This is a genomic window from Streptomyces sp. B6B3 (assembly GCF_039871525.1).
Taxonomy (GTDB): domain Bacteria; phylum Actinomycetota; class Actinomycetes; order Streptomycetales; family Streptomycetaceae; genus Streptomyces.
The window spans coordinates 575503-633173 of sequence record NZ_JBDPLU010000002.1 but is presented as its reverse complement, the minus strand read 5'-3'; the positions used below and the strand labels follow the sequence as shown (position 1 = coordinate 633173).

Here is a 57671-nt window from a genome sequence, read left to right as displayed (position 1 = left end):
GTCCACGACGTTCCGGCCGACGTTGCGGACGGCGGTGAGGCCGAAGCGCACCTCGTCGTCGCCGCGCGGCGTGAACTCCGCGTCGGACTCGTTGACGTCCGGGGGCAGCACCCGGATGCCCATCCGGCGGCACTCGCCCAGGTAGAGCGCCATCTTGTCCTTGTCGTCCTTGACGGAGGTGAGCACGCCCGCCATGTACTCGGCGGGATGGTTGGCCTTCAGGTAGGCGGTCCAGTACGAGATCAGGGCGTAGGCCGCCGCGTGCGCCTTGTTGTAGGCGTAGCCGGCGAACGGGACCAGCACGTCCCACACCGCCCGGACCGCCTCGTCCGAGTACCCGCGCTCGCGGGCGCCGCGTTGGAAGGTGACGAACTCCTTCTCCAGCACCTCGGGCTTCTTCTTCCCCATGGCGCGACGCAGCAGGTCGGCCTGGCCCAACGAGTAGCCGGCGAGCACCTGGGCGGCCTTCTGCACCTGCTCCTGGTACACCACCAGGCCGTAGGTGACGCCGAGGACGTCCGCCAGCGGCTCCGCGAGCTCCGGGTGGATCGGCGTGACCTCCTGCTGGCCGTTCTTCCGCAGGGCGTAGTTGACGTGGGAGTTCATGCCCATCGGGCCTGGCCGGTAGAGCGCGGTGACGGCCGTGATGTGCTCGAACTCGTCGGGGCGCATGAGGCGGAGCAGCGAGCGCATCCCGCCGCCGTCGAACTGGAAGACGCCGAGCGTGTCGCCGCGGGCGAACAGCTCGAACGTCCTGCGGTCGTCCAGCGGGAGGGACAGCAGGTCCAGGGTGACGCCGGTGTTCCGGGCGATGAGCCGGACCGCGTCGTCCATGATCGTCAGGTTGCGCAGGCCGAGGAAGTCCATCTTCAGCAGGCCGAGCGACTCGCAGGTGGGGTAGTCCCACTGCGTGATCGTCACGCCGTCGCTGTGCCGGACCCAGACCGGGAGGTGGTCGGTGACCGGCTCGCTGGACATGATCACGCCGGCCGCGTGCACGCCCATCTGCCGGACCAGGCCCTCGACCCCGCGGGCGGTGTCGATGACCTTCCGGACGTCAGGGTCGTTCTCGTACATGGCCCTGACCTCGCCGGCCTCGGCGTGCCGGGGGTGCGCGGGGTCGGTGATGCCGGACAGCTCGATGCCCTTGCCGCCGACGTCGGCGGGCATGGCCTTGGTGATCCGGTCGCCCGTGGCGTACGGGTAGCCCAGCACCCGGGCCGCGTCCTTGATGGCGTTCTTGGCCTTGATGGTGCCGTAGGTGCCGATCATGCAGACCTTGTCGGCGCCGTACTTCTCGGTGACGTACCTGATCACCTCGCCGCGCCGGCGCTCGTCGAAGTCGATGTCGACGTCCGGCATGGAGACCCGCTCGGGGTTCAGGAACCGCTCGAAGATCAGGCCGTGTTCCAGCGGGTCGAGGTCGGTGATGCCGAGCGCGTACGACACCAGGGAGCCGGCGGCCGACCCGCGGCCCGGGCCGACGGCGATGCCGTTGTCCTTGGCCCACATGATGAAGTCGGCGACCACCAGGAAGTAGCCGGGGAAGCCCATCTGCGCGATGACGTCCATCTCGTACGCGGCCTGGCGCAGGTAGCGCTCGGCCACGCCGCCGGGGAAACGGCGGCGCAGGCCTCGGTCGACCTCGGCGCGGAACCACGACTCCTCGGTGTAGCCCGCCGGCACCTCGAAGCGCGCCATCAGGTCCCGCTTCTCGAACCATCCCGTGGTGTCCACGCGTTCGGCCACGGCGCGGGTGTTGCGGCAGCCCTGCTGCCAGACGTCGGAGGAGTCCACCGCGTACATCTCGGCCGCCGACTTCAGGTAGTAGCCGGTGCCGTCGAAGGAGAAGCGGTCGGGGTCGGTGAGCGTCTTCCCGGTCTGGATGCAGAGCAACGCGTCGTGCGCGGCCGCCTCCTCGGCGCGGGTGTAGTGCGAGTCGTTGGTGACCAGCGGCGGGATGCCGAGCCGCCGGCCGATCTCGACGAGCCCGTCGCGCACCCGGGTCTCGATGTCGAGTCCGTGGTCCATCAGCTCCAGGAAGTAGTTCTCCCGGCCGAAGACGTCCCGGTAGGCGGCGGCCGCGGCGAGCGCCTCGTCGAACTGGCCGAGGCGCAGCCGGGTCTGCACCTCGCCCGACGGGCAGCCGGTGGAGGCGATCAGGCCCGCGGCGTGTTCGGCGATGGACTCCCGGTCCATGCGCGGCCACTTGCCGAGCCAGCCCTCCTGGTAGGCGTCGGAGGAGAGCCGGAAGAGGTTGTGCAGCCCGGTCAGGTCGCGCGCCCAGATCGTCTTGTGCGTGTAGCCGCCGGATCCGGAGACGTCGTCGCGCCGCTGGTGCGGCTGGCCCCACAGCACGCGCTTCCGGTGCCGGCGGGACTCCGGGGCGACGTACGCCTCGATGCCGATGATCGGCGTCACGCCCGCGGCGGTGGCCTGCCGGTAGAAGTCGTACGCGCCGTGCAGGTTGCCGTGGTCGGTCATGGCGAGGTGTGTCATGCCGTGCTCCCGGCAGGCGGCGAACAGGTCGCCGAGCCGGGCCGCGCCGTCCAGCAACGAGTACTGGGTGTGGACGTGCAGATGGGTGAATGCCTGGGACACCCGGGCACCCTACCCCAGTTTTGAACGAGCGTTCTGGACGATCGTTCAAACGGCGGGTGGCGGATGCCGGGTCGCGCGGCGCGCGGTGCGCGTCGGTCAGATCGTCGTCGGGGCCTCCGCGCGGAAGGTGCGCCGGTAGGTCGAGGGCGAGACGCCGAGCGCCGCGCTGAGGTGCTGGCGCATCGAGGCGGCGGTGCCGAACCCGGCCGCCTCGGCGACCCGGTCGACGGGCAGATCGCTGTCCTCCAGCAGCTGGCGGGCCCGGTCGACGCGCTGCTGGGTGAGCCAGCGCTGCGGCGAGAGCCCGGTCTCCTCGCGGAACCTGCGGGTGAAGGTGCGCACACTCATGGACTCCCTGGCCGCGAGCTGCCGCAGGGTCAGCGGCTGGTCGAGCCGCTGCAGGGCCCAGGCCCTGGCGTTGCCCGTGGTGTGCATCCGGGGCCCGGGCACCAGGCGCTCGACGAACTGCGCCTGCCCGCCCTCCCGGTGCGGCGGCACCACCGTCCGGCGGGCCACCGTGTTGGCCACCGCCGAGCCGAAGTCGCCGCGCACCATGTGCAGGCACAGGTCGATGCCGGAGGCGACGCCGGCCGAGGTCAGCACCGCGGCGCCGTCCGGCAGTCGCTCCTCGGTGTACAGCACGTCGGGGTCGAGCAGCACCCGCGGGAAGAGCCGGCGGAAACGCTCGCTCTCGGCCCAGTGCGTGGTGGCGCGCAGGCCGTCCAGCAGTCCCGCGGCGGCGAGCACGAACGCGCCCGTGCAGATCGAGGCCAGCCGGGTGCCGGGGCGCACCAGGGTCAGCGCGTCCGCCAGCTCGGCCGGCAGGGTGCCCCGGGTGCCGGTCTCGTCCGGCTCGTGCGAGGCCGGCACGATCACCGTGTCCGCCTCGGCCAGCGCCTCGGGGCCGTGCGGGACGTGGACCGTGAAGTCGGCGTTGGTGCGCACCTCTCCGGCCGCCGCGGAACAGGTCACCACCTCGTAGAGCCGCTCGCCGGCGGCCGTGCGGGCCTCGCCGAGTATCCGGTGCGGGATGCCCAACTCGATGGGCAGCAGGCCGTGCCGGACGAACACGGCGACCCGGTGCCGGCCCGGCTTCGTGAACACGTCAGGGGCAACGTCAGGGGCAACGGCAGGAGCAGCGGGGGGAGAAGCGCCGGGCGAGGCGGCGGCAGAGGCGGCGGGGGAGCGGGCGTGGGATCCGGCCATGGCCCGATCCTTACACATCGTGGCCATCGGGCCGCTCGTGGGGCGCCCGCTGTTCGCCGAGGATCGACGAGTGACGCACCCATCGGCCCAGCCCGAGGCCCCGCCGCCGTCCGCCGCCAGCCCGACGCCGGGTTCCGTTCCCACGGCGCCCGTTGCCGTCGGGACGCTCCAGGACCGGCCGGCCGGCCGGCGACCGCCGCGCGTGCACCCGGCCTGGTGGGTGGCGGCCGTGTCGTTCCTCGTGCTGATCGGCGCCGCCGGCTTCCGGGCCGCGCCCGGCGTGCTGATCGACCCGCTGCACGACCATTTCGGCTGGTCGCGCGGCAGCATCTCGTTCGCCGTCTCCGTCAACCTGGTGCTCTACGGCCTGACCGCGCCGTTCGCCGCCGCCCTGATGGACCGGTACGGCGTGCGCCGGGTGGTCACCGGCGCGCTGCTGCTGATATCGGCGGGCGGCGGCCTGACCGTCTTCATGAACAGCCAGTGGCAGCTGGTGCTCTGCTGGGGCGTGCTCGTCGGCCTCGGCTCCGGCTCCATGGCGCTGGCGTTCGGCGCCTCCATCGCGGGACGCTGGTTCGTCGCCCGGCGCGGCCTGGTCACCGGCGTGCTCACGGCCGGCGGCGCGGCCGGCAACCTCGTCTTCCTGCCGCTGGTCGCGCTGCTGGCCGAGGGGCCCGGATGGCGCGCCGCGTCCCTGACCGTGTCGTTCGCCGCGCTGGCGGTGATCCCGCTGGTGCTGTGGGTGCTCCGCGACCGTCCCGAGGACCTGGGCCTGGTCCCGTACGGCGCGGGTCCCGACTACCGACCGCCGCCCCCGCCGCCGCCCGGCGCGGCCCGCCGGGCGCTGGCGATCCTCCGCACCGCCGCCAGGACGCCGGTGTTCTGGCTGCTCGCCGGCACCTTCGCGATCTGCGGGGCGTCCACCAACGGGCTGATCGGCACGCATTTCGTGTCGGGCGCGCACGACCACGGCATGGCCGTGCCGGTGGCCGCGTCCCTGCTGGCCGTCATCGGGGTGTTCGACCTGATCGGCACGATCTTCTCCGGCTGGCTGACCGACCGGTACGATCCGCGCCGGCTGCTGGCCGTCTACTACGCGCTGCGCGGCGTCTCGCTGCTGTTCCTGCCCGCGCTGTTCGCGGAGGCCGTGCACCCGCCGATGCTCTTCTTCATCGTCTTCTACGGCCTGGACTGGGTGGCCACCGTGCCGCCCACGATCGCGCTGTGCCGCGAGCACTTCGGCGACGACGCGGCCGTGGTCTTCGGCTGGGTGCTGGCCTCGCACCAGCTCGGCGCCGCCGCGGTCAGCCTGGCCGCCGGGATGATCCGCGACGCCACCGGCTCCTACGACCTGGCCTGGACCTCGGCCGGCGTGCTCTGCGCGCTCGCCGCGCTGATGGTGATGGTGATCCGGGCGGCGCCGGAGCGCCCGCCGGTCGCCTCCGCGACGCCCGCGGCGCCGCCGGCCGGCGGCTGAGGGCGGGCTACCAGAGGACGAACGTCGTGGTCAGCAGGGTGAGGGCCAGGCCGGCGGTGGCCCACGCCGTGCGGTACAGCCGCAGGCCGCCGGCCAGCACCAGGGAGGCCAGCAGCAGCCCGCCGGTCAGCGGCAGCCAGGCGTACAGCACGCCGGCCGCCCCGGTGCGCACCGCCTCCCGCGCGCTTGCCGCCGCCGGATCCGCCGGTTCCGCCGGTGCGGGGACCAGCGCCACCGGCAGCTCCTGGCCGGGCTCCAGGCCGATGGTCTCGCGCAGCACCGCGTCCTCGGGCGCGGTGCCCGCCTCGCCGTCCCGCCCGGCCGGTTCGAAGGAGCCGACGCACACCTCACGGTCGCAGGCCCGCAGGGTCAGCGTGCCGCGCTGCTGGCCGTCCGCGACCATCGCGTGCCGCGCGGTGTCCCAGGAGGCCCAGGCCCCCGCCCCCACCACCAGCAGGGCGAGCAGCCCCAGGAACGTGAGCCGGACCAGCAGCAGCGCCCCGAAGGCGCTGTCCCCCGCCCGGCGGGCCCTGCTGCTTCTGACGGGCTCCGCGGGAGCGACAGACGTGGCGGGCATGGCGCAGATCCTTGGCCATGGCGGCACGCGCGGTCAAGGCTGAGGGCGACCGGCCGCGTGGCCAACGCCGGTCAGACGCGCGCCAGGAGCTCCTCCGCGGCGGCGCCGGACAGCCGCTCCCGCAGCGGGTCGAAGAAGCCGGGCGGCGGCGGCGCGACCAGCCGCATCCGGGCGTCGCCCGCCCAGGCCGCGTCGAACGCCAGCCGCCAGGAGTGCAGCCGGGTGCTGACGCCGCGGTCGGCGCTGGCCCGGTCGAACAGCGGGTCGCCCTCGATGGGATGGCCGATCCACGCCAGGTGCACCCGGATCTGGTGCCGCCGGCCGGTGACCGGCCGCACCGCGAGCAGCGCGTTCCGCTCGTCGGCCCACAGCCGGACGAAGGTGGTGGTCGACGGGTAGCTGCGCTTGTCGGCGAACTCGCCGCCCGGCGGCAGCGACCAGCGGACGCCCGCCGGCGAGCGGTCCGCGCCGCGGGTGATGTCCTCGCGCCGGCCGGCCACCCTGACGCGGTTCTTGCGCCCGACGCTGAGCGGCAGCTCGATCGTGCCGCGCTCCGGCAGTCCGTCCTGGCCCGAGCCGTCGGGCGGTCCCGAGGCCCGGGTGACGACGAGGTAGCCCTTCTCCACCGTCTGCTTGTTGAACTGCCGGGTCAGCCCCGAGTGGAAGCGGACCTCCTTGGCCAGCAGCACCAGGCCCGAGGTCACCTTGTCGATGCGGTGCACGGGATACAGCCGTTCGCCGGCCTCGCCGGCCATCCGCACCAGGTCCGTCTCGTGCCGCTCGCCCATCACCGAGATGCCCGGCGGCTTGTTGAGCGCCAGGATCGCCTCGTCCTCGAAGAGCAGCGAGGCGGCGCGCACCTCGTCCCAGCCGTGTGATCCGTCCACCGCGGGCTCAGGAGTTGTACGCGTTCTGGGCCGGCTCCAGGCCCCGTGTGACGAGCGTCTCCACCGCGTCGGCGGTGCGGTCCACGAAGTAGTCGAGCTCCTTGCGCTCGGCCGCGGAGAAGTCCCGCAGCACGTGGTCCGCGGTGTCCATCCGGCCGGGCGGGCGGCCCACGCCGAAGCGGACCCGGTAGTAGTCCTTGCCGAGCGCGGCGGTCAGCGACTTCAGCCCGTTGTGGCCGTTGTCCCCGCCGCCGCGCTTGAGCCGCAGCACGCCGTACTCGAGGTCGAGCTCGTCGTGGACCACGACCAGCCGGGAGACGGGGATCTTGTAGAACGCGGCGAGCGCGCCGACCGGTCCGCCGGAGAGGTTCATGAACGACAGCGGCTTCGCCAGCACGACGCGCGGCCCCGGGCTGCCGGGCACGCCGCCGAGGCGGCCGGCCAGCACCGCCGCCCTGGCCTTGTGCGTGCGGAAGGTGCCTCCCGCCCGCTCGGCGAGCAGGTCGACCACCATGAACCCCACGTTGTGCCGGTTGCCGGCGTACCGCGGGCCTGGATTGCCCAGGCCGGCGACGAGCCAGGGCTCGTCGCCGGTGCCGCTGGAATCGTTCATGGTCAGATTCTCCCACTCGCCGAACGGTCGGCGGATCAGACGGATCAGGCTGATCAGACGGCGGGAGCCTCGGCCTCCTCGCCGTTCTCCTCGGCGCCCGACGGCTCCTCGGCCTGCGGCTGGAGCACCTGGAGCACCACGTCCTCGCCGTCGATGGCCAGCGAGGTGCCGGCCGGCAGCGGGATGTCCCGGGCGAGCACCGAGTCGCCGATGGTCAGGCCCTCGACGGTCGCGGTGACCGACTCGGGGATGTGCGTGGCCTCGGCCTCGACCGGCAGCGCGTTCAGCACGTGCTCCAGCAGGCCGCCGCCCGGGGCCAGCTCGCCCTCGACGTGGACCGGCACCTCGACGTTGACCTTCTCGCCGCGCTTGACCACCAGCAGGTCGATGTGGACCAGGAAGCCGCGGATCGCCTCGCGCTGCACGGACTTCGGGATGACCAGCTCCTCCCGGCCGTCCACGTCCAGGCTGATCAGCACGTTGCGCGCCTTCAGCGCGAGCATCGTCTCGTGGCCCGGCAGCGTCACGTGCACCGGGTCGATGCCGTGCCCGTAGATGACCGCGGGCACCTTGCCCTCGCGGCGGATGCGGCGCGAGGCGCCCTTGCCGAACTCGCTCCGCGGCTCGGCGGTGATGTTCACGTCTGCCATGGCTACTCCCTCATGATCGGTCAATGGTGAGGGAGGAGCTGCCGCGCGGATGGCGGAGCGCGTCGATAACGGATGACCCCCAACGGGCCTCCCTCGCCGTGCGCCCCCGATCCTACCCCGGCCCTCCCCGGGCCCCGCACCCGCGAACGGCCCTGCCGGCGGGCCCGCGGCCCGTGCCTGGCCACGCCACCCCGGGCCGGCGGCCCGGACCCGCTGGCACCCCCGTGCTGGGACTCGGGCCCGTCCGGGCCCGACCCGGAAGAGGGTGGGGCGGGTGGCGCCTGGGAAGGTCCGAACGCGAGGCCCCGGGGTTGGGGGTTCGGGGGCGGAGCCCCCGGGGATGGTGCCGGGCCGCGGGGGCGCGGGTCACGCGTGGGTGCGGGCCCGGCAAGGGCTATGCGTCGCCCTCGAAGAGGCTGGTGACGGAGCCGTCCTCGAAGACCTCGCGGACCGCGCGGGCGATGGTGGGGGCCATGGAGAGCACCGTGATCTTGTCCAGCGCCACCTCCCGCGGGGTGGGCAGCGAGTTGGTGAAGATGAACTCGCTGACCCGGGAGTTCTTCAGCCGGTCCGCCGCCGGACCCGACAGCACGCCGTGGGTGGCCGCCGCGATGACGTCCTCGGCGCCGTTGGCGAACAGCGCGTCCGCCGCCGCGCAGATCGTGCCCGCCGTGTCGATCATGTCGTCCACCAGCACGCACACCCGCCCGCGCACGTCGCCGACCACCTCGTGCACCGTCACCTGGTTCGCCACGTTCGGATCGCGCCGCTTGTGCACGATGGCCAGCGGCGCCGCGAGCCGGTCGGCCCAGCGGTCCGCGACCCGCACCCGACCGGCGTCCGGCGAGACCACGGTCAGCTTCTGGCGGTCCACCCGGCTGCCGATGTAGTCGGTGAGCAGCGGCAGCGCGAAGAGATGGTCGACCGGGCCGTCGAAGTACCCCTGCACCTGGTCCGCGTGCAGGTCCATCGTGATGATCCGGTCCGCGCCCGCCGTCTTCAGCAGGTCGGCCATGAGCCGCGCCGAGATCGGCTCCCGGCCCCGGTGCTTCTTGTCCTGCCGGGCGTAGCCGTAGAACGGGATGATCACCGAGATGCTCCGCGCCGACGCCCGCTTCAACGCGTCGATCATGATGAGCTGTTCCATGATCCACTTGTTGATCGGCGCGGTGTGACTTTGCATCAGAAAACAGTCAGCTCCGCGCACCGACTCCTCGAAACGCACGTAGATCTCGCCGTTGGCGAAGTCGCGGGCGGTCATCGGGACCAGCCCCACGCCCAACTCCCCGGCGACCTCCTCGGCCAGGGCGCGGTGCGCGCGGCCGGAGAAAAGCATCAGTTTCTTCTCGCCGGTCGTCTTGAACCCGGTCACAGTACGTCTCCTTGCAGTCCGCGGCGGCGTCGTCCCAGGCCGTTTCGGGGCCGTTTCGAGGTCATCTGTCCGTGAGAGGCAGCCTAGACGGTACGGCAGGAGGTCGCGCTCAGTGGTCCGCTGGCCTGGGCTCCGGCCGCGGTTCCGGCTCGGCCGCCGGCCGCACCGCCGGGCCGGATTCCGGGGCCGCCGGGCCCTGATGGGCGGCCTCCGCGGCCCGTGCCGCGGGGGAGTCGGGCCGGCGCCTGGCCACCCAGCCGTCGATGTTGCGCTGCTGGCCGCGGGCCACGGCGAGCGATCCCGGCGGGACGTCCTTGGTGATCACCGAACCGGCCGCCGTGTAGGCGCCGTCCCCGACCGTCACCGGTGCGACGAACATGTTGTCCGAACCGGTCTTGCAGTGCGAACCGATCGTCGTGTGGTGCTTCTCCGCCCCGTCGTAGTTCACGAACACCGTGGCGGCGCCGATGTTGGTGTGGTGCCCGATCGTCGCGTCGCCCACGTACGACAGGTGCGGCACCTTGGTGCCCTCGCCGATGTCCGCGTTCTTCATCTCCACGAACGTGCCGGCCTTCGCCGACGCCCGCAGCACCGTGCCGGGGCGCAGGTACGCGTACGGGCCGACCCGGGCGCCCTCGCCGATCCGCGCGCCGTCCGCCACCGTGTTGTTCACCACAGCGCCCGCGCCGACCGCGGTGTCGGCGAGCGTGCAGCCCGGACCGACCTCCGCGCCCGCGCCGACGTGCGTGGCGCCCTTCAGCTGGGTGTTCGGGTGGATCACCGCGTCGGGCTCCAGGGTCACCGTGGCGTCCAGCCACGTGCTGGCCGGGTCCACGACGGTCACCCCGTCCCGCACCATGGCCCGTTCCAGCAGCCGGTCGTTGAGCATCCGGCGGGCGCGGGCCAGCTGCGCCCGGTCGTTGATCCCGGCCAGCTCGCGGTGGTCGGCCGCCAGCCGCGCCCCCACCCGGTGGCCGGCGGCGCGCAGGATGCCCAGCACGTCGGGCAGGTACTCCTCGCCCTGGCTGTTGTCCGCGCGCACCTGGCCGAGCGCCTCGGCCAGCAGCTTCCCGTCGAACGCGAAGACCCCGGAGCTGACCTCGCGGATCTCCCGCTGCTCCGGGCTGGCGTCCCGGTGCTCGACGATCGCCGTGACCGCGCCCGCGTCCGGCCCTTCGGCGGCGCCGCGGATCACCCGGCCGTAGCCGGTGGCGTCGGGCACCTCCATGGTCAGCACGGTCACCGCGTTGCCCTCGGACACGTGCGCCTCGGCCAGCGCGGCGAGCGTCCCGCCGGTCTGCATCGGGATGTCCCCGCAGGTCACCAACACCGTGCCGGTCGGCACCAGACCGGCCTCCGCCAGGCCGAGGAGCCCCGCGCGCACCGCGTCCGCGGTGCCCCGCCGCTCCCGCTGGACGGCGGTCCGCACGCCGGGCGCGGTCCGCGCCAGATGCGCGGTGACCTGCTCCCTGCCGTGCCCGACGACGACCACGACGTGTTCGGGGTGCTCGGGGTCCAGCTCCGCACAGGCGGCCACGACATGGCCGAGCAGCGACCGGCCGCAGATCTCGTGCAGCACCTTCGGCGTCGCCGACTTCATGCGGGTGCCCTCACCCGCTGCGAGAACGATCACGGCTTCGGGGCGGATGGAGCTCACGTCAGTGCCCTTCGATGGGTTCGTTAACGGGGGTGGGACGCTACAGCAGCCCGTCCCACATCTGCTCGAGAAGGACCGACCACCAGCTCTCCGGGTCGGCGACCGCCTGCGGGTCGAGCGCGGCGAGCTCCGCCTGGAAGTCGGTGGTCCAGCGGCCGGCCTGGTCGGGGCTCAGCCCGTACCGCAGTCGCCACATCCGACCCAGCAGCGCCATGCATCGGGCGAACTGGGGCAACGAGGCGTTGACGAACTGCGGCGGCTCGGCCTGGCCGCCCGGGCCGAGCTCCAGGGGCACCGCGACGATGCAGGCGGTGCCGTACTGCACGCAGAGCTGGCGCCCGAAGTCGCTGCCCATCACGAGATAGGAACCGGCGTCGGGCGCCGACGGTATGCCGCGCTCGGCCGCGACCTCGGCCAGCGTCGGCACCGGGCGCCCGGGCTGGGCGAAGGCCCAGAAGAAGGGGTTGATCTCCCGCGGCAGCCCGGCCCAGATCAGGGTCTGGGTGACGATCTCCGGCACGCCCTGTCGGGACGCGGCCTGCGGCTCGTAACGGAAGACGCCCTGCGGGCCGTACGCGTCGGCCAGCTCCTGCCCGATCACGTCCAGGCCGATGGCGGGCGCGGGCTGCTGCTGCGGCAGCGGCGCCCGCACGGGCGTGGCGCGCGGCGGACCGTCGGCGAACTGCTGCAGCTCGTCCTGGTGCTCCACCAGGTGGCGCACCCCGGCCTGCCGGGAGCCGAGGTCCCGGCCGTACGGGGCGGTGTGGGTGATCCGGACGGTGGGCCAGGTCTCCCTGACCATGCGGGCGCAGTAGCCGCCCGGCAGCTCGCAGGACTGCAGCTCGGTGTGGAGTTCGAGCACCGCCTGGGGCGGCACGTTCATGCCGCGCAGCTCGTACAGGATCTGCCATTCCGGATGCGGCATGCCGGGGGCGGAGCGGCGGATGAGCTGCTGCTCGGAGCCGTCGGGGGCGCGGTAGCGGAGCACCGCCATGTAGCCGGAGCCGACGGTGGGCTGGCCGGACTGCGGATAGCCGTATCCCGTCCCGGCGCCGGGGGCGGCGCTCGGCGGGCCGCCGGGAGCCGCGCCGGGCGGCGCACCTGGTGCCCCGGGCTGGGCGGGCGCGCCGGGCGAGGCCGGCGCCTGCGCCGCGAACACGGTCGCGGCGCCGTGCATCTCGCCACCGGCCGGCGCGCCCGGCGTTCCGGGAGCGGCCGGCGGCGTGCCGGCGCCACCGCCGGGTGCCCCTGGCGCGCTGGGAGGCGCGGGGATGCCCGCCTGCGCCCTGAAGTCGTCGATGTCGACCATCTGGGTCGGGATGTAGCCTCCGGCCGCTCCCGCGTCGCCTCCGCCGCCGGGTGCGCCCGGCGCGCCGGGCGGCGGCGGGACCGGCGCCCCGGCACCGCCGGCGGGCTTGATCGGTCCCTCGGCCCTGGCCGTGTCGGCGCTGGCCAGGTCGGAGGCGCCGCCCCCGGGGATCGGCGGCGGCAGCGGGGACGGTCCGCCCCCGGCACCCGGAGGTCCGGGCGGCGGCGCCCCCGCGCCGGGCGGCGGCGCCATGGGGGCACCTCCCAGGCCTTCGGGGCCCGGGGGAGGCTGCTGCCCCTGTGCGGAGGGGTGCACGGCGGTCTTCGGCAGGGAACTGCCCTGCGGCATCACGGTCGTCTTGGCCTCGGACCCGGCGGACGGCGCGGCGGGCGCGTCCTGGCCGGGGTTGACCGGCGCGGAGAACACGGTCATCGGCGGGGCGACGGACTCGGCGTCCGCGCCGCTGCCCGAGGTGTCGTTGGCGTCCCAGGGCGAGGACCCGCGGGACGCGGACCCCGGCGCCTCGGGCCACGCCGCGCCGCCGGCCGACGGCCCGGTGTCCCGCCCGGCCCACGGCGAATCACCCGCGCTGCCCGGCGTGGCCGGATCGGAGCCCGGGGGCGTCGGGCCCGTGCTCCCAGAACCGTCGCCGGCCGGTGCCGACCCCGGGGTTCCCGGACCGGCGCCCGGCGCTCCCCAGGGCGCGCCGCCGGGGGCGGCCGAATCCGAGCCCGGAGGTGTGGGACCCACACCGTCCGGGACCGGGGAATCGGCACCGGCCGCCGCGACGGCCGGTCCTGAGGCCGGGGCGTTCCACGGGGCGTCGGACCCCGCCGCGCTCGGCGCGGCCGGCGCGGCCGGGGCGCCCTCCGGCGAGGCCGAGGGCACCGGGCCCGCGGGCTCGTCCCCCCGCCCCGCGGGTCCGGGCGCCGCCCGGTCCGCGGCCTCCTGGAGCCATTCGGGCGGCGTCAGCAGGAACGACGTCGCGTTCAGGTCGATGCGCTGGGCGCTCTCCGCGGCGGCCGGGGCCGCGGGCGCCGTGCCGTAGACCTCCTCGTACCGCCGGATCACCTCGGCCACCGGCAGCGCCGGCCACAGCGTCGTGTCACCGCTGTCCCGGGCGATCACCAGCTTGCCGCCGCTGACCGGCGCGCCGCCCGCGTCCTCGGCCCAGGCGACGAAGCCCAGGTCGAACTCCCGCACCCGCACCTCGCGGCGCGGATCGATCGCGGCCGAGCCGTTCACCCAGCGGTCGGCCCGCTCCTGCGCCTGCGCGAACGTGACCATCGCGCCTCACTCCTCCACCGGGACGACGTGGGCGAACCCGCCGTCCACCATCAGGTTGGCCACGGTCTCCAGCTCGGGGGGATTGCCCACGAGGCGCAGCAGGAAGTCGTCGAAGTCGGAGCCGCAGGGCATCAGCAGCTCGGCCACCCGCTGGTCGATCGTGAGGCCCTCCCGGTCCCTGACGTCGTCGTACGGGCACCACCACACGCTGCCCGGGTCCTGACCCTTGACCTTCACCGCCACGATGCCGCCGTGCACGAAGGCCACGCCCAGGTAGTCCTTGGTGAGGTGGTCGCGCAGGCACTTGTTGACGTAGACCAGGTCGTTGACGGCCGCCTCCTCGCGGAGCGTGAAGAACGGCTGGTCGATCAGCAGCCCGAGCTCCGCGTCCAGCGCCACCCCGGAGGGCGCGCAGCCGCCGGCCGCCTTCAGGAACGACCGGTACGCGTCGGGCAGCCGGTACCCCAGCTTCTCCTCCGCGGCCCGCACCCGGTCCTCCTCGACCGCCACCGAGTGCGGCACCGAGAAGTGCACGGGACGGGTCTCGGTCAGCGGCCGGGTGCCCCGCTTGTTCTGGTCCACGTCGATGGTGGCCAGGCCGGCGTGGTGCCGCAGCAGCGCCTTCACCTCGGCCGGTACGAGTTCGAGGCGCCGGGAGCGCGCCACATGGTGCCAGGTCCAGCCGTGCGGGGTGGCCACGGCCGGCAGGTCGGCCCACAGCTCGTGCCCGGTGGCGTGCAGCGCCGCGTTGGCCGACACGTAGTCCGTGAGCCGCAGCTCGTCGATGCCGAAGCCCTCCGGCGGTTCGGCGATCTCGGCGGCCGCGCGGGCGTACGGGGAGAAGTCCGGATAGCCGTCCGCGTCGACCCGGACGCCGTGCGGGAAACGGGCGGCCCGCACCGGGTCCGGGAACTGCACGACCTGCCCGGCATAGGCCCGGTTCGGTGGCGCGGCCTGCTGCCCGAGCCGACCTGTCGTCATGGCGTTACGCCCCCTGCTACCCCTGCTCTGGATTCCGCTGTTCCGGCACAGCCTATGGGGTCGGCCGGTGTGTGGCACGGCCCCGGCCGCGCAACGCGGGCGGGGGCCCGACCCCCGGCCCGGCCTGGCATGACATGCGTCACAGGGGATTCACGAATTCGCCGCCGGTTCGTTCCGGCCTCCTTCCCGCCCCCGCTTCGTATCCGCGCCGGGATCGGGTGTGGGAGGCTGGCCGGCGCGGGAGACGGTTCTCGCTGGGAAGAAAGTGCGATGTGCGTGTGATATCGGACTTCCAAGGCCAAACACCGCCGGGTCCGACCCGGCCGCGTGTGGTTGATCCTCCCCCGGGCCCTGGGGGCCTGGGGGGCGCCCCCATGCCCGGGTCAGCCCCCGTGCTCCGGCACCGCCGGGACGGGATCCTGCCGACCACCGCCGCCGCCCTGTCGTTGCCCGACAGGGAGCAGCCGCTGACCGGCACCGCCAGCCGTGCGATCGGCGTGCCCGAACTCCATCCGGTGGTCAGGGACATCCTCGACGGTCTCGGCGCCGGACAGCGGGAGCGTCACATCGGCCGCTGTCCGGAGGCCGCGTTGCTGTCCCGGCGGCTGGCCGAGGCGGGCGCCGACACGCTGGACGACGCGCGCGCCGCGCTGCACGACTCCGGCATCACGACCCGCCACATCCGCGAGGACGGCGACCCGCAGCACGGCTCCTACGCCCCGCACTGCCGGCCCTGCACCGTGCTGCTCGCCCGGCTCGGGGTGCGGAGCATCAGCACCGACCAGACCGCGGGACCGGCGGCCTGGGGGATGCCGGGCACCGAGACCTGGGGCGGCGGCCCGGCCACCGGCGGGCCCTGGGCGGTGGGCAGCCTGGACCAGGCGCTGGCCAACGCGGGCTGGCAGCCGGGACGGCGGCACGCCGCGCGGGCCGAGCAGTGGGCCGACGCGCTCAGCGGCCACCAGTCCCCGCACGGCCACACGCACACGCTCTTCCCCGCAGCCTTCGAGACCTGGGCCGAGTACGGCCGGTTGCAGCTCCGCCCCACCGGGCCCGGGCTGGAGTACGCGCCGAGCCCGGTGCTCATCGACCCGATGTGCGGTCTGCACTGGACCCGCACGCTGGGGGATCTGGCGAGCGCCCTGGACACCCGGCTCTGCCCGCTGGGCGAGGAGGGCGAGGGCGGTGGCACCGCGCTGCTGGCCCTGGACCCGGAAGGCCGGGTGTTCTGCGTCGACCACACCGGCGACTGGTACCTCGGCCCGGACGTCCGCTCCGCGCTCACCACCCTGCTGACCGGCGCCCGACCCGAGCGGCTGCGCGCCGCGGGCGGGGCGTGAGTCGCCGTCATGAACGCCACGAGCGCCGTCATCACCCGCGCCGTCACCACGTACCGCAGAGTCGGTCCGCCCGAGCCCGCCCGCCGGGCCGGCGGGCCGGGAGGGAAGAGCACATGAGGCACGGCTCCACCGTGACCGGCAAGCGACGCATCGCCTTCGCGACGTACGCGGACGCCGGCCGGCTGCCCGGCCTGTTGACGCAACTGCGCGGGTTGGCCCTGTCCAACCCGACCGTCTGCGAGGACGTTCTGCTGCTGCATTCGGGGCTGGACGACGCGGCGCTCGACGCGGCCCGCCGGCTGCACCCGCGGATCGTGCCACGTGCCACGGCCGGGGCCGAGGCGAACGGCTCGGGAAACGCCCCCGACCTGCTCGCGCTGCTCGGCCCCGACGGGGACCCGGACTACGACACGGTCGTCGCCCTCCCCCCTGGCGTCCCGGTCCGGCGGGACGTGGGCCCGCTGCTCCGCACCCGGCGTCCGGTCGTCCCGTTCGAACCGGACGGCGAACCGCCGGAGCCGGCGCCGGGCGAGGAACCCGGTGACGCGCCGACGGCGGCCGACGGCATCGCAGAGCGGGACTTCTACGCTGCCTACTGCGCGCTGCCCGGCGGCAAGTCCCCCGACCTGCTGCTGCACTGCGCCCGGCCGCTGCTGGCCGGCAACCGGCCCCGGATCCGGGTGCCCGGCGGGCGGGCGTTGGACTCCGCGGTGCTGGCCCGCACGGTGGGCCTCGCGCTGCACCAGCTGGGCCGCTACGCCGAGGCCGTCGAGGTGCTGGCGCCGGCCGCGGGCGACCCGCGCCGGTCCCGGCTCCAGGAGGCGTACGGCAGCGCCCTGATGGCCGTCTCCCGCTACGACGAGGCGCGCACCCACCTGCTGCTGGCCGCCGCCGATCCGGCGGTGGCCCCGCGCGCCTACACCCAGCTGGCGAAGATCTCCTGGCTGCACGGCGCGGACCGGGAGGCGCACGGCCACACCCGGCTCGGCCTGGACGCCGACCCCACCGACGCCACGCTGCGCTCCCTGCACCGCCGCACCCTCCGGACGCCGTCCGGCGCGGGGGACCAGGAGCCGGACCCGGACAGCCAGGTGGCGCACGTCGCGCTGTTCGCCACCGGCCGGGACAACGCCGGCGACAAGGTGCTGCCCGAGGCGGTCCGCCGCTGCTTCGGGCCCGAGATCGGCCGCTCCCGCTGGCACCGGGTGCCGGTGCACCGGCTGGTCAACCGGGAGCTGCTGGACCAGCTCAACGCCCGGCGCGGGGTGATCGTCGGCGGCGGCGGGCTGTTCCTCCCCGACACCTGGCCGAACGGCAACAGCGGCTGGCAGTGGAACATCCCCGACGCGATGCTGCCCCGGATCACCGCGCCGCTCGCGATCTTCGCCGTCGGCTTCAACGTCTTCGACGGGCAGCACTTCTCCGCCTCCCGGCTCGGCGGCAGCCTCCGCGCGGTCGTCGAACATGCCGCGTTCTTCGGCCTGCGCAACCGCGGTTCGGTGGCGCGGGTGCGCGACCTGCTCCCGGCCGAACTGCGGGACCGGGTGCGGTTCCAGCCCTGCCCGACCACGGTGCTGCGCCATCTGGTGCCCGACTGGCAGGACCCGACGCCCGCCGAGCGGTCGGACGTCATCCTGCTCAACTGCGCCTACGACCGGGCGGGACTGCGCTTCGGGCACGACTACGGGCACTTCCTCGGCCAGATGGCCGAGGCCGTCCGCCGGCTGGGCCGGCACGGCGAGGTCAGGTACGCGCCGCACTCGCCGTCGGACGAGCGCTTCGTGCACGACCTGCGCCGGGAGCACGGCCTGACCATCCCGGTGGAACCGCTCTACGACCTGCCCAACGACCGGCTGCTCGACGTCTACCGGACGGTCCGGCTGGTGATCGGCATGCGCGGCCACGCCACGATGATCCCGTTCGGCTGCGGCACCCCGGCGATCAGCCTGATCTCGCACCCGAAGATGGCGTACTTCCTGGCCGACGTGGACCGCCCGGAGTGGGGCGTCTCGGTGCACGAGACCGAGCTCGCCGACCGGCTCACCGAACGCGCCACGGCGCTGCTCGACGACCACGAGGCGGCCGTCGCCGACGTGCACGACCGGCAGCGCGACCTGCTGCGCGTCACCGCCGAGAACGCGGGCGAGGTGGCGGCGCGGTTCGGGCTCCCCGAGCCGCCGGTGACCGCCCGGCCCGGCCCGCGCTCCGGGGACGCGGTGGCCGCGGCGGGCTGACCGCCCGGCCGGTCGGTCCGTCGGGACCGAACCGCCGGGCGGCGCCGAACGTGTCGTCCAGCGCTGCCCGGCGGCTCGGGGTGCCGGGGCGGGACGAGGAGCTCAGCCGACCCGCGCCGGTGCGGGCCCTCCGGCCGCCGGCCCGTCAGCGCCGTCCGCGCGCGGTCAGCGCCCCGCGCGGACGGCGGCACGCACCGGCCCAGCCAGCTGGTGCACGGCGCGGCCGCGGTGGGCCGGCAGGCCCTCGGCTACGCCCGCCTCGCCGAGGTGGCCCGACCCGCCCTGGTCAACGGTGCGGCGGCGCTCGTCGCCGTCACCGACGGCGAGCCCACGGCGGTGCTGGCCTTCACGGTCACCGACCACCGGATCGTCGCCCTCGACATCCTCACCGACCCCACCCGCCTCAGCACGCTGGACCTGTCGGTCCTGTGACCCACGCGGCGGTGCTGCGGACCCGCGGCCTGCCGGGGCGGCCACCCGCGGAGCAGGGCCCGGCTCCGCGGTGGCCTGACGCGAGGCATCCCGCGGCCCGCGACACGGGAGCCAGGGGAGCGCCGGAGCCCTCCGGGTGCGTCCGAGGCCGCCTGCGGCGCACCGCGGCGACGAGCGCCCCCGGCGGCCCGCGCCACCGCCGTCGGGGCCGGCGAGGGATTCGGGGTGGCGGGCGAAGGCCCGTCTGGCGTGACCCCGGCCCCGGGGCCCGCGGCCGGGAGGGGACGCCGTGCCGCCGTCGCGCGGGGCGGTGGTGCGGCGCGGGGTCAGGACTCGGTGGCGCGGATGGTCGTGCGGTAGGTGCGGGCGGCGGTGCGGAGGGCCGTTTCGGGGTCGATGCCGGCGGCCTCCGCCTCGGCGGCCAGGGCCAGCAGGCGGTAGCCGTAGCCCCGGTGGCGGTCGTCGGGCGGCGCCGTCGGCAGCTCCACCGGCAGGCCCGCCATCCGCACCCGGCTCGCCAGCTTCGCGGCGAGCGCCAGGCCCGGCTGCCCCAGCGGCACGCCGTCGGTCACCGACGTGCGCCCCTTCTCCACCGCCTTCGTGCGCAGCCACAGCGCCTTGACGTCCTCGGGCGTCTCGGCGTGCGCGTCGCCGAAGACGTGCGGGTGGCGCCTGATCAGCTTCTCCACGATCGTCGCGGCGACGTCGTCCACGGAGAACGGCTCCTCGGGGTCGTCCTCCGCGATCCGCGCGTGGAAGACGACCTGGAGCAGCACGTCGCCGAGCTCCTCGCGCAGCTCCGTCCGGTCGCCGGTCTCGATCGCCTCGATCAGCTCGTAGGTCTCCTCCAGGCCGTACCGGGCGAGCTCCTCGTTGGTCCGGGTGGACGCCCACGGGCATTCGGCGCGGATCCGGTCCATGACCTGGACCAGGTCGAGCAGCCGGGCGCCCGGCAGATCGTAGGAGCCGGGCAGCAGCTCCAGCGCGGGAAGCGCCGCGTGGCGGCCGGAGCCGGCGAGCGCCGCGAGCTCCTCGGTGAGCCGCGGTTCGCCGTCCGCCGCGGCCAGCACCACCACCGTGTGGCCGCCGGCGCACGCCGTGACCAGCTCGGCCGCGCGCGGCGCCGCCGTCTCCACGGCGACGCCCGCCTCCTTGAGGTACGGCAGCTGGGGATGCCCCGGGTCCCGGCTCAGCACCCGGTCGGCGCCGCGCAGCTCCTGCCAGGCGGGCCAGGACAGCATGCCGGGCGCCACCCGGTGGCTGGTGGTGAGCAGCACGATCCGGCCTGGACCCGGGTCGGGGGTGCGGCCTTCGGTGTCGGGGGTGGTCACGCCGTCGAGCGTAGTCGGGCGGCCGTCAGGCCTCGGTGCCGTCGGCGGTGCGCAGCCACGGCATCTCGGAGTCCACCAGGGAGACCGACTCGGGGTCCCAGTCGCCGTACCTGGGGTTGACGTCCACCCCGACGTCCCTGGCGGTCTGCGCCAGCTCCTCGCCGAGCAGCTGCTGCCCCGCCGTGTCGGGGCCGGCGCCGATCGCCACGGCCAGGCCCTGGATCAGCAGGTTGTTCCGCAGCACCAGGTCGATCTGCTCGCCGGCCAGCGGCATGCCGGAGCCGGGCATCAGCGCGGAGTCCCGCAGCGCCTCGGCGCCGCCCAGGCTGCGCTCGGCCTCGTCGCGCGCCTGCTGCACCTCGCGGCGGCTGACCTCGACGTCGTTCTCGGCCGCGGCCCGCTCGACCACCTCCAGGTAGACCAGGAAGTTCACGGTCTCCCGGGTGAGGCTGCTGGAGCGGGCGATCAGGTCGTCGCTGTTCGGCTCGGCGCGCTGCGCGTCCCGCACGGTCTCCACCTGGGCCTGCACCTCGGCGAGCGAGATCCGGTGCCCGCCGACCACGGCCGCGGCGCCCGGATGCGAGCCGGTCGAGCAGCCGCTGAGCAGCGGTACGGTCGCCAGCAGCGCGGCGGCGGCGGAGACGGACAGTGCGGACGTGCGGCGGCGCTTCACTGGCTCTCCCGGTTGAACCTGGTCGACCCGAGCTGACCCCGCGGACGGGACGCGGTGGATTGACGCGGTGGGTTGACTGCTTCGAGTGGTTGACCGATCTTATGCAGTCGTCCCGAGGCGTACCACCACCACCCCCCGGTCAGCCGTTGGCCAGGCGTCGGATCACCGGCGCGACCTTCTTGCGCCCCACCCGGTACAGCCCGCCGGCGCTCCGGCGGATCAGCCGCCGGACGGCCGTCGGCTCGCTCGCCAGGGTCATCGGCAGCGGCCGCCCGCTCAGACCCAGACCGCGCCGGCTGAGCAGCGATTCCAGGTAGTCCGCGGCGTTCTGCGGCGTGTAGTACGGGCGCACGCGGGGGAGCGTGGTGCGGGCGCGCAGCAGCCGGAGCCGGGCGCGCGCGGTCAGGAACGGATCGCGCTGGCCGATCCCGCGGCTGGCGGCCCACCGGGGGTCCGCCCGCGGCACCAGTCCCTCGTCCAGCTGCGCCCAGGAGGCCAGGCATCCCGACTGGACGAAGTAGTGGTTGCCGTGCGCCTCGCGGACGCCGTAGTCCGTGAGGATCGCGGTCGGTATGCCGCGGTGGATGGCCTCCATGGCGGCGGTGGAGCTCACCGTGACCAGCAGGTCGGTGCGGTCCAGGGCCTCGCCCATGTCGCCGTAGATCATCTTCAGGTTCGGCGGCGGCTCCGGCAGCTCCTCGAAGAGCGTGGCGTAGGAGTGCCGCTCGAAGTGGGTGACCGCCTCGCCCGGCTGGTTCCGCATCTTGATCAGCACCTCGCGGTCGGGGTGCCGCCGGGCGTGGCGCTGCAGCTTCTCCAGCATCTGGGCGCGCGTGGCCCGGGTGCTGGGCACGGTGGGCTGGACCGCGAAGCACACGGTGAACGGCCGGTCCCGGCCGGCCGCGCCGCTGTCGTAGGGCGTGCCGCCGATGAAGGGCAGGCCGGACTCCACGACGCTGTCCGGGTCGGCCCCGACGCTGTCGTAGATGTCCCGGAACTGCCGCGCGTCGTGGGAGCAGTTCGCCAGCACCAGGTCGGAGCCGACGCGCAGCAGCAGGCCGTCCACCAGGTTCTCGTAGACCACGCCGACGTAGCCGGACACGGTGATGGGGCGCTTGGCCATGCCGTCCCAGGCCATGCCGAAGCTGTGCAGCAGGGACAGCACGGTGCCGCCGATGGTCCCGAAGATCACCAGGTCCGCCTCGGCCACGGCCGGGTCGTCGACCAGCTCGCCGTAGGTGACGACGCGGCTGGTGTCGGGCACGACGCCGACCTCGGCGATCTGCCGCTCGTTGGGGGTGGACGAGGTGTAGAGGAAGCGCGCGTCGATGGCGTAGTCGGGTGCGAGTTTCCGGGCGACCAGGGCAGCCCACTTCCAGCGGCTGTCCGAATCGGCGAGCACGAGGGCCCGTGGGGCTGCGCTTCCCATCCCTTGAGTCCCTTCAGCGGGACTGATCGTCCCGTGTCGTGGATGCGTTGCGTGAGGGCGCGACCCTGGGACATCCGCGAGGCGAGGCGGCCGAACGGCCAGCCGGTGGAGCGCGAGTGGCGTGGGCCGCGATCCCGCACGGGACAGCAGCGTACCGCCTGGACCGGAAACGCGAGTGTCCGGGATCCGACGCTAGCCACCGCGCCGTCCCCGCCTCCGGCGCACGGTCGTGCGGTCGTTCGACTGGTTGCGTGACCTGATCCGGCGTCCCTCGCGCTCGGCGAAGCGCCGCAACGAGCGCCCTTCCGGGCCGAGCAGCCCGGCGATCCGGGATATCTCCCGCCAGACCAGGAAGCGGCGCCCGCCCAGGCAGGCCACGGCGCCCAGCAGCTGCATGGCCTCGGCGGTCCGGCCGTGCCGGGCGTGCACCTCGGCCATGCCGGTGAGCACGTCGGTGGACGGCTGGCGGCGCAGGATCTCCCGGCCCACCCGGAGCGCGCTCTCCTCGCGTCCGGCGCCCAGCAGCATCCGGAACTCCTCGGCCCGGTGCTCCAGGTGCTGGTCCAGCACGGCGGCGAAGCGGCGGCGGGCCGCCGGCTCGTCGAGGCCGGCGACGCCCGGTGTCAGGCCGAGGCCGAGGGCGGCCGACATCCGGGCCGCGAACGCCGGGGCGTCGAAAAGCTCGGCCACCTCGCGGTACGCGGCCGGGGACACCTCCTCGTCGAGCGCGTCCCGCAGCGCGGCGAGCGCGGCCGCTGGTTCGTACTCGGCGAAGGCCCGGTAGCCGCGGACGCCGTCGAGCACCTCGTGGGAGCCGACCCGCCGGTAGGCGACGACGCGCAGCCGGTGCTGCACGGCCTCGACCACGGACAGCGGCATCGGGTCGTCCACGCTGGAGAGGAAGAACGCGTCGGAGGCCGCGAGCTCCTCGCGCACCCGGTCGCGGGAGAGCGCGCCCAGCCAGGCCACCCGGTCGGACTGCAGCGAGCCCTCGGCGACCCGCGGGGTCCGCCGGCCGATCCAGGCGAACCGCCAGGGCAGCCCGCGGGCGTGTGCCAGCTCGGCCACCCGGGAGAACAGGTCCACGCCCTTGCGGTCCTGGACCGTGCCGACCATCACGACGCGCGGGCGATCGACGCCCGGGCGGCGGCGGGCCGGCCGGCGGTGACCATCCCGGGGGACGGTGTTGTAGACGACGATCGGATCGGGAACGCCCAACTGGCGGAACATGTCGGCCTGCGCCCGGGAGACGCACAGCACCCGCATCCGGGGCAGCAGCCGCAGCAGCGCGCGGTGGCGCTCCGGGCAGCGCTGGGCCTCGTAGCCGAGGACGTACTCGGTCTCGTGGGCGTAGAGGTGGACCGGTCTGCCGGCGTCGAGCAGCGTTCCGACCAGGTCGTTCGTCACCGCGCAGCGCCAGAAGGGGGCGAGGCTGTTGACCAGGACGGTCTCGGCGCCGCCGAGCGCGTCGGCCGCGTGCTCGGGGTAGGGGAAGGCCGCGAGGTCGAAGTAGCGGACGTCCACCGGGCTGTGGGCGACCAGCGACTGGGTGTAGGTGAGGACGGGCAGCGCGACGCCGGTGCCGTAGGAGAAGCTCGTCCCCAGCACGGCCAGCGTCGTGGGCCGCCCCGCCCGCCGCTGCACGTCGCGCAGCGCCCGCTCGGCGAGCGAGGGCGTCTCGTCCGGGGCGGGGTGGTCGGGCGCGGCGATCCGCAGCGGTCCGGTGTCGGTGCCGGTGCCGGTGCCGGTGCCGGGCGGCGTCGCGGCGGGTCCGGGCCGGGCCGCCGGATGCGCGGGCGCCGTGGCGCCGGCGCCCGGGGCGCGGGACAGGGCCACGGCGTCGTCGCCCACCCCGTCCGCCGGGGCGGTGCGGGCGCCCGCGGGCGGGGCGATGGTGGCGGTGAGGGCGGGATCGGCGGGGTCCTCGGCCGGGGCGGCGAACCGGGTGGCCGTCTCGATCACGCGCAGCACCCGCGCGCCGACCTCCTCGTCGAGCGCCAGGAAGTGCTCCAGCGGCGTCCCGTGCTGGTTCGCCAGGAACGCGCGCGCGTTCCTGAGCCGCAGCGCGACCGCCGCCAGTTCCTCCAGTGAGCCGACGTTCCGCAGCAGCGGGTGGTGGACGGTCGGGAAGACGATGTTGAGCGGCGGCGGGTTGTAGAGCACCAGCGGCAGCCCGGCGCGGAGCGTCTGCAGGTAGCTGGTGGAGAAGAAGGTGACCGCCAGGTCGTACCAGGCCAGCGCCGCGGCGTCGAGCAGCCCGTCCGCCGACAGCACCCGCACCCCGGGCACCCGCAGCGCGGCGAGCCAGTCCAGATGCCCCGGCTGGGTCGAGGGGTGCGGCTTGATCTCCACCGACCCACAGGGAGCCAGAGCCATCGCCAGTTCGGTCACCAGCAGGCGGTGCGTGGGCCGGTCCAGCTTGCCCTGGTCGCCCAGCGGCTGGTCCAGGAGGATCACTCGCAACGGCTCGTGCGCCGCGCGCCCGGCCGGGCGGTACACGCCGGAGCGGACAGCGCGCACCAGGAGCGGGTCGTCGCTGTGCCCGAGCGCCCCCGTGACGTGCACGGTGGGCGCGGGGCCGGGCGAGCGGTGCGCGAGGTGCTGCGCCGTGGCCGCGCCCCAGACGCACACGGCGGCCGGCAGGGACGCTCCGTAGTGCCAGTTCTGGTCGCGCCGCCCCGGGGTGAGCACCTTGTGGTGGAAGTCCAGGTGTCCGTCCTGCACCAGCACGACCGGTAGGAGTTCGTTCAGCGCCGCCGTCACCCGCCGTCCGCGGCGCGATGTGTCGTTGAAGAGGACGAACCGGTCCACGGAGTTCTCCGTGACATGGCGGACGACGCGCTCCTGGATCTCCTGGTCGAATTCGTCGTCGCCCAGCGCCTCGCCAGGAGCGAAGAGGTTCCGGAACGGGATCCGGCCGAGTCGGCGCTCCCCCTCCTCCCGGATCCAGCGGTCGACCTGCCCCATCACATCGGCCGTGACCACGGAGAACGTGTGCGCCGCGGCGCCGGGGGCGGCCGCGAGTCGGCTCGTCAGATCGATGCCGTTACGGTTCTCTGCGAAGACCGATATATGCATGCGCTGCTCGTTCCGGGGCGGTTTTCGGGAAAGCGATCGGAGCGCTGATTCGCACGGGAGATGAGCCGGCCGGACATTTCTCAGACTGACACAGCGGCGCGCCTTTCGCGCGACGTGTCCGCGCCACGGGCGGCGGCCGGAAGCTGGCCCGCCGGCACCGTCCGCGGGGACCGCTGGACCCTCTCGTGGGGGGAGGGACCATCCTTGGGTCGGGGACCCCTAAGGGAAAGTGCGACTTTGGGCTACCCCCGGTTTCGTCCTGGGGGGCGACGAGCGGGTGGCACGCGTTCCCTAGGCTCGTTTCGCACACTGACGCGGTGGGCCGAAGAGGCTGTGGAACAGGAGACGATCGTGACGACGGCTGTAGTGGATCCGACGACCGGGGGCAGTGGGGGGAACACAGCCGTTGCCGCGCGGGCGGAGGGCGTGGTCAAGGCGTACGGGTCGGGGGAGACCCAGGTGTTGGCCCTGGACGGGGTGACTGTCGACGTGGCGCGGGGGGCGTACACGGCGATCATGGGGCCTTCGGGGTCGGGTAAGTCGACGCTGATGCACTGCCTGGCGGGGTTGGACACGGTGACCTCGGGGCGGATCTGGATCGCGGGGACGGAGGTCACGGGGCTTCGGGACAAGAAGCTGACGCGGCTGCGGCGGGACAACGTGGGGTTCATCTTCCAGGCGTTCAACCTGCTGCCGACGCTGAACGCGGCGGAGAACATCACGCTGCCGATGGACATCGCGGGGCGTAAGCCGGATCAGGCGTGGTTGGACCGGGTGATCGACACCGTCGGGCTGCGGGACCGGCTGCGGCACCGGCCGAACGAGCTGTCGGGTGGGCAGCAGCAGCGGGTGGCGGTGGCGCGGGCGTTGGCGGCGCGTCCGGAGATCATCTTCGGGGACGAGCCGACGGGGAACCTCGACTCCCGGGCCGGTGCCGAGGTGCTGGGCTTCCTGCGGAAGAGCGTGGACGAGCTCGGCCAGACCATCGTGATGGTCACCCACGACCCCGTCGCCGCCGCCTACGCCGACCGCATCATCTTCCTCGCCGACGGACGAATAGTCGACGAGATGACCAGCCCGACCGCCGACCTGGTGCTGGACCGCATGCGTGGCTTCGACGGGCAGGGGCGCGTGTCGTGACCGTCTGGAAGACATCGCTGCGGAGCTTCTTCTCCCACAAGGGGCGGATGGTCCTCTCCGGGATGGCCGTGGTCCTCTCGGTGGCGTTCGTCTGCGGCACCCTGGTGTTCACCGCCACGATGAACACCACCTTCGACAAGCTCTTCGCCCAGTCGGCGTCCAACGTGATGATCTCGCCGGCCGAGGAGGAGGGCCAGAGCACCTTCGACACCGGGCCCGCCAGCGGCGTGCCGACCTCCGTGCCCGCCTCCGTGGCGGACGAGGTGGCGGCCCTCGACGGCGTGCAGAGCGTGTCGGGCACCGTGACCACCCAGTTCGCCACGGTGGTGAACGAGGAGAACGAGAACGTCGGCCCGACCACCGGGGCCCCGACCATCCTCGCCAACTGGTCGGACATCGACCTGCGCACCATGGAGATCATCGAGGGCCAGCCCGGCCAGGGCCCGGGCGAGGTGATGATCGACGCCGACACCGCCGAGAAGCACGATCTGAAGGTCGGCGACCCGCTGCGGCTGCTCACCCAGTCCGGCGACCACGACGTGACCCTCACCGGCATCGCCGAGTTCCAGGTCACCAACCCGGGCGCGGCCGTCGTCTACACCGACCTGGCCACCGCGCAGCAGTTCGCGCTGGCCGGCGAGGACGGGTTCACCGAGATCTACGTGGACTCCGACGGCTCCATCAGCGACGCCGCGCTCAAGCGCAACGTCGCCGACGTGCTCGGCGCCGACGACTACAAGCTGCAGACCGCCGACGAGTACATCGAGGAGAACCGCGACGAGATCGGCGAGGTGCTCAGCATCCTCGAGTACGTGCTGCTCGGCTTCGCCGGCATCGCGCTGCTGGTCGGCGTCTTCCTGATCGTCAACACCTTCTCCATGCTGGTCGCCCAGCGCACCCGGGAGATCGGCCTGATGCGGGCGATCGGCTCCAGCCGCCGCCAGGTCAACCGCTCGGTGCTCATCGAGGCGCTGCTGCTCGGCATCATCGGCTCGGCCATCGGCTTCGGCGTCGGCGTGCTGCTGGCCATCGGCCTGATGGCGCTGATGGGCGCCATCGGCATGAACCTGTCGACCGAGGACCTGACCGTCGAGCCCATGGTGCCGATCATCGGCATCGTCGTGGGCGTCCTGGTCACCGTCCTGGCCGCCTACATCCCGGCGCGCCGGGCCGGCAAGATCAGCCCGATGGCGGCGCTGCGCGACGCCGGCACCCCCGGCGACGTCCGGGCCGGCCGGATCCGCGCCGGCATCGGCGCCGCGCTCACCCTCATCGGGCTCGCCGCGCTGGCCACCACCGCCACCGCCGACGACGCGGCCGCCGGGGCCGGGCCGCTGGCACTCGGCGTGCTGCTGAGCCTGGTCGGCCTCATCCTGGTCGGCCCGTCGCTGGTCGGCCTGGTGGTCCGCGGACTCAGCGCGGTGCTGCTCCGCGGCTTCGGCCCGGTGGGCCGGCTGGCCGAGCGGAACGCGCTGCGCAACCCGCGCCGCACCGGCGCCACCGCGTCCGCGCTGATGATCGGCCTGGCGCTGGTCGCGGGCCTGTCCGTGGTCGGCTCCTCGATGGTGGCCTCGGCCACCCAGGAGATCGACGACTCCATGGGCGCGGACTACGTGCTCAACACCACCGCCTTCCAGGGCATCAGGGACTCCGAGACCGAGACCGTGCGGGGCGTGTCCGAACTGGACCACGTCACCGAGCTGCGGCAGCTCCAGGCGGAGATCACCGCGCCGAACGGCGAGACGTTCGACCGCTCGGTGGGCATCACCGACCCCAGCTACACGCAGGACTTCGCCACGGAGGTGGAGGCCGGGAGCCTTGAGGACGCGTTCCAGCCGAACTCGATCGCCATCGACGCCGACACCGCGGAGAGCCGCGGCCTGGAGATCGGCGACGAGCTGCGGGTCGACTTCGACGAGGGCGACAGCACCGCCACGCTCACGGTGCGGGCCATCTCCACGGGCAACAGCTCGGTGGAGGGCAGCCCCTGGTACACCAGCACGGAGACCGCGAGGCCGCACTTCACCGACGAGAAGTGGCCGCTGCCGGTGATGTTGTTCGCGAGCGCCCACGAGGGGCAGGAGGACGCGGCGCGGACCGCCCTCGACCGGGCCATCGAGCCCTACCCGAACCTGGAGGTGCGCGACCAGGAGGAGTTCAAGGACCTCATCCAGCAGCAGGTCGGCATGCTGCTGAACATGGTCTACGGGCTGCTGGCGCTGGCGATCATCGTGGCGATCCTGGGCGTGGTGAACACCCTGGCGCTCTCGGTGGTCGAGCGGACCCGGGAGATCGGCCTGATGCGGGCCATCGGCCTCTCCCGCCGTCAGCTGCGCCGGATGATCCGGCTGGAGTCCGTGGTCATCGCCCTCTTCGGCGCCCTGCTGGGCCTGGGGCTCGGCATGGCCTGGGGCGCGGCCGGACAGCAGTTGCTGGCGCTGGAGGGCATGCAGGTGCTGGAGATCCCGTGGGGGACCATCATCGGCGTCTTCATCGGCTCCGCCGTGGTCGGCCTGCTGGCCGCCCTGCTGCCCGCGTTCCGGGCCGGGCGGATGAACGTGCTCAACGCCATCGCGACGGAGTGACCGTCGCGGGACCGGCGCCGACCCCGGCGCCGGTCCCCGAAGCACGACGCCCGCCCGTCGGCCTTCTCGGCCGGCGGGCGGGCGCGTTCTCCCGGGGAGAACCCCGTGGGAGGTGGTCCGGGATCGTTACGGGGTGAGCGTGGTGCTGCTCAGCGGCTGCCCGAAGCGACCCAGGGCGGTGATCTGGTAGACCTTGTCGTAGGAGGACGGGGTGAACTCCGCGCCCGTCTCGAACCCGGCCCGGTCGGCGTACCCGACGGTGTAGAGCTCGTCCTCGCTGGGACCGGCCTCGATGAGCCAGCCGGCGACGTCGGTCGCGCCGTTCCAGCTCATGTACATCGTCTGGGTGCCCTCCTCGGACGGCACCCCGAGCGCCACGTCGGGCTCGGTGGTGGGCGTCGCGTGCCAGTCGGCGAGCTCGGCCCGGTAGGTCAGGTAGCGGTCCTCCAGCTCGGCGGTGAAGACCTCCTCGCCGTCGTCGAACTCCTTGATGGTGCCGGTGGCGCCGAACGTGACCAGCTGGCGGTCGTTGCCCAGCTCCCTGACCGATCCGGCGAAGCCGGCGAAGATCTGCTCGGCGGGCAGGATCGCCTCCACGAGCTCCCCGGTCATGTTCTCCTCGTCCAGCTCGTAGTACGAGGCACGGGAGAACGGGGGCTCGCGGTAGTTGCCGTTGTCGAACACGGAGATCCGCCCGTCGGGCAGCCGCCGCGCGTCGTGCTGGGCGCTGGGCATGTCGGCCGGGTCGGCGAAGTCGAAGTCGTTGTTCTCGCCGCCGAGCCGCCAGAGGATCTCGCCGTTGTCGTGGTCGACCTTGTAAACGGTGCTGGTCGAGCGGGCGCTGAACAGCATGTTGCCGTCGCTGTCGTAGTCCAGCGAGTTGAAGTGGAACAGGTCGAAGACGCCGCCGGGCGGCTGCTCGGGCGTGATCGGGTCAAGGGTCTCGTCCACCGGCACGTGGTCCAGCGCGCTCCACTCGAAGGTGACCTCGCCGGTCTCGGTGTCCCGCTCCTGGACCACCGTGTCCACGACCCTGGCGTCCGCGGGTCCGCCCCACTCGCTGAGGTCGTAGGGCACCGCCACGTAGGTCATCAGCAGGATGTGCGAACCGTCCTCGCTGAGCTCGGCGTCGTGGCCGTCCGTGCGGTACTGGTCGGTCATCGCGAAGCTGGCGACCTCCTGGTAGGAGTCGTCCAGGATCACGTACCGCGGCGGGTTGTCCGAGGGGCCGCCGAACCGGCCGTCCCACATCATCAGGGCCGGCTCACCCTGCCAGGTGATGGGCTCCATGTCGAAGTGGGCGCGCTCCTCGGCGGGCGAGCTCCACCAGACCAGCTCACCCTCCTGGTCGTAGATGGCCCCCTTCGATATGGCCTGGTTGTCGTCGGGGTTGGGCGTCGTGAACAACAGCCCCGGAGTCTCCTCTCCGGTGGACGTCGTGGTCATGCCCTGCGCCTCGATGTCGGGCCGGGTGACGTACTCACCGGTGGGGCTGGCGGTCGTCGGCAACCAGAGGGCGCCGCGCGGGGCCTCGTCCGCGGCCGCCGTCGACACCGTGAGGGGCACGGACAGCGACACGGCCGCCAGCAACGGAGCACATCGGCGCAGCAGGGCGCTTTGTGTTAACTGACGCATCGGTAGGGGTTCTCCTTGTGGGTGGGTGACCCGGCCACGCGACAGTCGCGTACCGGACAACTGGTGAGGCTACGGGGTGACGGTGCGGCTGCCCAGGGGCGACCCTGACGTGTCGAGGGCGGTGATCCTGTAGACCTCGGCACTCTCCGGCGGGACGAACGTGGCGGCGGTCTCGAAGCCCGCCTTCGGGGCGGTGGCGACGGTGCGCAGGTCGTCCTCGGCGGGTCCGGCCTCGACGCGCCAGCCGGCGATCTCGGTGGCGCCGTTCCAGCTCAGGTACGCCGTCCGGGCGCCGTCCTCGGCGGGCTCGGTCAGCACGACGTCCGGCGGGGTGGCGGGCGTGGCGTGCCAGTCGCCGAACTCGGCCCGGTAGGTCATGTAGCCATCCTCCAGTTCGGCGGTGAAGACCTCCTCGCCGTCCGCGAACCCGGCGATGACGCCCGTGTTGCCGAACGAGACGAGCTGGTCGCCGTTCTCCTGGTGCCGGTTGGACCCGGTGATGGGGCCGTGCACCGGCGTCTCGGGCCGGAGCGAGCTGACCAGGTCCGCCGTCATGGCCTCCTCGTCCAGTGCGTAGACCGCGCCGCGGGAGCTCCTGGGCCGGTGCCCGTTGCCGTTGTCGAAGACCGAGAGCCGCCCGTCGGGCAGCCGCCGCGCGTCGTGCTGGGCGCTGGGCATGTCGGCCGGGTCGGCGAAGGCGAAGTCGCTGTTCTCCCCGCCGAACCGCCAGACGATCTCGCCGGTGTCGCGGTCGATCCGGTACACCGTGCTGGTGTTGCGGCCGCTGGCCAGGATGTCTCCGTCGGCGTCGTACTCCAGCGAGTTGAGATGGATCGGGTCGAAGACGCCGCCGGTGCCCGGCCTGCTGAGCGACTCCTGGGTCTCGGTGACCGGGACGTGGTCCAGCGCGCGCCATTCGAACGTGGTCTCGCCGGTCGCGACCTCCTGCTCCTGCACCACCATGTCGATGACGGTGGCGTCGGCCGGCCCGCCGTGCGGGCTGAGGTCCCGGGTCGTCGGCTCGTAGCTCATCAGCAGCACGTGGGAGCCGTCCTCGCTGAACTCGATGTCGTGGGAGTCGGTGGTGAGTCCGCCGCTCGTGGAGAAGCTGGCGACCTCCTGGTAGGACTGGTCCAGGACGAGGTACTCGGTGTCGGTGCCGGCGCCCCCGGGCGGGGCGACTCCGGACGGGGCGAGGCCCCCTTCCCACACCACTAACGCGGGTTCCCCCCGGTAGGTGACGGGCTCCAGGTCGAAGTGCCGGCGCCCGGGCGCCGGCTCGCTCCACCACACGAGCTCGCCGTCGTCGTAGAGAGCGGCCCGGGTCGCGCCCTGGTCGGGGCCGTCGGGCGTCACGAAGAGCATCCCCGGCGGCTCCTTCCCGGTCGTGACGAGGGCGGGTGCGTCGATGTCGGGGCGGGACAGGTACCCGGCGCCGGGGGACGCGGACGTCCCGGCGCCGGGCGCCTCTCCCGCCCCCGGCGCGGTCGCGGTCGCCGATGTGGCGGCGGGCGGCAGGGTCAGCGCCACCCCGACGAGCAGCAGGGCGCACCAGCGGGGCGCGCGCCCGGGCCGGCGCCCCCCGGACGTGCCGGAGCCCACGGGGGCCCACCGCCTGAACCGGGTACCGAACCTGGTCCAGGCGGGGGACACCACCATGGGCTCCGATGAGGTCACGCGGCCGACGCTACGTCAGACCGCTGACATCGGGGATGGGTCACCGGGTGACGGTGGTGCTGCCCAGGGCCTCGCCGAACTCACCCAGGGCGGTGACCTTGTAGACCGCCGCGTCGTCGGCCGAGGCGATCTCGGCGCCCGTCTCGAAGCCCGCCCGCTCGGCGTACCCGACGGTGCTGAGCTCGTCCTCGCTGGGACCGGCCTCGATGAGCCAGCCGGCGACGTCGGTCGCGCCGTTCCAGCTCATGTACATCGTCTGGCTGCCGTCCCCGGCCACCTCGCCGAGCACGGCGTCCGGCGCGGTGGTGGGCGTGGCGTGCCAGTCGTCGATCTCGCCCCGGTAGGTCATCCACCCGTGCTCCAGCTGGGCGCTGAAGTCCTCCTCACCGTCCTCGAACTCGGTGATGCGACCCGTGTTCCCGAAGGTGATCAGCTGGTCGCCGTTCTCCTGCTGCCGGTTGGACCCGGCGAAGGCGGCGAAGATCGGCAGCTCGGGCTCGGTCTCGTTGACGAGCTCGGCGGTCATGTTCTCCTCGTCGAGCTCGTACGAGGCGCCCCGGGAGGCCGGCGGGTCGTGGCGGTTGCCGTTGTCGAACACCGACAGCAGCCCGTTGGACAGGCGCCGCGCGTCGTGCTGACCGCTCGGGATCTGGGAGGCGTCGGCGAAGGTGAAGTCGTTGCTCTCGCCGCCGAACCGCCAGATGATCTCGCCGGTCTCCTGGTCCAGCTTGTAGACGGTGCTGGTGGAGCGGGCGCTGGTCAGGATGTTGCCGTCGTCGTCGTACTCCAGCGAGTTCAGGTGGTAGACGTCGAACCCGCCCGTCATGTCGGGGCGGTCGAGCGGCACCTCCGTCTCGCTGATCGGGATGGAGTCCAGCGCGTTCCACTCGAAGGTGACCTCACCGGTCTCGAGGTCCTGCTCCTGGATCACGCCGTTGACGAGCCGGGCGTCGGTGGGCCCGCCGTACTCGCTGAGGTCGTACTGGACGGGCATGTAGGACATCAGCAGGACCTTGGAGCCGTCGGCGCTGAACTCGATGTCGTGGGAGTCGGTGGGGTACCCCTGCACCTCGAAGCTGGCCACCTCCTGGTAGGAGCTGTCGAGGATGACGTACCGGGTCTCGGGCTTCTCGCCCGGGACCACGCCCGCCTTGCCCTCCCACACCATCAGGGCCTCCTCACCCTGGTAGGTGATGGGCTCCATGTCGAAGTACCCGTGGTCCGGGCCGGCGTCGTCGTACCAGACGACCTCCCCGTTCTCGTCGTAGATGATGGCCTTGGAGTCGGCCTGGTCGTTGTCCGGGTTCGGGGTGGTGAGCAGCAGCCCCGGGATGTCCTCCCCGTTGGTGGTCAGCAGGGGGGCGTCGAGCTCGGGCTGCGTGAGGTACTCCCCGGTCGGCGTCGCCGAGGTCGGCAGCCAGAGGGAGGCCGGCGTCTGGGCCTCGGCCGCGCTGGCTGACGTCGCGGCGAGCGGAAGGGTTAACGACGCCGCGGCCAACAGCGGCGTGTACCGGCGCACGACACGTGCGCTTGCTGAGACCTGACGCATTGTTTCAACATCTCCTTGTGGGGTGGGAGTTCCCGCGCCACGGCTTTCGTGGGCGGGCGTCGGGATGTCGGCGGCCGGTGGCCCCTGGGTCAGCTCCTCGAACGACGCGGTTCGGATCCGTCAACGTGCCTAACGGACGCGCGTCAACGAGGGTTACTGCGTCAGGGTCCGGCTGCCGAGGGGTGCGCCCGAGGCGTCGAGGGCGGTCACCCGGAACACCTGGGCGTCGTCGGGCGGGTGGGTCTGCACCGCCGTCTCGAAGCCGAGGGAGGGTGTCGTGCCGAGGGGCCGCAGCTCCTCCACGGTGGGGCCGGCCTCGATCCGCCACCGGACGACCTCGGTGGCGCCGTTCCAGCTCGCGTAGACCGTCCGGCTGCCGTCCTCGGCGGGCTCGCCGAGCGCGGCGTCCGGCGGCGTCGCGGGCGTCGCGCGCCACTCCGCGCGCTCGGCGCGATAGGTCAGGTGGTCGGCCTCGAAGGTGGCCGTGAACACCGGGCCCGCGGCGTCGTACTCCTCGAGGAGGCCGGTGTCGGCGTAGGAGACGAGCTGGTTGCCGTTCTCCTGTCGCCGCATGGACCCGGTGGCGAAGCCGTAGGTCTGCTCCGCGGGCTGGACGTCCCGCACGAGCTCGGCGGTCATGGTCTCCTCGTCCAGCTCGTAGACCACGCCGCGGGAGTACTGCGGGGTGCGGCGGTTGCCGTTGTCGAACATGGACAGCCGGCCGTCGGGCAGGCGGTACACGTCGTGCTGGTAGCTCGGCAGGGCGGCCGGGTCGGCGACGGCGAAGTCGCTGTTCGCGCCGCCGAACCGCCAGACGATCTCCCCGGTCTCGCGGTCGACCTTGTAGACGGTGCTGGTGTTCCGGCCGCTGATCAGCAGGTCGCCGTCGGTGTCGTAGTCCAGCGCGTTGAAGTGGAAGAAGTCGAACGCGAACGGGACCTCGCCGTGTTCGGTGAAGGACTCCTCGGTCTCCGTCAGCGGAATGTGCTCCAGCGCGTTCCACTCGAAGGTGATCTCGCCGGTCGCGACGTCCTGCTCCTGGACCACCATGTCGACGAGGGTGGCGTCGGCGGGCCCGCCGTAGGGGCTGAGATCGTAGGGGACGAACCGGAATCCGGCGAGCAGCACGCGCGAGCCGTCGGGGCTGAACTCGATGTCGTGGGAGTCCGTGGCGTAGCCGTTCCCGGCGGAGAAGGAGACGATCTCGCGGTAGGAGTCGTCGAGCACCACGTACTCGTTGTCCGGGAGCGTCGAGCCGTCGGCCTGGACCATGCTGCCCTCCCAGTAGACGAGCGCGGGCTCGCCCCGGAAGGTGACGGGTTCGAGGTCGAAGATGCTGTGCTCGGCGGGGGCGTCGCCCCACCAGACCAGTTCGCCCCGGTCGTCGTAGACGACCGCCTCGAAGTCGGGCGCGAGGAAGGTGCCGGGCGTGGTGAAGAGCAGACCCGGGGCCTGTTCACCGGTGCCGCTGGTGGTCAGCGTCGGGGGGTCGATGTCCGGACGGGTGACGTACTCCCCGGTGGGGCTGGCGGTCACGCCGACCAACGCGGGTAGATCCGAGGCGTGCGTCGAGGGGGAGGTGAGGGTGACGAGCAACGCCGCGACAGCCAGGGTCGGACAACATCGGCGTAAGAGCATCGGCACTCTCCATCCACCCACCGTGCGAACAACCACACCAAGTGAAGCTGACGGATCACGTGCGTGTGTGGGGGAACTGGGTTGATCCTGCATCAGTAGCAGTATGGCTGAGCGCCAGTCACATGAACGTAAGCAAAGGCGCCATTGCGCTGTGTGACAGCTCGTACGCACACTGTTGCCATGGCCAAGTCGACCGTGCCCCTCGGGGCCCCGCGGCGCCCGTACCGGAGCTTCTTCACCGACAGCACCCTCTGGGACAGGTACGAACCACGTCCCGGCGACATCGTCATCTCCACGCCGGCCAAGGTCGGCACCACCTGGACCCAGCGCATCACCTCGGTCCTGGTGTTCCAGAGCCCCGAGCTGCCCGAGCCGCTGATGAGCATCAGCCCCTGGCTCGACTGCACCTTCGTGCCCGTCGACGCGATGCTGGAGAGCCTGGACCGGCAGGAGCACCGGCGCTTCATCAAGACGCATCTGCCGATAGACGCGTTGCCCATCCACCCCGGGGTGTCCTATGTGGTGGTGGCCCGCGACCCGCGCGACACGGTCATGTCCTCGCACAACCACTCGCTGGGACTGACCCGGACGGACGTGCCCTTCCGGACGCCCGACGGCGACGACGTGCACACCCCCGACATGCCGGCGATCTCCGAGGACCCGCGCAGCTACTGGCGGGACTACTTCACCCGCAGCCCGTTCCCGTGGGAGTCGAACGGCTGGCCGTTCAACTCGCCCACCCGCCACCTGGAGTCGTGGTGGCCGCACCGCCACGCCGAGAACCTCCTGCTCCTGCACTACCAGGACCTGCTCGACGACCTGGACGGGCAGATGCGCCGGGTCAGCGCGTTCCTGGGCATCCCGGTGAACGAGGAGATCTGGCCCGAGCTGGTGCGCGCCTGCACCTTCGACGACATGCGGACCCGCCAGGACCGGGTCTTCCCGGCCCCGATCGCGCAGGCCGTCTCGGGCTACGAGTTCTTCCACAAGGGGCGGAGCGGGCAGTGGCGGGGCGTGGCCGGTGCGGAGGAGACGGCGCTCTACCAGGCGGCGGTGGCGCCGCTCGCCGACGACCTGCGGGCCTGGCTGACCCGCGAAGATCCGCCGGACAGGGCCTAACGCGGCGCCGGGACCCGGGTGGTGCCCTGGTGCGACGGCGCGGGTCCGGTGGACTCGCGGGGGATGAGGTGCGGCGGCTGGACCTCGGGCAGCGACCGCTCGGGGCTGGTTTCCGCGCCGGTTTCCGCGCCGGTTTCCGCGCCGGCGTCGGCGGCGGTGCCGGCCGGGTCGGCGTCGAGCAGCCGGAACATGGCCGCGGCGGCGGCGCGGCCGAGCTGGGTCAGGTCCTGGCCGATCGTGGTGAGCCGCGGGTAGACCATCGAGCCGAGCGGCAGGTCGTCGTAGCCGATCACCGAGAGGTCGCGCGGCACCTCGACGCCGAGCCGCCGCGCGGCGTTGATCGCGGCCACGGCCATGGTGTCGTTGGCGAACAGGATCGCCGTGGGGCGGGGCCGCGGCTCCGGTTCGGTCAGCAGGCGCCGCACGCTGGCCACCGCGTCCTCGGGCGTGAAGCCGGTGCTCAGCACGTGGCTGGGGCGCAGCCCGTGCGCGTCGAGCGCGGACTCGAAGACCCGGCGGCGGAACACCGTGTGCACCCGGTCCTCGGGGCCCGCCACGTAGGCGATGTGCCGGTGGCCCAGGCCGTGCAGGTGGTCGACCGCCTGCCGGATGCCGGCGTCCTGCGAGCCGGCCTGCACCGAGACGATCGGGTCGGCCCGCCAGGGCGCGCCGACCAGCACAGCGGGCAGCCGGAGCTCCCTGAGCAGCTCGAAGCGTGGATCGCCGAGGCGGCTCTCGGTGAGGATCACCCCGTCGACCCGGCGCTCCTCGGCGAGCCGCCGGTAGGCGCGCTCCTCGGCGCCCGGCTCCTCGCCGACGATGTGCAGCAGCAGTCCGTAGTCGGCGGGGGCCAGTTCGCGCTCGATGCCGGAGATCAGCACGGTGAAGTGCGGGTCGGTGGCCAGCACGTCGGCCGAACGGGCCGCGACCATGCCGATGGCCCGGGTGCGGGCGCCGCGCAGCGCGACCGCGGTGGCCGACGGGGACCATCTGAGCTTCTCGGCGGCCTGGAGCACGCGCTGGCGGGTGGGCGCGGAGATGCCGCCGCGGCCGTTGACGACCTTGGAGACGGCGGAGACCGAGACGCCGGCCAGCGCCGCGACGTCCGCGATGGTGGGCTTGCCCGCCCGCGCGGATCCCGTCCGTCCGGAACCCGAACGCACGGACGGTCTGTGCTCCGCCACCGAGCCGACCTCCTCAGACCTTCACGGCGCCGCCGGTCATGGCCCCTTCCCCGCGGCGCTGGAGGAAGGCATGGGCGACATGGACCGGGATGAGGGTGAACACGCTACCAGCGGCCGGCGCCCCGAGGTCGGTCCCCGACGGTGACCGCGGCGTCGGCACCCTCCTGTAAAACGTTGTACTCAACGAAGATAGAAGGGGACGCTAGCTCGCCATCTTGAGGAAGGCAAGGGCTCGACAGCAGTTTGGTAGAACGATATACCTGTCAGGTCCCGACTCGGCGACCAGGAACAGGAACGACGTGATGAGGCGCAACGCGGCGAAGCTGCAGGACGGCACCGTCTGGATGGGCGTGAACTTCTGGTCGCGCACCGGCGGCCCGCTGATGTGGCGGAACTACCGGCCCGAGGTGATCGACGAGGAGCTGACCACCCTGCGCGAGCACGGCATCACGCTGACCCGCTCGTTCCTCTACTGGCCGGACTTCATGCCCCAGGAGAACACCCTCGACCCGCGGATGCTGGCCCGTTTCGACGACTTCCTCGACCGCCACGCCGCGCAGTCGATGACCACCATCCCGACGTTCCTGGTCGGCCACATGTCGGGCCAGAACTGGGACCCGTCCTGGCGCGACGGCCGGGACATCTTCGCCAGCCCCTCCTTCGTCGCCCAACAGGAGTGGTACGTCCGCGAGACCGCGGCCCGGTGGAAGGACCATCCGGCCGTCGCCGGCTGGCTGCTGACCAACGAGATCCCGATCTACGCCGACTGGCGTTCGCGCGGCATCGGCACCCTGGACGCCGCCGCCGTCACCGCCTGGGCCCGCACCCTCGTCGAAGCGCTCCGCGCCACCGGCGCCGACCAGCCGGTGTCGATCGGCGACGGCGCCTGGGGCGTGGAGGTGACCGGCGCGGACAACGGCTTCCGGATCCGGGACCTCGCCCCGCTCGTCGACTTCCACGGCCCGCACGTCTACCGGATGGAGACCGACCAGGTGCGGCAGCACCTCGGCGCCGCCTTCGTCTGCGAACTGCTGGGCGGCGGCCCCGACGGGCTGGGCGCGGACAAGCCGGTGATCATGGAGGAGTTCGGCCTCACCTCCGACTACGTCTCGGAGGAGAACGCCGCGCACTACTACCGGCAGCTCCTGCACACGACGCTGCTGGCCGGCGCGGTCGGTTGGATCCCGTGGAACAACACCGACTACGACGCGCTGTACGACCAGGAGCCGTACCGCCACCACCCGTTCGAAATGCACTTCGGCATCACCGACCACCAGGGCCGGCCGAAGGAACAGCTGCGCGAGATCAAGCGGTTCACCGAGCTGCTGGAGCGCGTCGACATCGCCCGGCTGCGCCGCCCCGACACCGCGATCGCGCTGGTGGTCTCGTCGTTCCTGGAGTCGCGCTACCCCTTCACCCAGCCCGAGGACGCCACCAGCGTGTTCGCGCACACCCGGCAGGCGTACGTGGCCGCGCGGGAGGCCGACCTGCCGGTGGGCGTGGCCCGCGAGGCCGACGGCCTGCCGGACGACTGCGCGCTGTACCTGCTGCCGTCGGCCAAGCAGCTCACCGCGCCCGGCTGGCGCCACCTGATCGCCCGCGCCGAGGCCGGCGCGACCGTCTACGCCTCCTACTTCGTCGGCGAGCACGGCGTGCAGCGCGGCCCCTGGTGGCCGCGGCTCGACGAGACGTTCGGCGTGGTGAAGCGACTCCGCTACGGCCTGACCGATCCGATCGAGGACGACCGGCTGCGGATGACGTTCCGCCGGGACTTCGGCGGCATCCGGGCCGGCGAGGAACTGGTCTTCCCCGTCGCCGGCACCGAGAACTCCCGCAGCTACCTGCCGGTCGAACCGGCCGCGGGCCCGGACGGCGCCGAGGTGATCGCCACCGACGCGCACGGCCGCCCGGCGCTGCTCCGGCGCGCCGTCGGGCAGGGCCAGCTGGTGCTGTGCACCTACCCGTTGGAGCACATGGCCGCGCTCACCCCGCGGGTCAACCCGGAGCCCAGCTGGCGCCTGTACGCGGCGCTGGCCGCCGAGGCGGGGGTCTCCCCCGACGTCACCGTGCCGGACGACCCACGCGTGCTGGTGGGGCGGATGGACCACGAGGACGGGCGCGCCTTCGTGTGGTTCGTCAGCCAGCACGACGAGCCGCTGGCCGCCCGGCCGGTGCTTTCCCACGGCACTATCCTCGACCTGACCAGCGGCGAGGAGCTGTCCACCGTGCAGTTGCCGCCCTTCGGCGTCGTGGTCGCGGAGCTCGCCGAGGAGCCCGCCAGGACCGCCGCCGAGCCCACCGTCTGATCCGGGGAACGAGCACCATGAAGATCGAGTCGGCCGAGACCGTCGTCACCAGCCCGGGACGTAACTTCGTCACCCTGCGCATCACCACCACCGACGGCGTCACCGGCCTCGGCGACGCCACCCTCAACGGCCGGGAGCTGGCCGTCGAGACGTACCTGCGCGAGCACGTGGTGCCCCTGCTGATCGGGCGCGACGCGGGGCGCATCGAGGACACCTGGCAGTACCTCTACCGCGGCGCGTACTGGCGGCGCGGCCCGGTGACGATGGCCGCGATCGCGGCGGTGGACACCGCGCTGTGGGACATCAAGGCCAAGGTCGCCGGCATGCCGCTGTACCAGCTGCTCGGCGGCGCCTCGCGCGCCGGCGCGCTGGCGTACGGCCACGCCTCGGGCCGCGACGTGCCCGAACTGCTCGACTCGGTGCGCGCCCACCTGGACGCCGGGTACCGGGCGATCCGGGTGCAGACCGGCGTCCCGGGCCTGGGCTCGGTCTACGGCGTGGCCGCCAGCCCCGCGGCCGCGGGCGGGAAGCGGTACGACTACGAGCCGGCGCAGCGCACCGCGCTGCCCGTCGAGGAGACCTGGGACACCCGCGCCTACCTGCGCCACGTGCCAGGCGTCTTCGAGGCGGTGCGCGCCGAGTTCGGCCCCGAGCTGCCGCTGCTGCACGACGGCCACCACCGGATGACGCCGATCCAGGCCGGCCGCCTCGGCCGGGACCTGGAGCCGTACGACCTGTTCTGGCTGGAGGACGCCACGCCCGGCGAGGACCAGGCGGCGCTGCGGCTGATCCGGCAGCACACCACCACCCCGCTGGCCATCGGCGAGGTGTTCAACTCGGCGCACGACTACACCACGCTGCTCCAGGAGCGACTCATCGACTACGTGCGCTCCGCCGTCACCCACACCGGCGGGATCACGGCGATGCGGAAGCTGCTGGACATGGCCGGGCACTACGGCGCGAAGTCCGGCATCCACGGCCCCACCGACATCTCGCCGGTGGGCATGGCCGCCGCCCTCCACCTGGACCTGGCGATACACAACTTCGGCATCCAGGAGTACATGCGCCACTCGGCCGAGACGCTGGAGGTCTTCCACACCTCCTACACCTTCCAGGACGGGCTGCTGCACCCCTCCGACGCGCCGGGGCTCGGCGTCGTCCTGGACGACGAGGCCGCTACCCGCTTCCCCTACGAGCCCGCGTACCTCCCGGTCAACCGCCTCACCGACGGCACCGTCCACGACTGGTGAGGCCCCGCCCGAGCGGCGCGGACCCGCGCCCGGCCGTGCCCGCGCCGCTCAGAGGATGTCCCAGTCCAGCTCCCCCCGCCCGGTGACGAAGGGTTCGTAGCCGGCGAGCTCCTCGCCGGTCTCGACGGCCGTGGCCACCCGGGCCAGCAGCGTGGGCAGGTCGGTCCACATCGGGTGCCGGCCGAACTGGCCGCCGTCCACCTTGTCGGCATGGCCGATGCGGCCCGGTCGGCCGTGCGGGCGCTGGTCGATCACCAGATGGCCCCGCCGCCGGCGCCCATCGCTCCAGCCAGCCCTCGATCCTGGCCCAGGACTCGGCCACCGGAGGCCCCGCCGATGCCGCCTCCGCGGTCGATTCCGTCGATTCCGTCGAACCCGTCGAACCCGTCATGAGGCACAGACTAGGGACGGCCACTGACAGTCACCGTCGGGCCGCCGCGATGCGGGCCAGCAGGGCGGGGGTCCAGTGGTCGCCGTAGCGTGCCCACAGCTCGGGCCGCCGCCAGTCGTCCCCGGTCACCGTCCCGCGGCATTCGATGGGCGCGCCGCAGGAGCAGGGCATGACGAATCCCGAGTCCCAGGTGCTGGTGGCGTAGTCGCTGGTCAGCTCGTCACCCTCCGGGATCGCCCGGCGGGCCACCAGGGTGTAAGGGCCGTCCCACCACAGTGTGGGGTCGCAGCCGTGGTTGCCGTAGCCGATCGACCGCTCGCCGCGCGGCGGGAGGACGAGGTGTGTGGACTCGGTCACCGCGATGGTGTCGATGTAGGGGCGGTCAGGACGGTCCGCGGCCTCGGCGAAGAGCTCCCGCAGCTCGGCGTCCGTGACCAGTCGCCCGCCGAACCGGGCCACCACCGTTCCGGCCGGGATCGGTGCGCGCGCGAACAGGCCCGAGCCCGCGATGGCGGACCGGCGGACCTCCGCGTCGGGGTGCAGCCAGGCCCCGGGGGGTGGGGGTATCGATGCCATCGGTCCATCCTGCACCGACCGGACGGGTCCCGCGCGGCCGGGTCGTAGGGGGGCCAGCACCACCCCCGGGACGCCAGTTCGCCGGATGGAGCCGCCGGGGCGCGGATCCGTAGCGTCGGTGACGACACGACGTGGGAAGCGGGAAAGGGGCGGACGATGGCGGAGCGACGGGCCAACTGGGCCTGGCTGGGCCTGATGGCGGCGGGGCTGGGGCTGGTGACGCTGACGGCGTTCGCCCTGCCGGACGCGGACGCGGCCGCGAACACGGCCGGCGCGCACGGTGGAGGGTCGCAACTGGCGCGCGACGCGCGGGCGATCGAGGCCACCGGCGCCACCGGCGTGCTCGCCGCGACCCAGGACGCGTCGGGCGACCGCGACGCCGCCCGGGCGGGCGTGGCCGACCTGGACGGGGACCGCCCCGTCCCGTACGACTCGTACTACCGGATAGGCAGCGACACCAAGACCTTCACCGCGGTCGTGGCGCTGCAGCTCGTCGCCGAGGGAGTGCTCGACCTGGACGACACCGTCCAGGAGTGGCTGCCCGGCGTCGTCGCGGGCAACGGCCACGACGGCTCCCGGATCACCCTCGCCAACCTGCTGCGCCAGACCAGCGGCCTGCCCGACTACGACGAGGTCGTCTTCGGCGACATCGAGAACTACACGCCCGAGGACTACCGCGAGCAGCGGTTCGAGGGGCAGACCCCGCGCGAGCTCGTCGACGTCGCGCTGCGCAGCCAGCCGCCGGCCTGGCTGCCCGATCCGGAGGACCCGTCGTCCGAGACCCGGTGGGCGTACTCCAACACCAACTACCTCCTCGCCGGGATGATCATCGAGGAGGCCACCGGGCACACCTGGGAGCGGGAGGTGCACGAGCGCGTCGTCGAGCCGCTCGGCCTCGCCCACACCCTCACCCCCGGCACCTCGGCGTACGTGCCGGAGCCGACGGCCACCGGCTACCTGCAGTTCCCCGGGCGCGAGGACCTCACCGAGACGCCGCTGTTCGTCAACGCCGGGCCCGACGGCGCGATCATCAGCACCACACAGGACCTGAACACCTTCCTGCGCGCCCTGATGGGCGGCGAGCTGCTGCCGGCGGAACAGCTGGCCGAGATGAAGGAGACCGTGCCGGCCGAGGACTTCGGCGTCGCCGGCGCCGAGTACGGGATGGGCATCGCCTGGGCGCCGCGCTGCGGGAACGGCGAGGGCTTCTGGTTCCACGGCGGCACGTCGCTCGGCACCGTCTCCGAGGGCGGGGTCACCGAGGACGGCGACGCCGCCGTCTCGACGGCGGTCTTCACGCTGAGCTTCGCGGACCAGGAGCGGCAGGAGGCGCAGAACGCGGCGACCCAGGAGCTCGTCGACCACGCCCTGTGCCCGTGACACCCGCGCGCCGGCGCGGCGCGCCCCCCGGTGGGATCAGAGGATCTCGCCGGGGGCGTACGCCGCGGCCTCCGGGTACCGCTTCACCACCTCCGTGACCTTCGCCAGCACCGCCGTCACCTGATCGTGCGCCGCGCCGGTGAAGGACAGCCGGTCGGTCATCAGCCCGTCGAGCGCCCCCCGGTCCAGCGGGATCCGGGGGTCGGCGGCGAGCCGGTCCAGCAGCTCGTTCTCCGGCGCGCCCTGGCGCAGCCGGAGCGCGGCGGCGACCGCGTGCTCCTTGATCGCCTCGTGCGCCGTCTCCCGACCCACGCCCGCCCGCACCGCGGCGATCAGCACCTTCGTCGTCGCCAGGAACGGCAGGTACCGCTCCAGCTCGCGCTCCACCACCCGGTCGAAGGCGCCGAACTCGTCCAGCACCGTCAGGAACGTCTCGGCCAGCCCGTCGAAGGCGAAGAAGGCGTCGGGCAGCGCCACCCGCCGCACCACCGAGCAGGAGACGTCGCCCTCGTTCCACTGCCCGCCGGCCAGCTCGGCGGCCATCGAGGCGTAGCCGCGCAGCACCACGGCCAGGCCGTTGACCCGCTCGCAGGAGCGGGTGTTCATCTTGTGCGGCATCGCCGAGGAGCCGACCTGGCCGGCCCTGAACCCCTCGGTCACCAGGTCCTGCCCGGCCATCAGCCGGATCGTGGTGGCCAGCGAGGACGGTCCGGCGGCCAGCTGCACCAGGGCGGAGACCACCTCGTAGTCCAGCGAGCGCGGGTAGACCTGACCCACCGAGTCGAACCCGCGTCCGAAGCCCAGGTGGCCCGCCACCCGTCGCTCCAGCTCCGCCAGCCGGTCCCGGTCGCCGCCCAGCAGGTCGAGCATGTCCTGCGCGGTGCCCACCGGGCCCTTGACGCCGCGCAGCGGATAGCGGTCCAGCAGCTCCTCGACGCGGCCGAACGCCACCAGCAGCTCCTCGGCCGCCGACGCGAAGCGCTTGCCGAGCGTGGTGGCCTGGGCGGGCACGTTGTGCGAGCGGCCGGTCAGCACCAGGCCCGCGTACTCGCCGGCCAGCCGGGCCAGCCGGGCCAGCACCGCGACCGCCCGGTCGCGGACCAGCTGGAGCGAGAGCCGCAGCTGCAGCTGCTCGACGTTCTCCGTCAGGTCGCGGGAGGTCATGCCCTTGTGCACGTGCTCGTGCCCCGCCAGGGCGTTGAACTCCTCGATCCTGGCCTTCACGTCGTGCCGGGTGATCCGCTCGCGCGCGGCGATCGACGCCAGGTCGACGCGTTCGGCGACCGCCTCGTAGGCCGCCACGGCCCCCTCGGGCACGTCCACCCCCAGCTCTCGCTGGGCCCGGAGCACCGCGAGCCACAGGCGGCGCTCCAGCACCACCTTGTGCTCGGGGGACCACAGCCGGGCGAGCTGTGCGGAGGCGTAGCGGGTGGCCAGAACGTTCGGAATGCGTGGCTTGTCGGTCGCTTCAGTCACGCTCCGGATTGTACGACCCGTGAATTTGTGCGAATTAGGATAGGTTCGGTGATATGAGTCAACAGCGTTTGGGATTTCGCGCGTTGCGGGTCGGCGACGGCACCGACGGGCGGTGGGCGGCGGAGGGCGAGGCGGCGCTGCGGCAGGCTGAGTCGTTCCTCGCGGACGAGGCCCGCACCCCCGAGGGCGCGGCCCGCGCCCGGCGGCTCTTCGAGGAGCACATGCCGGAGCTGGTCCCGGTGCTCGACCGGCTCGCCGCCCAGCTCCCCGACCCGGCGCTGGCCGCGACGGCGCTCACCCACGTCGGCACGCGCCCGTTCTACGCCGCCTGCACCGCGACCGGCGTGGCCGGCGTGCTGCTGCGCAACTACGACTTCCCGCCCGACGAGTGCGACCGCGCCATCGTCTCCTCGACCTTCCTCCGCCCCGTGATCGGCATGAACGACTCCGGCTGGGGCCTGCTGGACGGCATGAACGACGCGGGACTGGCCGCCTGCCTCACCTTCGGCGGGCGCTTCGTCCACGGGTACGGCTTCACCATCCTCATGGGGCTGCGCTACGTGCTGGAGACCTGCGACACGGTCGAGCAGGCGGTGGCCGTGTTCGAGCGCCTGCCGATCAGCCTCGCCCAGAACGTCGTGCTCGTCGATCGCGAACAGTCCGTGACGCTCTACCTCGGACCCGACCTCGACGCCCCGATCCGGGCCGGCGAGCCCACCCTCAGCTGCGCCACCAACCACCAGCACCTGCCGGTGCCGGAGCGGCAGGAGCGGGAGAGCCGCACCCAGGAGCGGCTGGCCACCGTCCGCAAGGCCGCCGCCGCCGACGATCCGGTGGCCACCACGCGCGCCGCACTGCTCCGGCCGCCGTTGCACGTCGACGCCTTCGACGACGGCTACGGCACGCTCTACACGGCCGAATACCACCCCGCCGTCGGCCGCGTCGGCTACCACTGGCCGGACGGCTCCAGTTGGTCCCAGTCGTTCGCCGCCTTCGCCCCCGGCGAGCGCGAGGTGACCGCGGGCCGCGGCTGAGCACCTCCCGATCCGGCCGCCGGTCGACCGGAACGCGCCAACCCCGCACGCGGACGTATCTCCCGCCTGGACAGGCTCGTTGAGCAGGAGACCGGCCGGCGCGGGGCCGGGGGTCGAGGCCCAGGGGGCGGAAGGCGGGAGAGACCATGACCACCACCGAACAGGCGACGACGGTCGACGAGGTCATCCAGCGCATGCGGGAGATCGACGCCGCGCTCGAACCGGCCGACGGCATCGCCTGCTTCAACCGGATGTACCTCAAGGTGACCGAGCTGGTGAAGCAGAACCTCACCGAGGGCTTCTTCGCCGACGGCCCGTTCATCGAGCGGATGGACGTGATCTTCGCCAACCTCTACCTGGCCAACATCGACGCCGACGCCGCGGGCCGCGCCGTCAACGCCGCCTGGCGGCCGCTGTTCGACGCCCGGTCGAACCGGACCATCTGGCCGGTGCAGTTCGCCCTGGCCGGGATGAACGCCCACATCAACCATGACCTGGCCCTGTCCGTCATCGACACCTGCGTCGAGCGCCACACCACCCCCGACACCCCGCCGGTGCACGACGACTACCAGAAGGTCAACGACCTGCTCGCCAGCGCCGAGGCCGAGGTCCGCGCCGAGTTCGAGCCGCAGATCGTGCGCGTCCCGACGGAGAGCGCCGAACCGCTGAAGCACATCGTCAGCAGCTTCAGCATCGAGACCGCGCGGAACACCGCCTGGGGCACGGTCCAGTCGCTGTGGCCCCAGCGGAACAACCCCCTCACCTACCGGCCCGCGACCGCCGCCCTCGCCCAGAACACCGGCCTGGCCAGCACCCTCCTCCTCACCCCGGTCATCCCACCGCCCGCCGACTGACCCACTCGCGCGAGCCGATCCGGCCGGGTCGTCGTGTCCCGCAGAGGGCCGATCCGCCCAGCGGCTCGGCGACGCCTCGGACGCCGCCGCGGGCATGCCCCCGCCGGCCACTGCCTACTGGCCGACCCCGGAGTTCAACCGCCTGAACATGGGGCTGTGCACGTTGGCGCTGAAGCGATATGACGAGGCCGCCGACCACCTCACGTTCGGGCTGGCCGCACTACCGGACGACCTGAGAGACGCGCTCTGGACCCGGGAGCACCGGGAGGCCCTGCGGAGGGCGGTGGAGGCACGGTGACGGCGTCCGGTCGCGACGCCCGTCCTGGTCAGCCCTGAGCGTCCTGCCCGGGGCCCGCGCTCGTTGACAAAGCGGAACGGCGCTCCGTATTTTTAACGGAACGCTGCTCCGCTTTGTTGGAGCGGCCACCCGACAGAGGAGAGTCGCAGGATGATTCTGGTCACCGGAGGTCTCGGGTTCATCGGCTCGCACACCGTGCGGGCGCTCGGGGACCTGGGCGAGGAGTGCGTGCTGGTCCAGCGCCGAGCCGTCGAGCTGCCGGCGGATCTCGCCGGCGCGCGCGTCGCGGTGGAGCAGGCCGACATCAGGGATCTGACGGCGCTGCGCGACGTCGGCACCCGCAACAAGATCACCGGCATCGTGCACCTCGCCGGGTCCATGCCCTGGCCGCCCAGCCCGGAGCGGCCCATCGACGCGGCGCGGCAAGCGATCGGCGGCCTGCTCAACGTCCTCCAGGCCGCGCGGGACTGGGACGTGGAGCGCGTCGGCGTCGCCAGCACGATCGGCGTCTACGCCGGCGTCACCGGCGAGGGCGCGCTCGGCGAGGACCTGCCCCTGCCCATGACGTCACCCCACCTGATCCCCACCTTCAAGAAGATCGGCGAGCTGCTCAACGACCACCTGGCCGACGCCACCGGCCTCGACATCGTCAACTACCGCATCTCCGCCACCTGGGGACCGGGCGACCCGCATGGTCCGCTGTTCTTCGCCGCCCCCGAACTCGTCCACGCCGCCGTCCGCGGCACCGAGCCCGACCTCTCCCCGCTCCCCGCGCCCGCCTACGCCGAAGACGCGATCGACCTGTGCTACGTCAGGGACACCGGCCGCGCCATCGCCCTCCTGACGCTCGCCGACCGGCTCAACCACCGCACCTACAACGTCGCATCCGGCCGCGCGACGGACAACGCCGAGATCATCGCCGCGATCAGGAAAGTCGTCCCCGACGCCCGGATCGACCTCCCCACCGGCGGAACCGGCCAGCGGAACCACCTCGACACCACCCGGATCCACCAGGACACCGGGTACCAGCCCGCCTACGACACCGAACGCGCCGTCGCCGACTACATCGCCTGGCTCCGCGCGGGCCACGAACGCTGAGCACGCCGGCCCCTCCCACGAACCCGGACCCGGCCCGGACCCGGGACGTCAGCAACCCCCCTGTAGGGTCGCGCCGCTCGTGTCCTGACGCAGCGTTCTGACCAGTAGGTTCTGGGCCGCTCTCAGAGCATCTGCCAGCCCAATGTCTCAGATCCGTGGCACTTCCTAGTCGGCCTGCTGCTCGGTCACCACGTCCCCGGCCGTCAGGTCGGCCGCGGCCAGGCCCTGGTTACTCCAGACGCCGCCACCTGGGCCAGGTCAGACCGCTCCGCGTGCACCGGCTCGTCGCCGGGGCGAGGCGACGTCGGACGCGGTGGACGTGTCCGACACCGAGCTCGCCCGCCGGATCATCGAGGAGGGGTAGGAACGGCTGAGTGTGGGCGGCCAGAGGTCCTGACCGGAGCGCGGATCGGGGCGTGCCAGGAAGAAGTAGCATCGTCGCCGACGTGGCGAGGTGAAGGCCGTCGCTGGCTGACAAGGCGGGGTGAAGCGTGGAACAGAAGAAGCCCTGGACGATCCAGTGGCATATTGCCGCAGATGGAACGGTGATCAAGCAGCGGTCCCGGGGCAGCGCGGAGCACGAACAGCTGTTCCAGCAGTTTGCGACGACGCGGACGCCGAAGATCGAGCAGCTCGACGCCATGGAGGAGGGGCTGCAGCGTGCCAGCGCCTCCGGCGAGCGAAGGTCCAGGGTCCTCCTCTACGTGGCCTACGTGGCTCTCGCAGGGCTCGTGGCCGGGATCGTGTCGACCTGGGCCGGCATCGATACCGGGTTCTTGACGCTGGGATCGCTCGCTGTCGTCGTTCTCCTCGGGCTCAGCACGGGCGTCATCATGCGGGCATCGATCAGTCGCTATCAGCGCGCCCACCGGCAGGCCGGGTTCGAATCGTCGAACGGCGTCACGCTCGCCGCTCGCGAGGCCCGCATGATGATCAGCGATCCAGGTGCCGTCTCCGGCAGGGAGTTCGCCGCCGTCCGAGCCTGAGGGCCGACGTGGGCGGTTGTCTCAAAGCGGGAGGCGGCAGCACCGCGTCGAGGACGTTCGCAGGAGTCTCGACTCCCGAGCTGGGCACGGGGTCGATCAGAGCTGCTGGATTGGACAGTTGCCGTTCGCGCCCACGGGGCAGAGAATCTGCCGGTCCGAGTGGGAATCCGCCAGCTTGAACGCGACAGGACGCGGAGCGTCTCAGCGACGTGGCCAACTGGCCAAACGGTGGCCGTCTGCTCTGAGATTCGGCCACGAAGCCTGAGACCCTACACCGCCGGGACCGGCCGGCCCGGATCGTCCAGCCAGGGGGTCGTGCCGTCCGGGGTGACGGTCAGGCCGAAGCGGTCGATGGTGGGCTCGCCGTGTGCGGTCCACCAGGCGTACGCGGCCACGAGTTCGTCCCACAGGCGGCGCGGGCCGGCCTGGCGGACGACCGTGCCCGGGCCCGTGCCGGCGCGGTGGACGGCCGCGGTCCACGAGTCGTCGCCGAGGCTGTAGAGCCACAACGTGTGTCCGTCGTCGTGCTGCTGGACGGCATGGGCGGCGTCGCGCAGGCACAGGCCGGCGACGAACGTGAAGGAGAGCCACGGGTCGTGCGGCGGCGGCGCCCCCGAGACCGTCCTGTCCCACACGGAGAGGTCGTCGGGGTAGCTCGGCCACACGAACCGGTGCGCGCGGAGCTTCATGAACTCCAGCAGGCGCCGGAACGGCCCGCTCGCGCTGCCGTCCGGCCGCACGGTCAGCCGGACCAGGGCGTCGTGAGAGCTGTAGGAGGTGCCCCACGGGGCGAGGATGACACCTCCCGGGCGGAGCTGCCTGAGCCACTCGGCGGGGATCCGGCGCATACCGCAGGTGGCGATGACCCGGTCATACGGTGCCCCGTCCGGCACGCCCAGGGCCCCGTCACCGGTGACCACGAGGGGACGGCGGCCAGCTTTCGCGAGCGCCCGCCGCGCGTCGGCGGCCACCTCGGGGTCCACCTCCACCGTGACCACGTTGTCGTCGCCCAGGCGGTGCGCGAGCAGCGCGGCGTTCCAACCGGTGCCCGTACCGATCTCCAGAACACGCATCCCCGGGCAGACGTCCAGGTCGGCCAGCATGGCGGCGACGAGTGGCGGAGCCGAGGCCGAACTGGTGGGCGTTTCGCCCGGAGCCTCTCCGTCATGCGCGCCGTCGTCCCACTGGGTGACAATCGGCGCGTCGGACCGCGCGGCGGCCTGCCAGGCGTCCGGGTCGGTGCGCCGGTTCACGGCGGCGGCGGTGCCGCTGTCCGCGTCGAAGGGCCAGATCAGGTCGGGCAGGAACGCCGCGCGGGGGAGGCCGCGGAACGCGGCCTCCCACTCGGGCGTCGCGGTGACCCGCGTCACTTCCCGTCCTTGTCGTCCTTGCGGTGATCGCCGCTCCCCGAAGGGGTGTCGCTGTCCGGCTGCGGCGTCTGCGTCGGCGGCTGGTACGGCTGTCCTGGCAGCTTGTCCTGCCCCATGCCGCCCGTGCCGTCGCCGTGTTGGCCTGACATGGAATCCTCCCCTGTCCGATTCGTGTGGATGTGCCGAAGGTACGGCCCACCGTGGGGCGCGTGACAGGGCGTGCGGAACGGGCCGCGCCATCCGGACCGCGCGGCGTTCCGCGGACTCCGAATCGCTCCACCCCGAGCGACCGACGCACGTGTTAGCGCTCGCGCTGCCAGCGGGCGGGATCTCACGGCGGCCACGGGTCGTCGATCAGGCCGTCGGCGATGGCGCGGCGAGACTCGTCGTCGTTGCGGTAGGGGAGCGGGATCACCGACAGCGGGAGCGGCTCGCCCGTCGCGCGGGAGCGGGCGGCGACGGGGCGGACCAACGGCCGGGGGCCCGGGCCGGTCCTCGTCCAGTCGGCCAGCGGCACCTCCACGTCGCCGTGCGGGTGTGCCAGGACCACCAGGACGTCGTCGGGGTCCGGGGCGGGCCCCGGCTGCTGCTGCGGCATGACCACATGATGCCGCCCGGCGCCCCCTCCGCTCCGGGAGGAGAGGGCGCCGGGCGGGGCCGGTGGGGTGAGGGGTGGTCAGCAGCCGTTGAGGATGCTGGTCAGCGCGCTCTTCTCGGCGGAGTCGACGGACAGGTCGTAGTTGTACTTCACCTGCACCCAGGCGCGGGCGTACACGCAGTGGAACCCGCTGGACGGCGGCATCCACTCGGCCGGGTCCTGGTCGCCCTTCTCCTGGTTCACGTTGTCGGTGACCGCGATGAGCTGCGGCTGGCTCAGGTCGTTGGCGAAGCCCTCGCGCGCCGAGGTGGACCACGAGCCGGCGCCGGAGTCCCACGCCTCGGCGAGCGGGACGAGGTGGTCGATGTCCACGTCGCCGGCGTCGTACCAGGTCGCGCCGTCGTAGACGGAGTACCAGCTGCCGGTCACCGCGCAGCCGGAGCCGACCTCGATGTTGCTGCCGTCGCGCTGCAGGACGATGTCCCGGGTGTCGCAGCTGTCGCCCTGGCTGCTCCAGTGCGGGAAGAGGTCGCGGTCGTAGCCCGTGCGGTTCTCCGTCTCGACGGACAGCGCGGCCAGATAGGAGCGGGCGGTGGAGGCGCTGACCGGAGTCGGCAGCGCGGCCTGGGCGTTCGGCCCGGTGAAGAGGGAGGCTATGGATATGAGGCCGGTGAACAGTGCGAGTACGGCCAGCCGGTGACGCGCGTAGATGGCGGACCGGGCGACTACGTTGCCTGCGAGGGTCACGCGAACTCCCTTGATGTGGGGGTGGGTACGGCTTCGTGAAGCTGCGTGGACATGCACGCGTCATGCGTGTGCCGACATGATGGCGCAGATACGTTTCTGCGCGGAAGGTGCCAGATGACGCTTTGGCGTCGCGGACGCGTCGGGCGGGGTCGTCGGAAGGGGTGGGACGGGGAAGGTGATCCCGCTCACCGGGCCGAAGGGCGGCGAGTGCCGGTCGCGTAGCGTTTGTCGTCCCGGTGAGTCCCCCACCCCGCCCGGGTCGATCGGCGCCAGGGTCGAGGTGACGGCGGACGCGTTTCTCCGGAGCCAGCGACAGCAGGAACAGCAGGAACAGCAGGAGTGGAGCCCTCATGGACAAGGAGCACGGCTACCAGGTCACCGTCCGGTGGACCGGCGACACCGGGTCGGGGACCGCCGGGTACCGCGAGTACGCCCGGGACACCGAGATCGTGGCCGAGGGGAAGCCGACCATGATCGTGGCGAGCGCGGACCCCGCGTTCCTCGGCGACCCGGAGCGGTGGAACCCGGAGGAGATGCTGGTGGCCTCGCTCTCCCAGTGCCACATGCTCAGCTACCTCGCCGTCTGCGCGCTGAAGAAGATCGTGGTGACGGGCTACGAGGACGTCGCGCGCGGCACGATGCGCGAGGAGCGGGGCGGCAGCGGGCGGTTCACGGAGGTCGTGCTGAGCCCGGTGGTCACCGTGGCCGAGGAGAGCATGGTGGCGACGGCCACCGACCTGCACGAGCGGGCGCACCAGATCTGCTTCATCGCCAACTCGGTCAACTTCCCGGTCCGGAACGAGCCGGTCATTCGGGTCGCCGGGCGCTGACCAGCCACGCGGCGCCGCGCAGCCGCACGCCCGTGCCGTTCGCGGCGCCCTCGGTCACCTCGTCCAACGCCGCCCGCAGCGCGCCCCTGGCCCGGTCCATCGCCGCGGAGTCATCGACTGGCAGGGCGTCGCGCACGGCGCCCCAGTCCGCGAGGAACGCCGCGCCCTCCGCCGTGTCGCCGCCGATCCGGATGCGAACGTGCAGGGGGGTCACGGAGATCGCGCCGAAGCCCGCGGCGCCCAGCAGGTCGCGGATGCGGTCGGGGCGGGCCAACGAGGACACGCCCGGTGCGCCCGCGTCGTCGAGGCGTGGCGGCAGGAACGGGCGCAGCGCCGCGGCGAGCACCCTGGTCAGGTCGTTGTCCGCCGGATCGCCCAGCACGGCGAGCGCGAGCCGGCCACCGGGCCGCAGCGTCCGGTGGAGGTTGCGGAACGCGGCCAGGTGGTCGGCGAAGAACATGGTGCCCATGCGGCTGATGACCACGTCGAAGCCGGCCTCGGGGAACGGGTGGGTCTGCGCGTCGCCGCGCTCGAAGTCGACGTTGGTCACGCCCTGGTCCGCCGCCGTGGCGCGGGCCTGGTCCAGCATGGCCGCGACGACGTCGTTGCCCACCGCCCAGCCGTCGGCCGCCGCGCGGGCGGCGCGCAGCGTGGTTCCGCCGTACCCGCAGCCGACGTCGAGCACCCGGTCCGCCGGGCGGATCGCCGCGGCGGCGAAGAGGGCCTCGTCGTAGCCGCCGCTGACCACCTCGTACCGGTCGGCGTCCGCGGCCCGGTCGAGGGCGGTGACGGGGGACCCGGCGGTCACCTGTCCGGCGTTTCGTGTCTCGCTGCGCGGGGACATCGGCGGCTCCTCCATCTGTGGGTCTGTTCGTAAGCGTGTGCTGTACGCTAACGCGAAGCTATGCGCGTACCCTGTACGCTGTCAAGCCGTATGCCTCGCCCCAGATCGCTCTCCATGGACCGTCTCGCCGCCGCGGCGCTCGCCGTCATCGACCGGGACGGGCTCGCCGGGCTCTCGATGCGCGCGGTCGCGTCCGAGCTCGGCATGGCCACCATGTCGCTGTACCGGTACGTGTCCGACCGCGAGCAGCTGGAGGGCCTGGTCGTGGACCGGGTGCTCGCCGGCGTGGACGTGGACGTCGTCCCGTCGCCCGGCCTCCCGTGGCGCGACCAGCTCGCCGTCCTGGTGGAACGGGTGCGGGCGGCCGTGGCGCGCCACCCCGAGGTGGTGCCGTTGACGCTGACGCACCGGCACACCTCGGCGGGCGTGCTGCGCTGGGCGGAGGCGGCGCTGGTGATCCTGACCGAGGCCGGGTTCGACGGCCGGCGTCGGGTGATCGCCCTGCGCAGCCTGCTGTGTTATCTGATCGGGGCCATCCAGACCGAGCACCTCGGACCGCTCGCCGGTTCGGGTACGCGGACGATGGCGGAGCTGCCGCGCGACGCCTTCCCCCTGCTGGCCGAGACGGCGGGGGACGCCCGGCGCGTCGGTGCCGACGAGGAGTTCCGCGAGGGGCTTGACGTGCTGCTCCGCGGGCTGGCCCCGTAGCGCTTGGCCAACGGGTCACGACAGGGACGGGCGTTGGCCTGAACCGGCCGGAACCGATGGGGGCGCCGTTCCGTCGAAGCCGCATGACGAACGGAGAGGGTGCGAGACGGCGACGCCGGGCCGGGACCGTGGTCGGCGGCGTGGTCGGGTTCGCGGCCCTGCTGACGAGTGGTTGCGGGACGGCGGACGGGTCGGGCGACCGGCCCGAATGGGACGAGATCGACGACTACACCTTCACCCTGGAGTACTTCGGCGGCGACTGCGAGGCGAAGTCCGAGGGTGCCTGGCGGATCACCGTCGAGGGCGGCGAGGCCACGGCCGCCGAGCCCCTCAACGCGGCGGCGCGGCGGTCCTCGTGGGCGGAGGGCGCGCCCACCCTCGTCGAACTCCACGACAACGCCCTCGGCGTGCGGGCGGACGGTGCCTACGACACGGTGGACATCGACCACGTCAACGACGGATGGGGGCGCCGCCCCGCGGGCGTGCACTACGTGGACCTCGACGACGGCGGCTACGAGGGCTGCGAGACGTACACCGACTTCGTGCCCACGGCGGACGCCGGATGAGGCACCCAGACCCCACCCGGCTGGCGGGGCTCACGCGGGGGGTGGGCCAGCCCGAAGGGTGAGGGCGCCGGGCAGCGCGGCCATTGCCGTGGCCAGGTGCGACGCCAGCCCGGCGCGCGTGGGCCCACCTCCCTCCTCCAGGGTGGGCCCACGCCATGGCGCCGGTGGGTCGGTCCAGGTGACCAGGGCGCGCTGCCACGCCGCGCACATCATGTCGATCGCCAGTCGCGCCCCGAGGTCGGGCGCCTCCGCGCCGAGGTCGAACCGGCGCAGCAGCACCTCCGTGGCGGCCCGGGAGGTGCGTTCGCAGAACTCCAGATCGTGGGCCAGCATGGTCGGCGTCCGGCTCTGCAGCACCCGGCTGAGCCGCATCCGCCGGGTCCAGTCGGCGGCCGGCATCCGCTCCAGTGCCGCGAGGAGCACGTCCCGCAGCATGTCGAGCAGCGGCGAGCCGTCCGGCGCGCGGGCCTCCAACTCCTCGAGAAACGCCGTCCACAGGTCCCGGTGCGGGGTCGTGACGACGTCCTCCTTGCTGGTGAAGTACCGGAAGAACGTGCGTTTGGAGACCTCGACGGCCGCGCACAGCTCGTCGAGCGTCAGCTCCTCGAAGCCCCGTTCGGTGAACAGCTCGAGCGCCGTGTCGATCAACGCCTGCCGGGTGCGGAGCTTCTTGCGCTCGCGCAACGACGGCTGGGCAGCCGGCGGTCGCGAGGCGTCCGAGGCCGTGGTCATGGGGCGAGTGTAGGTCCCTCCTCATCTGCCGTCTCGGAGGCGCTTTTGTCTCCTGTAGGCTAATGCCACTCAGTGGCACTATGCGAAGAGGTGTAACCATGCGCGCTCTGCTCGTCGACCGTTCCGTCCCCGGCGGCCTGCGGCTCGGTGAGGCTCCGGATCCCGAGCCCGCGCCCCACCAGGCCGTCGTCCGGATCGCCGCCACCTCGCTGAACTACGGCGAGATCAGGTACTTCGTGCCGAGTGCGCCCGAGGGCGCCGTGTTGGGCCTGGACGCCGCCGGTGTCGTGGTGCGGGCCGCCGCCGACGGCACGGGTCCGGCCGTCGGCACGCCGGTGGTGGCGTTGGCCGACGGCGGCGCGTGGGCCGAGCTGTGCGCCGTCGACACGGAGCGCCTCGCCGTGGTTCCCGCCGGTGCGGACCCCGGCGCGGTCAGCACGGTCCCCGCCGCCGGCACCACCGCGTTGCGCGCGTTGCACCGGCTCGGGCCGATCCTGGGCCGGCGGGTGCTGGTCACCGGGGCGACCGGCGGCGTCGGCCGGTACGCCGTACAACTCGCCAGGATCGGTGGCGCGCACGTCATCGCCACCACGGGCGACCCCGAGGCGTACGGCCGGACGCTGACCGGGCTCGGGGCGCACGAGGTGCTGGAAGGACCGCACCAGGCGGGTGACACCACCGTGGACGGGGTGCTGGACCTGGTGGGCGGCCGGCAGCGCGTGGACGGTTACGCGGCGCTGCGCTCTGGCGGCACGCTGGTGGCCGTGGGCCACGCCACGGACGGCGGCGAGACCTTCCCGTCCGGCGCGTTCCTCGGCCTGGACGGCCGACACGAGCGGTCGCTCGTCACCTTCAACCTGGCGGCCGAGGCGGGACTCGGCCGGGACATGGCGTGGCTCGCCGACCGGGTCGCCGCCCGGGAGCTGGAGCCGGGCGTCAGCTGGCACGGCGGCTGGGACAAGGTGGCCGAGGCGACGGACGCGCTGATGGGCCGGCGACTGCACGGAAAGGCCGTGCTCGACCTCGGCTAGCGGCGCGGCCCGGCCGGGGAGCGACGGTCGAGGCCCGGGCGCCCGGACCTCGACCGCGCGCCGGCGCGGAACGCGGCGGCCACCGTCGGCGGACCCGTCGGCGCTCGCGGCGCCGCTGGCGCCCTCGCGCGGGCGTGCTCGACCGGCGACCGCCGGCCGCGCGCCCGGGGACGGCGCCGTGGCCTGTCGGCGTGGGGGAGCGCGCGTTCCGGGTGCGCGCGGCGAGCGCGATCGCGGCGCGTACCCTGGATACCCCCGGCCCGCAGCGCGTGCCGGGCGCTTCGCGTTGCACTCGGTTGGCCGAGTGCCCGTCGCCACCCTCTCGCCCACACCCCCGACAGCCACCCGGGACGGAACTTCATGAGTCTGCACGGCCTGCTCGACGCCGTCATCGAAGACCCGGCACTCGCCGAGGCGGTCCGCGCCGCCGAGGCGGCGGACCGGCACCACGTCGACCTGGTCGGGCCCCCCGCCGCCCGCCCGTTCGCCGTGGCCGCGCTGGCCCGCGCCGCCGCCCGGCCGGTGCTGGCCGTCACCGCCACCGGACGGGAGGCGGAGGACCTGGCCGCCGCGCTGCGGTCGCTGCTGCCCGGGGACGGCGTCGTGGAGTACCCGGCGTGGGAGACGCTGCCGCACGAGCGGCTCTCGCCGCGCGCCGACACGGTCGGCCGCCGGCTCGCCGTGCTGCGCAGGCTGGCGCACCCGCGCGAGGACGACCCGACCGCCGGGCCGGTCTCGGTCGTCGTCGCGCCGATCAGGTCGGTGCTGCAGCCGCAGGTGCGCGGGCTGGGCGACCTGGTGCCCGTGGCGCTGCGCACCGGGCAGACGGCCGATCTGGAGGAGATCACCAACGCGCTCGGCGCCGCCGCCTACAGCCGCGTCGAGCTGGTCGAGAAGCGCGGCGAGTTCGCGGTGCGCGGCGGCATCCTGGACGT

Annotated in this window: 48 protein-coding genes and 1 pseudogene (2 of these 49 only partly in view); 21 read left to right on the top strand and 28 right to left on the bottom strand. The window is 73.2% G+C overall.

Going from position 1 to position 57671, the window contains the following annotated elements:
* Both dnaE and ABGB06_RS07045 read right to left on the bottom strand, forming a co-directional pair.
* Positions 1-2601: the 5' portion of a DNA polymerase III subunit alpha gene (gene dnaE, locus ABGB06_RS07050; RefSeq protein WP_347586337.1), read on the bottom strand. The gene continues 942 nt to the left of window position 1, outside the view; the window shows 2601 of its 3543 coding nt (coding positions 1-2601); it begins with the start codon at positions 2599-2601; its stop codon lies beyond the left edge, outside the window.
* Between the two features lie 96 nt (positions 2602-2697).
* A complete protein-coding gene (locus ABGB06_RS07045) occupies positions 2698-3705 on the bottom strand; it encodes a helix-turn-helix domain-containing protein (protein WP_347586335.1) in 1008 nt (335 codons plus the stop codon).
* Positions 3706-4009: 304 nt separating this feature from the next.
* Between ABGB06_RS07045 and ABGB06_RS07040 the strand changes: the two genes are divergently transcribed.
* Positions 4010-5284, top strand: coding sequence for an MFS transporter (locus ABGB06_RS07040; protein WP_347586599.1), 1275 nt, complete (start codon positions 4010-4012; stop codon positions 5282-5284).
* Positions 5285-5291: 7 nt separating this feature from the next.
* On the opposite strand, the gene ABGB06_RS07035 is transcribed toward ABGB06_RS07040, so the two are convergent.
* The 8 genes from ABGB06_RS07035 to ABGB06_RS07000 form a co-directional block, all read right to left on the bottom strand.
* The gene (locus tag ABGB06_RS07035; RefSeq protein ID WP_347586333.1) at positions 5292-5861 is read right to left on the bottom strand and encodes a hypothetical protein; all 570 of its coding nucleotides are present in this window, start codon (positions 5859-5861) and stop codon (positions 5292-5294) included.
* A 71-nt stretch (positions 5862-5932) separates the two neighbouring features.
* On the bottom strand, positions 5933-6748 hold the full coding sequence (locus ABGB06_RS07030) for an RNA pseudouridine synthase (RefSeq protein WP_347586331.1): 816 nt from the start codon (positions 6746-6748) through the stop codon (positions 5933-5935).
* Between the two features lie 7 nt (positions 6749-6755).
* Positions 6756-7361 (bottom strand): aminoacyl-tRNA hydrolase, encoded by a 606-nt coding sequence (gene pth, locus ABGB06_RS07025; protein WP_347586329.1) that lies wholly within the window; start codon positions 7359-7361, stop codon positions 6756-6758.
* Positions 7362-7414: 53 nt separating this feature from the next.
* Positions 7415-8011: a 50S ribosomal protein L25/general stress protein Ctc gene (locus ABGB06_RS07020; protein WP_347586327.1), complete on the bottom strand. Its 597-nt coding sequence runs from the start codon at positions 8009-8011 to the stop codon at positions 7415-7417.
* A gap of 394 nt (positions 8012-8405) precedes the next feature.
* The gene (locus ABGB06_RS07015; protein WP_347586325.1) at positions 8406-9383 is read right to left on the bottom strand and encodes a ribose-phosphate diphosphokinase; all 978 of its coding nucleotides are present in this window, start codon (positions 9381-9383) and stop codon (positions 8406-8408) included.
* Positions 9384-9492: 109 nt separating this feature from the next.
* Complete coding sequence (gene glmU, locus ABGB06_RS07010; RefSeq protein WP_347586323.1) at positions 9493-11040, bottom strand: bifunctional UDP-N-acetylglucosamine diphosphorylase/glucosamine-1-phosphate N-acetyltransferase GlmU; 1548 nt, start codon at positions 11038-11040, stop codon at positions 9493-9495.
* A gap of 40 nt (positions 11041-11080) precedes the next feature.
* Entirely contained in the window at positions 11081-13636 is a 2556-nt protein-coding gene (locus ABGB06_RS07005) for an SUKH-4 family immunity protein (protein ID WP_347586321.1), read from the bottom strand.
* A 6-nt stretch (positions 13637-13642) separates the two neighbouring features.
* Positions 13643-14617 (bottom strand): HNH endonuclease, encoded by a 975-nt coding sequence (locus ABGB06_RS07000; protein ID WP_347586319.1) that lies wholly within the window; start codon positions 14615-14617, stop codon positions 13643-13645.
* 134 nt (positions 14618-14751) lie between these two features.
* On the opposite strand from ABGB06_RS07000, the pseudogene ABGB06_RS06995 reads away from it, so the two are divergent.
* The 4 genes and pseudogenes from ABGB06_RS06995 to ABGB06_RS06980 all read left to right on the top strand — a co-directional run.
* Positions 14752-15366: pseudogene (locus ABGB06_RS06995) on the top strand (YwqJ-related putative deaminase); the annotation flags it as partial.
* 60 nt (positions 15367-15426) lie between these two features.
* The gene (locus ABGB06_RS06990; protein WP_347586597.1) at positions 15427-15957 is read left to right on the top strand and encodes an SUKH-3 domain-containing protein; all 531 of its coding nucleotides are present in this window, start codon (positions 15427-15429) and stop codon (positions 15955-15957) included.
* Between the two features lie 113 nt (positions 15958-16070).
* On the top strand, positions 16071-18191 hold the full coding sequence (locus tag ABGB06_RS06985) for a polysaccharide pyruvyl transferase family protein (protein ID WP_347586317.1): 2121 nt from the start codon (positions 16071-16073) through the stop codon (positions 18189-18191).
* A 210-nt stretch (positions 18192-18401) separates the two neighbouring features.
* A complete protein-coding gene (locus tag ABGB06_RS06980) occupies positions 18402-18623 on the top strand; it encodes a hypothetical protein (RefSeq protein ID WP_347586315.1) in 222 nt (73 codons plus the stop codon).
* A gap of 326 nt (positions 18624-18949) precedes the next feature.
* On the opposite strand, the gene ABGB06_RS06975 is transcribed toward ABGB06_RS06980, so the two are convergent.
* The 4 genes from ABGB06_RS06975 to ABGB06_RS06960 all read right to left on the bottom strand — a co-directional run bounded on the left by ABGB06_RS06975 (position 18950) and on the right by ABGB06_RS06960 (position 25134).
* Positions 18950-19954, bottom strand: coding sequence for a nucleoside triphosphate pyrophosphohydrolase (locus ABGB06_RS06975; RefSeq protein WP_347586313.1), 1005 nt, complete (start codon positions 19952-19954; stop codon positions 18950-18952).
* Positions 19955-19979: 25 nt separating this feature from the next.
* On the bottom strand, positions 19980-20627 hold the full coding sequence (locus tag ABGB06_RS06970) for a SurA N-terminal domain-containing protein (RefSeq protein WP_347586312.1): 648 nt from the start codon (positions 20625-20627) through the stop codon (positions 19980-19982).
* A 139-nt stretch (positions 20628-20766) separates the two neighbouring features.
* Positions 20767-22056, bottom strand: a complete 1290-nt coding sequence (locus ABGB06_RS06965) for a DUF6716 putative glycosyltransferase (RefSeq protein WP_347586310.1) — start codon at positions 22054-22056, stop codon at positions 20767-20769.
* 192 nt (positions 22057-22248) lie between these two features.
* Positions 22249-25134, bottom strand: a complete 2886-nt coding sequence (locus ABGB06_RS06960) for a glycosyltransferase family 4 protein (RefSeq protein WP_347586308.1) — start codon at positions 25132-25134, stop codon at positions 22249-22251.
* A 351-nt stretch (positions 25135-25485) separates the two neighbouring features.
* Here ABGB06_RS06960 and ABGB06_RS06955 point away from each other — a divergent pair, with 351 nt between their 5' ends.
* Positions 25486-26274: an ABC transporter ATP-binding protein gene (locus ABGB06_RS06955; protein WP_347586306.1), complete on the top strand. Its 789-nt coding sequence runs from the start codon at positions 25486-25488 to the stop codon at positions 26272-26274.
* Positions 26271-28859, top strand: a complete 2589-nt coding sequence (locus ABGB06_RS06950) for an FtsX-like permease family protein (RefSeq protein ID WP_347586304.1) — start codon at positions 26271-26273, stop codon at positions 28857-28859. The genes ABGB06_RS06955 and ABGB06_RS06950 overlap by 4 nt, the downstream gene beginning before the upstream one ends.
* Before the next feature lie 126 nt (positions 28860-28985).
* Here ABGB06_RS06950 and ABGB06_RS06945 read toward each other — a convergent pair whose 3' ends face one another.
* From ABGB06_RS06945 to ABGB06_RS06930, 4 genes are all read right to left on the bottom strand, one after another.
* Entirely contained in the window at positions 28986-30494 is a 1509-nt protein-coding gene (locus ABGB06_RS06945) for an arylsulfotransferase family protein (protein ID WP_347586302.1), read from the bottom strand.
* 69 nt (positions 30495-30563) lie between these two features.
* Positions 30564-32171: an arylsulfotransferase family protein gene (locus ABGB06_RS06940; RefSeq protein WP_347586300.1), complete on the bottom strand. Its 1608-nt coding sequence runs from the start codon at positions 32169-32171 to the stop codon at positions 30564-30566.
* Between the two features lie 40 nt (positions 32172-32211).
* Complete coding sequence (locus ABGB06_RS06935; protein WP_347586298.1) at positions 32212-33720, bottom strand: arylsulfotransferase family protein; 1509 nt, start codon at positions 33718-33720, stop codon at positions 32212-32214.
* Positions 33721-33873: 153 nt separating this feature from the next.
* A complete protein-coding gene (locus ABGB06_RS06930; RefSeq protein ID WP_347586297.1) occupies positions 33874-35358 on the bottom strand; it encodes an arylsulfotransferase family protein in 1485 nt (494 codons plus the stop codon).
* 180 nt (positions 35359-35538) lie between these two features.
* Between ABGB06_RS06930 and ABGB06_RS06925 the strand changes: the two genes are divergently transcribed.
* On the top strand, positions 35539-36477 hold the full coding sequence (locus ABGB06_RS06925) for a sulfotransferase domain-containing protein (protein WP_347586295.1): 939 nt from the start codon (positions 35539-35541) through the stop codon (positions 36475-36477).
* Here ABGB06_RS06925 and ABGB06_RS06920 read toward each other — a convergent pair.
* The gene (locus ABGB06_RS06920; protein ID WP_347586293.1) at positions 36474-37661 is read right to left on the bottom strand and encodes a LacI family DNA-binding transcriptional regulator; all 1188 of its coding nucleotides are present in this window, start codon (positions 37659-37661) and stop codon (positions 36474-36476) included. The genes ABGB06_RS06925 and ABGB06_RS06920 overlap by 4 nt on opposite strands.
* A gap of 302 nt (positions 37662-37963) precedes the next feature.
* Here ABGB06_RS06920 and ABGB06_RS06915 point away from each other — a divergent pair, with 302 nt between their 5' ends.
* Entirely contained in the window at positions 37964-39967 is a 2004-nt protein-coding gene (locus ABGB06_RS06915; RefSeq protein WP_347586291.1) for a cellulase family glycosylhydrolase, read from the top strand.
* Between the two features lie 17 nt (positions 39968-39984).
* Complete coding sequence (manD, locus tag ABGB06_RS06910) at positions 39985-41217, top strand: D-mannonate dehydratase ManD (RefSeq protein ID WP_347586289.1); 1233 nt, start codon at positions 39985-39987, stop codon at positions 41215-41217.
* A gap of 48 nt (positions 41218-41265) precedes the next feature.
* Here manD and ABGB06_RS06905 read toward each other — a convergent pair whose 3' ends face one another.
* Both ABGB06_RS06905 and ABGB06_RS06900 read right to left on the bottom strand, forming a co-directional pair.
* Positions 41266-41472, bottom strand: a complete 207-nt coding sequence (locus ABGB06_RS06905) for a hypothetical protein (protein ID WP_347586287.1) — start codon at positions 41470-41472, stop codon at positions 41266-41268.
* A gap of 166 nt (positions 41473-41638) precedes the next feature.
* The gene (locus ABGB06_RS06900; RefSeq protein WP_347586285.1) at positions 41639-42184 is read right to left on the bottom strand and encodes an SET domain-containing protein-lysine N-methyltransferase; all 546 of its coding nucleotides are present in this window, start codon (positions 42182-42184) and stop codon (positions 41639-41641) included.
* A 156-nt stretch (positions 42185-42340) separates the two neighbouring features.
* Here ABGB06_RS06900 and ABGB06_RS06895 point away from each other — a divergent pair, with 156 nt between their 5' ends.
* Entirely contained in the window at positions 42341-43564 is a 1224-nt protein-coding gene (locus tag ABGB06_RS06895) for a serine hydrolase domain-containing protein (protein ID WP_347586283.1), read from the top strand.
* Positions 43565-43600: 36 nt separating this feature from the next.
* On the opposite strand, the gene purB is transcribed toward ABGB06_RS06895, so the two are convergent.
* Positions 43601-45040, bottom strand: a complete 1440-nt coding sequence (purB, locus tag ABGB06_RS06890) for an adenylosuccinate lyase (RefSeq protein ID WP_347586281.1) — start codon at positions 45038-45040, stop codon at positions 43601-43603.
* A 53-nt stretch (positions 45041-45093) separates the two neighbouring features.
* Here purB and ABGB06_RS06885 point away from each other — a divergent pair, with 53 nt between their 5' ends.
* The 5 genes from ABGB06_RS06885 to ABGB06_RS06865 all read left to right on the top strand — a co-directional run bounded on the left by ABGB06_RS06885 (position 45094) and on the right by ABGB06_RS06865 (position 49310).
* Positions 45094-46074 carry a C45 family peptidase gene (locus ABGB06_RS06885; RefSeq protein WP_347586279.1) on the top strand — a complete coding sequence of 327 codons (981 nt, stop codon included), beginning with the start codon at positions 45094-45096 and terminating at the stop codon, positions 46072-46074.
* A gap of 146 nt (positions 46075-46220) precedes the next feature.
* Positions 46221-46928 carry a DUF5995 family protein gene (locus ABGB06_RS06880; RefSeq protein ID WP_347586277.1) on the top strand — a complete coding sequence of 236 codons (708 nt, stop codon included), beginning with the start codon at positions 46221-46223 and terminating at the stop codon, positions 46926-46928.
* Between the two features lie 94 nt (positions 46929-47022).
* Entirely contained in the window at positions 47023-47226 is a 204-nt protein-coding gene (locus ABGB06_RS06875; protein ID WP_347586276.1) for a hypothetical protein, read from the top strand.
* Positions 47227-47376: 150 nt separating this feature from the next.
* Complete coding sequence (locus ABGB06_RS06870) at positions 47377-48324, top strand: NAD(P)-dependent oxidoreductase (RefSeq protein WP_347586274.1); 948 nt, start codon at positions 47377-47379, stop codon at positions 48322-48324.
* Positions 48325-48815: 491 nt separating this feature from the next.
* Complete coding sequence (locus ABGB06_RS06865; protein WP_347586272.1) at positions 48816-49310, top strand: hypothetical protein; 495 nt, start codon at positions 48816-48818, stop codon at positions 49308-49310.
* Between the two features lie 269 nt (positions 49311-49579).
* On the opposite strand, the gene ABGB06_RS06860 is transcribed toward ABGB06_RS06865, so the two are convergent.
* The 4 genes from ABGB06_RS06860 to ABGB06_RS06845 form a co-directional block, all read right to left on the bottom strand.
* Complete coding sequence (locus ABGB06_RS06860) at positions 49580-50680, bottom strand: methyltransferase domain-containing protein (protein ID WP_347586270.1); 1101 nt, start codon at positions 50678-50680, stop codon at positions 49580-49582.
* Positions 50677-50829, bottom strand: a complete 153-nt coding sequence (locus tag ABGB06_RS06855) for a hypothetical protein (protein WP_347586269.1) — start codon at positions 50827-50829, stop codon at positions 50677-50679. Before ABGB06_RS06855 ends, ABGB06_RS06860 begins: the two co-directional genes overlap by 4 nt.
* A gap of 182 nt (positions 50830-51011) precedes the next feature.
* Complete coding sequence (locus tag ABGB06_RS06850) at positions 51012-51278, bottom strand: hypothetical protein (protein WP_347586267.1); 267 nt, start codon at positions 51276-51278, stop codon at positions 51012-51014.
* Positions 51279-51356: 78 nt separating this feature from the next.
* Positions 51357-52025, bottom strand: a complete 669-nt coding sequence (locus ABGB06_RS06845) for an HNH endonuclease family protein (RefSeq protein ID WP_347586265.1) — start codon at positions 52023-52025, stop codon at positions 51357-51359.
* Between the two features lie 350 nt (positions 52026-52375).
* On the opposite strand from ABGB06_RS06845, the gene ABGB06_RS06840 reads away from it, so the two are divergent.
* On the top strand, positions 52376-52855 hold the full coding sequence (locus ABGB06_RS06840) for an OsmC family protein (RefSeq protein WP_347586263.1): 480 nt from the start codon (positions 52376-52378) through the stop codon (positions 52853-52855).
* Here the strand turns inward: ABGB06_RS06840 and ABGB06_RS06835 are convergent.
* Positions 52833-53699 (bottom strand): methyltransferase domain-containing protein, encoded by an 867-nt coding sequence (locus ABGB06_RS06835; RefSeq protein ID WP_347586261.1) that lies wholly within the window; start codon positions 53697-53699, stop codon positions 52833-52835. The two genes, ABGB06_RS06840 and ABGB06_RS06835, sit on opposite strands and share 23 nt — an antisense overlap.
* 90 nt (positions 53700-53789) lie before the next feature.
* Here ABGB06_RS06835 and ABGB06_RS06830 point away from each other — a divergent pair, with 90 nt between their 5' ends.
* Both ABGB06_RS06830 and ABGB06_RS06825 read left to right on the top strand, forming a co-directional pair.
* Positions 53790-54407, top strand: coding sequence for a TetR/AcrR family transcriptional regulator C-terminal domain-containing protein (locus ABGB06_RS06830; protein ID WP_347586259.1), 618 nt, complete (start codon positions 53790-53792; stop codon positions 54405-54407).
* 83 nt (positions 54408-54490) lie between these two features.
* Positions 54491-54973 carry a hypothetical protein gene (locus tag ABGB06_RS06825; protein ID WP_347586257.1) on the top strand — a complete coding sequence of 161 codons (483 nt, stop codon included), beginning with the start codon at positions 54491-54493 and terminating at the stop codon, positions 54971-54973.
* 30 nt (positions 54974-55003) lie between these two features.
* On the opposite strand, the gene ABGB06_RS06820 is transcribed toward ABGB06_RS06825, so the two are convergent.
* Positions 55004-55705, bottom strand: a complete 702-nt coding sequence (locus ABGB06_RS06820) for a TetR family transcriptional regulator (protein ID WP_347586255.1) — start codon at positions 55703-55705, stop codon at positions 55004-55006.
* Between the two features lie 98 nt (positions 55706-55803).
* On the opposite strand from ABGB06_RS06820, the gene ABGB06_RS06815 reads away from it, so the two are divergent.
* Complete coding sequence (locus tag ABGB06_RS06815; protein ID WP_347586254.1) at positions 55804-56736, top strand: zinc-binding dehydrogenase; 933 nt, start codon at positions 55804-55806, stop codon at positions 56734-56736.
* A 360-nt stretch (positions 56737-57096) separates the two neighbouring features.
* Positions 57097-57671, top strand: the start of a protein-coding gene (gene mfd / locus ABGB06_RS06810) for a transcription-repair coupling factor (protein WP_347586252.1). 3079 nt of this gene lie beyond the right edge of the window; 575 of the gene's 3654 nt are visible here — the first part of the coding sequence; it begins with the start codon at positions 57097-57099; its stop codon lies off the right edge, out of view.

Bases quoted from the DNA above. Each gene is read 5' to 3' on its own strand.
- ABGB06_RS06925 (WP_347586295.1), top strand. From the start codon at position 35,539: ATGGCCAAGTCGACCGTGCCCCTCGGGGCCCCGCGGCGCCCGTACCGG.
- ABGB06_RS06850 (WP_347586267.1), bottom strand. From the start codon at position 51,278: ATGCCGCAGCAGCAGCCGGGGCCCGCCCCGGACCCCGACGACGTCCTG.
- ABGB06_RS06830 (WP_347586259.1), top strand. From the start codon at position 53,790: ATGCCTCGCCCCAGATCGCTCTCCATGGACCGTCTCGCCGCCGCGGCG.
- ABGB06_RS06875 (WP_347586276.1), top strand. From the start codon at position 47,023: ATGCCCCCGCCGGCCACTGCCTACTGGCCGACCCCGGAGTTCAACCGC.
- ABGB06_RS06990 (WP_347586597.1), top strand. From the start codon at position 15,427: ATGCCGGGCACCGAGACCTGGGGCGGCGGCCCGGCCACCGGCGGGCCC.
- ABGB06_RS07035 (WP_347586333.1), bottom strand. From the start codon at position 5,861: ATGCCCGCCACGTCTGTCGCTCCCGCGGAGCCCGTCAGAAGCAGCAGG.
- ABGB06_RS06835 (WP_347586261.1), bottom strand. From the start codon at position 53,699: ATGTCCCCGCGCAGCGAGACACGAAACGCCGGACAGGTGACCGCCGGG.
- ABGB06_RS06960 (WP_347586308.1), bottom strand. From the start codon at position 25,134: ATGCATATATCGGTCTTCGCAGAGAACCGTAACGGCATCGATCTGACG.
- ABGB06_RS07000 (WP_347586319.1), bottom strand. From the start codon at position 14,617: ATGACGACAGGTCGGCTCGGGCAGCAGGCCGCGCCACCGAACCGGGCC.
- ABGB06_RS06935 (WP_347586298.1), bottom strand. From the start codon at position 33,720: ATGCGTCAGGTCTCAGCAAGCGCACGTGTCGTGCGCCGGTACACGCCG.
- pth (WP_347586329.1), bottom strand. From the start codon at position 7,361: ATGAACGATTCCAGCGGCACCGGCGACGAGCCCTGGCTCGTCGCCGGC.
- ABGB06_RS06985 (WP_347586317.1), top strand. From the start codon at position 16,071: ATGAGGCACGGCTCCACCGTGACCGGCAAGCGACGCATCGCCTTCGCG.
- ABGB06_RS06855 (WP_347586269.1), bottom strand. From the start codon at position 50,829: ATGTCAGGCCAACACGGCGACGGCACGGGCGGCATGGGGCAGGACAAG.
- ABGB06_RS06825 (WP_347586257.1), top strand. From the start codon at position 54,491: ATGACGAACGGAGAGGGTGCGAGACGGCGACGCCGGGCCGGGACCGTG.
- ABGB06_RS07020 (WP_347586327.1), bottom strand. From the start codon at position 8,011: ATGGCAGACGTGAACATCACCGCCGAGCCGCGGAGCGAGTTCGGCAAG.
- ABGB06_RS06885 (WP_347586279.1), top strand. From the start codon at position 45,094: ATGAGTCAACAGCGTTTGGGATTTCGCGCGTTGCGGGTCGGCGACGGC.
- ABGB06_RS06965 (WP_347586310.1), bottom strand. From the start codon at position 22,056: ATGGGAAGCGCAGCCCCACGGGCCCTCGTGCTCGCCGATTCGGACAGC.
- ABGB06_RS06895 (WP_347586283.1), top strand. From the start codon at position 42,341: ATGGCGGAGCGACGGGCCAACTGGGCCTGGCTGGGCCTGATGGCGGCG.
- ABGB06_RS06930 (WP_347586297.1), bottom strand. From the start codon at position 35,358: ATGCTCTTACGCCGATGTTGTCCGACCCTGGCTGTCGCGGCGTTGCTC.
- ABGB06_RS06840 (WP_347586263.1), top strand. From the start codon at position 52,376: ATGGACAAGGAGCACGGCTACCAGGTCACCGTCCGGTGGACCGGCGAC.
- ABGB06_RS06820 (WP_347586255.1), bottom strand. From the start codon at position 55,705: ATGACCACGGCCTCGGACGCCTCGCGACCGCCGGCTGCCCAGCCGTCG.
- ABGB06_RS06945 (WP_347586302.1), bottom strand. From the start codon at position 30,494: ATGCGTCAGTTAACACAAAGCGCCCTGCTGCGCCGATGTGCTCCGTTG.
- ABGB06_RS06870 (WP_347586274.1), top strand. From the start codon at position 47,377: ATGATTCTGGTCACCGGAGGTCTCGGGTTCATCGGCTCGCACACCGTG.
- ABGB06_RS06880 (WP_347586277.1), top strand. From the start codon at position 46,221: ATGACCACCACCGAACAGGCGACGACGGTCGACGAGGTCATCCAGCGC.
- ABGB06_RS06915 (WP_347586291.1), top strand. From the start codon at position 37,964: ATGAGGCGCAACGCGGCGAAGCTGCAGGACGGCACCGTCTGGATGGGC.
- manD (WP_347586289.1), top strand. From the start codon at position 39,985: ATGAAGATCGAGTCGGCCGAGACCGTCGTCACCAGCCCGGGACGTAAC.
- ABGB06_RS06815 (WP_347586254.1), top strand. From the start codon at position 55,804: ATGCGCGCTCTGCTCGTCGACCGTTCCGTCCCCGGCGGCCTGCGGCTC.
- ABGB06_RS06900 (WP_347586285.1), bottom strand. From the start codon at position 42,184: ATGGCATCGATACCCCCACCCCCCGGGGCCTGGCTGCACCCCGACGCG.
- ABGB06_RS07005 (WP_347586321.1), bottom strand. From the start codon at position 13,636: ATGGTCACGTTCGCGCAGGCGCAGGAGCGGGCCGACCGCTGGGTGAAC.